The sequence below is a fragment of the Alteromonas australica genome, assembly GCF_000730385.1.
Lineage (GTDB): Bacteria > Pseudomonadota > Gammaproteobacteria > Enterobacterales > Alteromonadaceae > Alteromonas > Alteromonas australica.
Map to the genome: position 1 here is coordinate 4,264,316 of NZ_CP008849.1, position 44,518 is coordinate 4,308,833.

Annotated in this window: 48 protein-coding genes (1 of these 48 only partly in view); 14 read left to right on the plus strand and 34 right to left on the minus strand. The window is 44.3% G+C overall.

Features of this window, described 5'->3' with window-relative positions; all coding sequences use genetic code 11:
• From EP13_RS18575 to EP13_RS18595, 5 genes are all read left to right on the plus strand, one after another.
• On the plus strand, positions 1–187 hold the final stretch of the coding sequence (locus tag EP13_RS18575) for a metal-dependent hydrolase family protein (RefSeq protein ID WP_156026874.1). It extends 1,094 nt beyond the left edge of the window; only the last 187 of its 1,281 coding nucleotides appear in the window; its start codon lies off the left edge, out of view; it ends in the stop codon at positions 185–187.
• 9 nt (positions 188–196) lie between these two features.
• Positions 197–787 carry a YqaA family protein gene (locus EP13_RS18580; RefSeq protein ID WP_044058574.1) on the plus strand — a complete coding sequence of 197 codons (591 nt, stop codon included), beginning with the start codon at positions 197–199 and terminating at the stop codon, positions 785–787.
• Between the two features lie 111 nt (positions 788–898).
• Positions 899–1,393, plus strand: a complete 495-nt coding sequence (locus EP13_RS18585; protein ID WP_231401209.1) for a hypothetical protein — start codon at positions 899–901, stop codon at positions 1,391–1,393.
• 23 nt (positions 1,394–1,416) lie between these two features.
• Positions 1,417–1,599 carry a hypothetical protein gene (locus EP13_RS18590; protein WP_044058575.1) on the plus strand — a complete coding sequence of 61 codons (183 nt, stop codon included), beginning with the start codon at positions 1,417–1,419 and terminating at the stop codon, positions 1,597–1,599.
• 82 nt (positions 1,600–1,681) lie between these two features.
• On the plus strand, positions 1,682–2,479 hold the full coding sequence (locus EP13_RS18595; protein ID WP_044058576.1) for a DUF1206 domain-containing protein: 798 nt from the start codon (positions 1,682–1,684) through the stop codon (positions 2,477–2,479).
• Positions 2,480–2,539: 60 nt separating this feature from the next.
• Here EP13_RS18595 and tusA read toward each other — a convergent pair whose 3' ends face one another.
• The 3 genes from tusA to rph are packed head-to-tail and all read right to left on the minus strand — an operon-like array spanning position 2,540 to position 4,151.
• Positions 2,540–2,797, minus strand: a complete 258-nt coding sequence (tusA, locus tag EP13_RS18600; protein ID WP_044449125.1) for a sulfurtransferase TusA — start codon at positions 2,795–2,797, stop codon at positions 2,540–2,542.
• Positions 2,787–3,428, minus strand: coding sequence for an orotate phosphoribosyltransferase (gene pyrE, locus EP13_RS18605; RefSeq protein WP_044058577.1), 642 nt, complete (start codon positions 3,426–3,428; stop codon positions 2,787–2,789). The genes tusA and pyrE overlap by 11 nt, the downstream gene beginning before the upstream one ends.
• Positions 3,429–3,437: 9 nt before the next feature.
• Positions 3,438–4,151, minus strand: a complete 714-nt coding sequence (gene rph, locus EP13_RS18610; RefSeq protein WP_044058578.1) for a ribonuclease PH — start codon at positions 4,149–4,151, stop codon at positions 3,438–3,440.
• A gap of 267 nt (positions 4,152–4,418) precedes the next feature.
• Here rph and EP13_RS18615 point away from each other — a divergent pair, with 267 nt between their 5' ends.
• The 4 genes from EP13_RS18615 (at position 4,419) to EP13_RS18630 (ending at position 7,899) form a co-directional block, all read left to right on the plus strand.
• A complete protein-coding gene (locus EP13_RS18615; protein WP_044058579.1) occupies positions 4,419–5,282 on the plus strand; it encodes a YicC/YloC family endoribonuclease in 864 nt (287 codons plus the stop codon).
• Between the two features lie 287 nt (positions 5,283–5,569).
• Entirely contained in the window at positions 5,570–5,755 is a 186-nt protein-coding gene (locus EP13_RS18620) for an Arm DNA-binding domain-containing protein (RefSeq protein ID WP_197035939.1), read from the plus strand.
• 489 nt (positions 5,756–6,244) lie between these two features.
• Positions 6,245–6,535, plus strand: coding sequence for a helix-turn-helix domain-containing protein (locus tag EP13_RS18625; protein WP_044058581.1), 291 nt, complete (start codon positions 6,245–6,247; stop codon positions 6,533–6,535).
• Positions 6,526–7,899, plus strand: a complete 1,374-nt coding sequence (locus tag EP13_RS18630; RefSeq protein ID WP_231497896.1) for a HipA domain-containing protein — start codon at positions 6,526–6,528, stop codon at positions 7,897–7,899. The genes EP13_RS18625 and EP13_RS18630 overlap by 10 nt, the downstream gene beginning before the upstream one ends.
• Before the next feature lie 298 nt (positions 7,900–8,197).
• Here the strand turns inward: EP13_RS18630 and EP13_RS18635 are convergent, their stop codons facing one another.
• The 3 genes from EP13_RS18635 to EP13_RS18645 all read right to left on the minus strand — a co-directional run bounded on the left by EP13_RS18635 (position 8,198) and on the right by EP13_RS18645 (position 14,375).
• The gene (locus EP13_RS18635; RefSeq protein WP_044058582.1) at positions 8,198–9,703 is read right to left on the minus strand and encodes a tryptophan halogenase family protein; all 1,506 of its coding nucleotides are present in this window, start codon (positions 9,701–9,703) and stop codon (positions 8,198–8,200) included.
• Entirely contained in the window at positions 9,690–11,276 is a 1,587-nt protein-coding gene (locus EP13_RS18640; protein ID WP_044059160.1) for a tryptophan halogenase family protein, read from the minus strand. The genes EP13_RS18635 and EP13_RS18640 overlap by 14 nt, the downstream gene beginning before the upstream one ends.
• A 99-nt stretch (positions 11,277–11,375) precedes the next feature.
• Positions 11,376–14,375 (minus strand): TonB-dependent receptor, encoded by a 3,000-nt coding sequence (locus tag EP13_RS18645; protein ID WP_044058583.1) that lies wholly within the window; start codon positions 14,373–14,375, stop codon positions 11,376–11,378.
• A gap of 430 nt (positions 14,376–14,805) precedes the next feature.
• Here EP13_RS18645 and EP13_RS18650 point away from each other — a divergent pair, with 430 nt between their 5' ends.
• From EP13_RS18650 to EP13_RS18665, 4 genes are all read left to right on the plus strand, one after another.
• Positions 14,806–16,146, plus strand: coding sequence for a GH1 family beta-glucosidase (locus EP13_RS18650; RefSeq protein WP_044058584.1), 1,341 nt, complete (start codon positions 14,806–14,808; stop codon positions 16,144–16,146).
• A 22-nt stretch (positions 16,147–16,168) separates the two neighbouring features.
• Positions 16,169–17,713 (plus strand): MFS transporter, encoded by a 1,545-nt coding sequence (locus EP13_RS18655; RefSeq protein WP_044058585.1) that lies wholly within the window; start codon positions 16,169–16,171, stop codon positions 17,711–17,713.
• A 47-nt stretch (positions 17,714–17,760) separates the two neighbouring features.
• On the plus strand, positions 17,761–18,762 hold the full coding sequence (locus EP13_RS18660; protein WP_044058586.1) for a LacI family DNA-binding transcriptional regulator: 1,002 nt from the start codon (positions 17,761–17,763) through the stop codon (positions 18,760–18,762).
• Between the two features lie 94 nt (positions 18,763–18,856).
• Positions 18,857–19,327, plus strand: a complete 471-nt coding sequence (locus EP13_RS18665; RefSeq protein ID WP_052364495.1) for a nuclear transport factor 2 family protein — start codon at positions 18,857–18,859, stop codon at positions 19,325–19,327.
• 49 nt (positions 19,328–19,376) lie between these two features.
• Here EP13_RS18665 and EP13_RS18670 read toward each other — a convergent pair whose 3' ends face one another.
• The 3 genes from EP13_RS18670 to EP13_RS18680 all read right to left on the minus strand — a co-directional run bounded on the left by EP13_RS18670 (position 19,377) and on the right by EP13_RS18680 (position 21,840).
• Positions 19,377–20,018: an OmpA family protein gene (locus tag EP13_RS18670; protein ID WP_044058587.1), complete on the minus strand. Its 642-nt coding sequence runs from the start codon at positions 20,016–20,018 to the stop codon at positions 19,377–19,379.
• A gap of 231 nt (positions 20,019–20,249) precedes the next feature.
• A complete protein-coding gene (locus EP13_RS18675; protein WP_044059162.1) occupies positions 20,250–21,443 on the minus strand; it encodes an HD-GYP domain-containing protein in 1,194 nt (397 codons plus the stop codon).
• 58 nt (positions 21,444–21,501) lie between these two features.
• On the minus strand, positions 21,502–21,840 hold the full coding sequence (locus EP13_RS18680; protein ID WP_044058588.1) for an MGMT family protein: 339 nt from the start codon (positions 21,838–21,840) through the stop codon (positions 21,502–21,504).
• A gap of 100 nt (positions 21,841–21,940) precedes the next feature.
• Here EP13_RS18680 and EP13_RS18685 point away from each other — a divergent pair, with 100 nt between their 5' ends.
• Positions 21,941–22,531: a tRNA-uridine aminocarboxypropyltransferase gene (locus EP13_RS18685; protein WP_044058589.1), complete on the plus strand. Its 591-nt coding sequence runs from the start codon at positions 21,941–21,943 to the stop codon at positions 22,529–22,531.
• On the opposite strand, the gene EP13_RS18690 is transcribed toward EP13_RS18685, so the two are convergent.
• From EP13_RS18690 to rpmH, 25 genes are all read right to left on the minus strand, one after another.
• Positions 22,528–23,127: a glutathione S-transferase family protein gene (locus tag EP13_RS18690; RefSeq protein ID WP_044058590.1), complete on the minus strand. Its 600-nt coding sequence runs from the start codon at positions 23,125–23,127 to the stop codon at positions 22,528–22,530. The two genes, EP13_RS18685 and EP13_RS18690, sit on opposite strands and share 4 nt — an antisense overlap.
• A 36-nt stretch (positions 23,128–23,163) precedes the next feature.
• Positions 23,164–24,126, minus strand: a complete 963-nt coding sequence (locus EP13_RS18695; protein ID WP_044058591.1) for a hypothetical protein — start codon at positions 24,124–24,126, stop codon at positions 23,164–23,166.
• Positions 24,127–24,192: 66 nt separating this feature from the next.
• Positions 24,193–25,176, minus strand: coding sequence for a hypothetical protein (locus EP13_RS18700; RefSeq protein WP_044058592.1), 984 nt, complete (start codon positions 25,174–25,176; stop codon positions 24,193–24,195).
• 221 nt (positions 25,177–25,397) lie between these two features.
• The gene (locus tag EP13_RS18705; protein WP_044058593.1) at positions 25,398–25,811 is read right to left on the minus strand and encodes a F0F1 ATP synthase subunit epsilon; all 414 of its coding nucleotides are present in this window, start codon (positions 25,809–25,811) and stop codon (positions 25,398–25,400) included.
• Positions 25,812–25,870: 59 nt separating this feature from the next.
• Positions 25,871–27,256 (minus strand): F0F1 ATP synthase subunit beta, encoded by a 1,386-nt coding sequence (gene atpD, locus EP13_RS18710; RefSeq protein WP_044058594.1) that lies wholly within the window; start codon positions 27,254–27,256, stop codon positions 25,871–25,873.
• 33 nt (positions 27,257–27,289) lie between these two features.
• Positions 27,290–28,150 carry a F0F1 ATP synthase subunit gamma gene (gene atpG, locus EP13_RS18715; RefSeq protein WP_044058595.1) on the minus strand — a complete coding sequence of 287 codons (861 nt, stop codon included), beginning with the start codon at positions 28,148–28,150 and terminating at the stop codon, positions 27,290–27,292.
• A 57-nt stretch (positions 28,151–28,207) separates the two neighbouring features.
• Complete coding sequence (gene atpA, locus EP13_RS18720; RefSeq protein WP_044058596.1) at positions 28,208–29,749, minus strand: F0F1 ATP synthase subunit alpha; 1,542 nt, start codon at positions 29,747–29,749, stop codon at positions 28,208–28,210.
• 13 nt (positions 29,750–29,762) lie between these two features.
• A complete protein-coding gene (atpH, locus tag EP13_RS18725; RefSeq protein WP_044058597.1) occupies positions 29,763–30,296 on the minus strand; it encodes a F0F1 ATP synthase subunit delta in 534 nt (177 codons plus the stop codon).
• A 14-nt stretch (positions 30,297–30,310) separates the two neighbouring features.
• On the minus strand, positions 30,311–30,781 hold the full coding sequence (gene atpF / locus EP13_RS18730) for a F0F1 ATP synthase subunit B (protein ID WP_014951452.1): 471 nt from the start codon (positions 30,779–30,781) through the stop codon (positions 30,311–30,313).
• Between the two features lie 45 nt (positions 30,782–30,826).
• On the minus strand, positions 30,827–31,048 hold the full coding sequence (gene atpE / locus EP13_RS18735; protein WP_012520222.1) for a F0F1 ATP synthase subunit C: 222 nt from the start codon (positions 31,046–31,048) through the stop codon (positions 30,827–30,829).
• A gap of 104 nt (positions 31,049–31,152) precedes the next feature.
• Positions 31,153–31,986, minus strand: a complete 834-nt coding sequence (gene atpB, locus EP13_RS18740) for a F0F1 ATP synthase subunit A (RefSeq protein ID WP_044058598.1) — start codon at positions 31,984–31,986, stop codon at positions 31,153–31,155.
• Between the two features lie 71 nt (positions 31,987–32,057).
• Positions 32,058–32,453, minus strand: coding sequence for an ATP synthase subunit I (locus EP13_RS18745; protein WP_044058599.1), 396 nt, complete (start codon positions 32,451–32,453; stop codon positions 32,058–32,060).
• A 206-nt stretch (positions 32,454–32,659) separates the two neighbouring features.
• Complete coding sequence (locus EP13_RS18750; protein ID WP_044058600.1) at positions 32,660–33,538, minus strand: ParB/RepB/Spo0J family partition protein; 879 nt, start codon at positions 33,536–33,538, stop codon at positions 32,660–32,662.
• Positions 33,539–33,582: 44 nt separating this feature from the next.
• Positions 33,583–34,377 (minus strand): ParA family protein, encoded by a 795-nt coding sequence (locus EP13_RS18755; RefSeq protein ID WP_044058601.1) that lies wholly within the window; start codon positions 34,375–34,377, stop codon positions 33,583–33,585.
• An 11-nt stretch (positions 34,378–34,388) separates the two neighbouring features.
• Positions 34,389–35,024, minus strand: coding sequence for a 16S rRNA (guanine(527)-N(7))-methyltransferase RsmG (rsmG, locus tag EP13_RS18760; protein ID WP_044058602.1), 636 nt, complete (start codon positions 35,022–35,024; stop codon positions 34,389–34,391).
• Positions 35,025–35,074: 50 nt separating this feature from the next.
• On the minus strand, positions 35,075–36,976 hold the full coding sequence (gene mnmG, locus EP13_RS18765) for a tRNA uridine-5-carboxymethylaminomethyl(34) synthesis enzyme MnmG (protein WP_044058603.1): 1,902 nt from the start codon (positions 36,974–36,976) through the stop codon (positions 35,075–35,077).
• Positions 36,977–37,639: 663 nt separating this feature from the next.
• Positions 37,640–38,461 (minus strand): ATP-binding protein, encoded by an 822-nt coding sequence (locus tag EP13_RS18770; protein ID WP_044058604.1) that lies wholly within the window; start codon positions 38,459–38,461, stop codon positions 37,640–37,642.
• Positions 38,462–38,465: 4 nt separating this feature from the next.
• Complete coding sequence (locus EP13_RS18775; RefSeq protein ID WP_044058605.1) at positions 38,466–39,137, minus strand: DnaT-like ssDNA-binding domain-containing protein; 672 nt, start codon at positions 39,135–39,137, stop codon at positions 38,466–38,468.
• Positions 39,134–39,571, minus strand: a complete 438-nt coding sequence (gene mioC, locus EP13_RS18780) for an FMN-binding protein MioC (protein ID WP_044058606.1) — start codon at positions 39,569–39,571, stop codon at positions 39,134–39,136. Before mioC ends, EP13_RS18775 begins: the two co-directional genes overlap by 4 nt.
• Positions 39,572–39,574: 3 nt before the next feature.
• Positions 39,575–40,963, minus strand: a complete 1,389-nt coding sequence (mnmE, locus tag EP13_RS18785) for a tRNA uridine-5-carboxymethylaminomethyl(34) synthesis GTPase MnmE (protein WP_044058607.1) — start codon at positions 40,961–40,963, stop codon at positions 39,575–39,577.
• A gap of 3 nt (positions 40,964–40,966) precedes the next feature.
• Complete coding sequence (locus tag EP13_RS18790; RefSeq protein WP_044058608.1) at positions 40,967–41,449, minus strand: YajQ family cyclic di-GMP-binding protein; 483 nt, start codon at positions 41,447–41,449, stop codon at positions 40,967–40,969.
• Positions 41,450–41,514: 65 nt separating this feature from the next.
• Entirely contained in the window at positions 41,515–43,176 is a 1,662-nt protein-coding gene (yidC, locus tag EP13_RS18795) for a membrane protein insertase YidC (RefSeq protein ID WP_044058609.1), read from the minus strand.
• A 10-nt stretch (positions 43,177–43,186) separates the two neighbouring features.
• Positions 43,187–43,435, minus strand: coding sequence for a membrane protein insertion efficiency factor YidD (gene yidD / locus EP13_RS18800; protein WP_081869596.1), 249 nt, complete (start codon positions 43,433–43,435; stop codon positions 43,187–43,189).
• Positions 43,420–43,779: a ribonuclease P protein component gene (rnpA, locus tag EP13_RS19180; protein WP_044449170.1), complete on the minus strand. Its 360-nt coding sequence runs from the start codon at positions 43,777–43,779 to the stop codon at positions 43,420–43,422. Before rnpA ends, yidD begins: the two co-directional genes overlap by 16 nt.
• 16 nt (positions 43,780–43,795) lie before the next feature.
• A complete protein-coding gene (rpmH, locus tag EP13_RS19185; RefSeq protein ID WP_014290886.1) occupies positions 43,796–43,930 on the minus strand; it encodes a 50S ribosomal protein L34 in 135 nt (44 codons plus the stop codon).
• Positions 43,931–44,518: the final 588 nt, after the last annotated feature.

The following is a 44,518-nucleotide window of genomic DNA, read 5'->3' on the forward strand; positions in this document are numbered from 1 at the left end:
TGCAGATGCTATTTTGAGCGCAACGGTAAACAGTGCGGACCTTCTAGGTATCAGTGAAACACTAGGCTCCTTAGAGCCAGGAAAGCTAGCTGATATGATTGCCGTAAAAGGCAACCCACTCGAAAATATACGGTTACTTGAAAGCGTGGCCTTTGTCATGAAGGACGGTAAAATTTACAAGCAATAAGTAGGAACTATGGCATTAGGCACAAAGGTTAAGCGCAAAACACAGCAACTTGTTGACTCTAAACATATGCTTAAAGGCATTACCACCGCCTCCTTTCTTGAGTCCACCATTGTGCCAGTGCCGCTTGAAGCCATCATGGTTCCTTTGATGCAGGCTAGGCGAGATAGCTTGTGGAAAATTGCTTTTATGGCCACCTTAGGCTGTGTAATCGGCGCCATCTTTGGTTATGCATTAGGGTATTACCTATTCGACCTGATTGGCCAATGGGTGATTGACACCTTTTTCAGTCAGTCGCAATTTGAAAACGTAAAACAACAAATGCGAAACCAAGGTTTTTGGTTTGTAATGACACTCGGCATTGCCCCCATACCTTTTCAAGTGGCCATGCTTGCTGCCGGCGCAACGCAATATTCACTCCCTTTATTTTTACTGGCGACTATCATTGCAAGAGCCATCCGCTATTTCGGCTTGGCGCTTGTGGTATATTACGCAGGCGATAGAGCAGAGCACTTGATTAAACGCTACAAAGCAAAAACAATCATTGCCTTATCGCTTGCCGTTATTATTCTTTGGTGGGCAAGCAATCAGCTGTCTGGCTAAGGATGAGATCCTCATCTAAAAAATTATTTAGATGATCATCATCGTTTTTTTGAACTTTACATTTGATAATGATTCTTATTTGCACTAGTGTAGTTATTAGGAGGTGCAAATATGAAGACACACCATTTATGTCCCGTTTATCGCAAGTGGTTACAGCTTAACCCCCTTGTTGCGCGAGAGCATCGCTGCGCTCTGCAAAAACAAACACAGCAGGCACATCTGAGAGGCGATACGCAGGAAGCGAAGTATCTAGGCTATCAAACCTTTGAAGCGGCCAGGGTTATATTAACTGCGCTCCAACCGGTATCGTCGGATAGCGTTAAACCTATACAAGAGGATGTTTTGGCGTTCGGCACCATGGGCATGTACTTGGCTAATTTGCTCATAAAAAGCGACAATATTGAAGAAGCTCATCGAGTACTTCAAGAATGTCAGCAGCAGCTAATGACTATTTTGCCCCTACATGCCACAAACCCCTCGGTATGTAAGATGATTGTCACACTTCAGCAATCCCTTGAGGTGGGAAGCCAACGCCTTCTTACCACAAAAAATCGAGTACCACCTACTTCCATATACCCCCAGCTTGCTTCTGTAAATATACATTAGCAATACAAAGAGGATGCACAAAAATGGCAACTAAATCGAACGTAAACAGTAACGATTTTATATCAGTCAACGTTAAAGCCTCGGTGCTTCGTAAAATGTTAAGTGGTCAGAACATTCACCTCACCGACATTCATTGCACCTGCACCCATAGCAAAAGGCAATTACAGCAGCTGCTATTACAAGCCTTAAGCGGAGAAGAACACTAACAGCCTAAATTATGCTGCAACCGAGATAAGATGGTTTAAATCTTGATTACCTAATAACATATTTATTATTAGGAGAAGAGGAATGTCATCATCTACAAACTGGCTCAATGTGATTGCTAGCGCGGGCTACAGCGCGAAAACCGTGATGTATTCACTACTTGGTTTGTTTATCCTTTCCTCTGTAATAACTGCCGCTGAACGTGAAAAAGCCACACAGAAACACGTTTTTGAAACTCTTCAATCCCAACCTTTTGGCAAAGCACTGTTATTTGGCCTTATTGTAGGGCTAGTGTGTTATGCATTGTGGCGCTGGCTACAAGGCTTTTTAAATACCGAGTCGTTAAAAATGGACAAGGCGAAAGACATTGTGATGCGAGGTTTTCTGTTTATATCCGGTTTGTTTTATTTTGCGGCGGCTTACCTAGGGGCAAACGTACTTATGGGTACCGACCAAAAAAGTGATGGGTCGAACAGTAAGCACGTAAGCCAACAGCTTATGCAATACGAATGGGGGATATTGCTGGTGGCCGCGGTAGGTGCAGCGATTATTACTTTCGCGTTTATCCAGTTCAAACACGCCTACACGGCAGATTTTTTGAAAAAGTTTGATCAAAACCAGCTGACAGGAACCCGTCAACAGGCCACCAAAACGGCTGGTCGCTTAGGCTATTTCGCACGAGGCGTGGTGTATTTATTCGTAGGCAGTTTCTTTGCACTTTCTGCCTTTCAAAGTGACCCGTCAGAAGCCGGTGGCTTGCAAAAAGCACTCACCACCTTAACCCAACAACCTTTTGGATTATACCTTCTCGCCGCCGTAGGCGCAGGATTCATCATGTTTGGGATCTATTGTGGTTTTGAAGCCAAGTACCGACGGACCTAGCCGACGGAATTTCTGAAACCTAGTTCAATTCAGCTAGATAAAGACAAAAAAGGGCGTTTCTTAAACGCCCTTTTTAATTACATATTGGTAGGGCATGTTGTCGGTTTGCGAAGCAACAAGGGTATGCTCCATAAACCGACAAAAACTAGGGATATCTCGTGCAGTAGAAGGGTCGTCTGCCACCACAGATAAGGTCTCACCTTCTGCTAATTTGCGTATTTGAAGGCGTACCATCATAACGGGTTCAGGGCATCGTAAACCTAGCGCATCAAGATGCGCGCTGGCTTCATCGAATAGCATTTGAATATCAGATGCCATAACGCTCTCGGTATGCATTAATCCCGTTTATTTGCTCCTCGTGCCCCCCTTTTTCATCAAGGTAAGCCACTACGTCTGCAAGTGACACAATAGAGATAACCTGAGTATTGAAGTCGCGCTCTACTTCTTGAATAGCCGACAGTTCGCCTTTACCACGCTCTTGCCTGTCTAGCGCAATAAGCACACCCGATAAGCTGGCTTGCTGTTGTTCGATAAGCGTCATAGACTCACGAATAGCCGTACCCGCTGTTATTACATCGTCAACAAGCATCACTTTTCCGCTGAGCGGGCTTCCCACTAAATTACCGCCCTCACCATGGGTTTTTGCTTCCTTGCGATTAAAGCAATAAGGCACGTCTTGACCATGGCTATCGGCCAGCGCTACCGCGGTAGTGGTGGCAATGGGAATGCCTTTATACGCTGGGCCAAATAGCACATCGAATTCAACCCCTGCATCCACTAATGCATTCGCGTAAAAGCGGCCCAACTTAGCCAAATCACCGCCACGGTTAAATAGACCCGCGTTGAAAAAATACGGACTTACACGGCCAGACTTCAGGGTAAATTCACCAAACTTTAAAACACCACGGGCAATAGCAAATTCAATAAAATCACGTTGGAACGCCTTCATGCTAACTCCTTACGCCAATGCTGCTTTTTGAATGTCGAACAATTCACGTAGACCATGCTTCGCGATAGTTAGCATTTCATCTAGTTCTTGGAAATCAAAAGGTTCGCCTTCAGCGGTGCCTTGCACTTCAATCAGTTTGCCGGTTTCCGTCATAACGATATTCATGTCTGTTTCAGCTTCAGAATCTTCGGTATATTCTAAATCAGCAATAGGCGTACCTTTGTAGATACCCACCGACAAGGCTGCAATCATGTGTTTAAGCGGGTTAGCTTTCAAAATTCCCTTTGCACGCATATAAGTTAGCGCATCCACAAGCGCCACACATGCCCCTGTAATAGACGCAGTACGCGTACCACCATCTGCTTGAATAACATCACAATCAAGCGTGATAGTATTTTCACCTAAGAGCTTTAAATCTACCGCCGCACGTAGCGAGCGAGCAATTAAGCGTTGAATTTCTAGGGTGCGTCCACCTTGTTTGCCTCTGGCAGCTTCACGGCCGCTACGCGTATGGGTAGCACGAGGAAGCATACTGTATTCTGCGGTAATCCAGCCCTTACCTTGGCCTTTCATAAAACGAGGCACGCCTTCTTCAACCGTTGCGTTACATAGCACTTTGGTGTTTCCGAACTCTACCAATACAGACCCCTCAGCATGGCAGGTATACTGACGAGTAATAGTAACTGGACGAATTTGACTGGCGGTTCTGCCGCTTGGACGCATAGTGTTCTCCACAACGTAAATGCTTAAAAATGGGTGTGACCTAACAAAAATTGTACGTATAACGACAACCGCTAGGCACTGAAGGTGCAAGTATAACGCACTAAGGGCGGGTGGCAAAAATGAACTTTTAGCCTTTTAACTTACCGGTTTATTTCATTTGTGCGCTACTATAGAAGGAACGAGAAATCCTGCCTTTAAAAATTTGAACACAATGTGCTTTCGGCCCGTTGTTTTTGCAGGCTTTCATTGACCAGCAAAAGGAAAATTATGATTTACAGCATGACAGCGTTTGCGCGCGTAGAGACAAAAAAAGAATGGGGTTCAGCGGTATGGGAAATACGTTCTGTAAACCAACGCTTTTTAGAGACCTATTTTCGTTTGCCCGAACAGTTTCGCTCGTTAGAGCCCGTTTTGCGAGAGCGCTTCAGAAAGAAACTAGCACGTGGAAAAGTTGAATGTGCTTTGCGATTTACCGCAAACGATGCCGCTGTCACTAAGCTAAGCCTTAATGAAGACCTAGCAAAACAAGTGTTGCACGCCGCCGACTGGGTACAAGCCCATGGTCAGTCCACCGGCGTAAACCCTCTCGATGTTCTTCGTTGGCCCGGCGTAATAGCGGCTGAAGAAGCCGACATGGACACCATACACGCCGACGTAATGGCCGCATTTGACCAAGCGCTTTCCGACTTTATTAGCGCACGAGCAAGTGAAGGCGACGCACTTAAAGGCATGATTACGCAGCGATTAGATGCCATTGAAAAAGAAGTGGAAAAGGTCACTGCGCGCATGCCTGAGATAATGGTGTGGCAACGAGAGAAAGTACAAAACCGCTTTGAAGAAGCCAAAGTAGAGCTAGACGCTGGCCGCTTTGAACAAGAAATGATTATGTTGGCGCAAAAGGTAGATGTGGCAGAAGAATTAGATCGCCTAAATACCCACGTGAAAGAAACTCGTAATATCCTGAAAAAAGGCGGGGCAGTGGGCCGCAGGTTAGATTTCATGATGCAAGAGTTTAACCGCGAGTCGAACACGCTGGGGTCTAAGTCTATTAGCACAGACATCACTCAATCAGCTGTTGAACTCAAAGTTTTGATTGAGCAGATGCGAGAGCAAATTCAAAATATTGAATAACAAGTTTTCTAGTATATTTAGGGCATAAACTGGCGATTTAACATGCTTTTTTAAGGATTAGTCACCATTTATTTATCCTAGCTAATAAAAACACAAGCTAATTTAGGCCCCAAGTGGTGACCAAAGTGGTGACTTTTGGTCCAGCTTTCCCCTCATTTTGTTCGCAATTTTGTTCCGAATAATGAGGGAAAGTTGATGAATATCTCACAAACGGCAAAACCTATTGAAGCGCTGGTGCAATCCGGCCACCCACTTTCGAAAAAGTCTACCCTAGTATGTATCTTTATTTGAAATCCAAAGGCACCGCCAGTTGGATCATCCGCTACCAATTATTTGGTAAACGCCGTCAGTACAAAATAGGCGGCTATGGTAAGGGACATGAAGAGCTGCTTGATCTTGAAGATGCCATCAAATTCAGAATTGATTGCCGACAAAAGCTTAATGATGGCCTCGATCCGAAACTAGACTTTTAACGTCAACAACAACGACTCCCTATCCACGAAGGAACATTTAACTCTGGATTACAGATTTCTTCACACTTTCAACATTCCAAAAAACACGGCACTTTTACGGCAGATTGACTATGAAGCCAGTCCCTCGAAGAATGAAGCGAATATGTTGTTCAAGCTTAAACGTATCGTAAAGTTAGTACCGTAGAGATATCAAAAGAGATTTTCTAAAGAAAGGGAGATAAACGCTGATCGCGAACGACTTAACCCAGAGCATACAGATGATACTTGGGTTGTTGCTGCCTGGACGGTTTTGCGCCTCTGTGGTATTCAACAATGATCGTGAACGATTAACAATAACCTGTCCAACCACCTAATAATTCACCGATATGGATGAATTATTAAGCGGAAATGCATCAATCAGACATAAAATCACCGTTAACGGTGAACAAACTTGTCATTTATTAATATCTGCCTATAATCACTGATACTAATGAATATTAGAGTAGACTAATGGCAAAGAAAGTCACTACCTCAAAAATGCCTGAGACAGAGTTTATTGATGACGCACATGTGTTAGGGCAATTGATTAAAGCTAAGCGAACAGAGATGGGTATGAAGCTCGCAGATTGCGCCGCGCTGTGTAATGTAGGGATCAATACCTTATCTCGCATTGAAAATGGCAATGATAATTGCACCCTCGCTGCCGCATTTGCCGTGCTACATGGGCTGGGAATCAAACTTACGTCACCTTCGCTTGAAAAACGACATAACTCAAGTGTCAGCGATGACGAGTGGGTATAGCAAGAATGCCAGCAGACAATATCAACCAGCCCTCAGCATACACTTTGCTCATCTATTTGGCAGAGCAACATATTGGCACGTTAACTGTGGATAAAAGTACCAGTCTGCTCAAACTTGAATATGAGCCGGATTGGCAACAAACAGGCTACCCACTTTCTCCCGCGTTAACACTAGACAACTCCCATTCTCGTGAAGTCGCCTATAACTACCTTGATAATGCATTACCTGAAGGAGCAGCTCGAAAACTCTTAGCGGAGCATCTCGGCGTCTCTGAAAAGAATGTTTACTCCCAAGTGCGAGCTATTGGCAATGATCTGGCAGGAGCCATTTCATTTAGGGCGAGTGGACAAGGCTCAGATAATTTACGCGAAGCACGCGAGCCGAAATTTAGACTGATAGAGCAGGATGAGTTGGTAGAGCGGCTTGCCAGGAAGGAAGATATTGGGTTGTTAGCATGGGATGACAAACCACGTCTGAGTGTCGCCGGAGTACAAGATAAGCTCAATATATTCATAAACGAGGAAGGCCAAATTGGGTTTGGCGAAGGGACGTTATGTTCAACGCTAATTCTCAAGTTTGAAAAGCCTAACTGCCCCAACCTTGTACTCAACGAATACTTTTGTATGATGCTGTCAAAGGCAGTGGGACTGCCCACCGCAGAAGTCCAGTTCACTCGCTTTGAACAATACCCAGCGCTAATTGTGGAGCGTTTTGATCGTAAGTATGCGCCCGAACAGGCCAAAGTTTTTCGTAGACATGTCATTGATGGCTGCCAAGCACTTAACCTACCACGAGACTACAAATACGAGCGGAACCTAGGTGATGGCAGAGACGTGCAGCATATTCGAGATGGCGCTAGCTTACGCCAACTCTTTGAACTGGCGAAAACTATGTCGTCGCCCGTAGAGAGTCTTCAATGGCTTATCAACTGGCAGCTATTTAATTTGATGATCAGTAATTACGACAGTCACGGCAAAAACATTTCGCTGTTTTTTGATAAGCGTAATAGTCGATTCACGCCAGCTTATGACTTAGTGAATGTTGCCATGTTCCCGCAGTTCAAGCATGTACTTGCTATGGCGATGGGCAATGAGTTTGACCCCGAAAACATAAATGCATACCAATTAGCTGATTTCGCAGAAACCTGCGGGGTGAATAAAAAGCTCTTATCTCGCCAGTTAAGTGATTTGGCAGATAAAGTCATAGCCATACTTACGCAGCAATCATTTATCGAAAAATTAACTCAAGAACAGCATTTTACCGAAGACGACCGACATTACATGACTGAGATACAAGCGCATATCTTGGTACGAACAAAGCACCTAAGATCACAAGCGTCAGATATACCGGATATTGAAGTATGAGTGTCCTTCCTTGTCTAAAACTACCTCTCGTAGAGACGCCGTTGACGCCCAACAAATTGAGCGTTATTCGTAAACTGAGTAGGTCAACTATCTGAAGTCTACTTTATGGGTAACAATCTGTAGACCTTAAAGCAGCTGTCATCGTTAATGGTTACCTCTAACACTGAGTAAGCTTTCATTTGTCGGAGCTCCTAATAAATAATAACGTTAAGTAGAAACGCAAAGACTAACAGCTCAATGTATTTTGATAATAAACCTTATTATTGAATGAGTTTTTTGTTTTACGCGATAATTACGCTCAGCTATTAACGGCTAAATACTTATCTAAAAACGCTTCATGAGAAGGTAACCGTGATACCTGATTATCTACCTGTTGCTTCAATCCCATCATAAATCGTTCTAATTCCGCTTCGGACATCTCATCGGCCACCTTATGGTATTGATTAGGCGTTAAACCTTGCCCCAACATCACTTGTGTCCACGAATCTACGCGAAAAATATCACCATCATCTAGGAAAACTCGCCCTGTATCTTTGAACAAATTGAGCTTGTGGGTGAGGGAAGGGGGAATAGGCATGTTTTTACAGTGCTGCCAAAAAGGTGAGTCTTCTCTATTGGTCACCTTGTAGTGCATAACAATAAAATCGAGAATAGCGGCCATTTCACTGTCGTATTTGGTGTTGTATTCGTCTATGGCCGACTGGGTAATCCCATCGAATGGGAATAACCGCATTAGCCTGACGATACCTGTCATAATTAGATGAATACTGGTGGACTCCAAAGGTTCGATAAACCCACTGGCAAGGCCAAGCGCTACACAGTTTTTATTCCAGCCTAACCGACGTTTTCCCGGTGTAAACTTAATAAAGCGAGCGTCGTTAACGGGTTCACCTTCTACCTGTTGCACAAGGGTCGATTTTGCCTCGTCATCGTTCATGTATTTACTGCAATACACGAGTCCATTTCCCACCCGATGTTGTAAGGGAATTTGCCAACGCCAACCCGCCTTATGGGCACTACTTTTTGTGTAGGGAACGGGCGCAGCAACAGTCTCAGTTTGCATTGCCACCGCGCTATCACAAGGCAAATAGTGGCTCCAGTTGTCATACCCGGTATGAAGGGCTTGTTCAATCAGCAAACCTTGAAACCCGGTACAATCGATGAAGAAGTCACCGTTTACTTCTTGAGACTCATCAACTTCTAAACTGGTGATGTTGCCAGTTTGCGAACACTTACTTACGTTAGTTATATTACCCACGATATGGTGAACGCCGGCCTCTGTGGCGAGCGTGCGAAGGAATCTTCCGTAGGCCACTGCGTCAAAGTGATAAGCAAAATTGAGTGGCATAGACTCATTGGTGAAAAACTTATTGGCTTTAGCCGCCTGCAATTCAGGGCAATAATCACCAAACTCACCACCCAACCCTAACTTCTGGGCTCGCAGCCAAAAGTGGTGAAACTCGCCAGCCCAGCATTCTCTACCGGTTACCCCAAATGAGTGTATATAACTATGGTTTTCTTCGCACCAGCCTTCAAATTCAATGCCCAATTTAAATGTTGCCTGCGTCGCTTTCATAAAGGCTTTTTCGTCAATATTAAGCAATTTATGAAAGGTTCTAATAGGGGGGATGGTCGCTTCGCCAACACCAATAATGCCAATATCTTTAGATTCAACAAGGGTAATATTGAGTGATTTGCCTAATAGTTTGACAAGCGCAATGGCAGCCATCCAACCGGCAGTGCCTCCACCTGCAATAACCACGTTTTTCACCGGCGGTAACGCCGCGCTATCAAATGTGGACATGGTTATGCTCCTTATTACCCTTTTCTTCGTTTAACCCACAAAGCTCATCAAGTAGCGCTCTGTTATTTGGCAATGCGTGTAAGTAGGCTTGTTTCATTTGCGTCATTTTGCTGCGTATTGCTTTCGCTTTTGAAAGATCGGCATCACTTAGCGCAATAGCGGGTAACGCCGTGTTGTACCCCATACCATACAATACATACTGGTAGCTGGCTGAGGGAAATATTTCTTCGTTTTCTATTAAATCTAAGCGTGATGGGCTTTGATATTTCCAAATTTCTAATAGTGTGGATAGCGAGGGTGGAGTGCGACTTTCATGACGCTGGGCAAGCCAGTAAGGTTCATTTCTTTCGCTCAGTACATAGTGAAGTTTTAAGAAATCCACCACGCGCTGCCAGCGATATTCAAAACGTTGATTGTAACGTTGACTAACATGCTCCATATGTTCTGCGTTGTGCGGGAAGGATTCGCACAACATACGTAGCCCTAATTCCACCATGGCAATGGCTGAGGCTTCTAAAGGCTCAACAAACCCTGAGGACATGCCTAAACTTAGGCAGTTCTTTACCCAGAAGTCTTTGCGATAGCCAGGTTCAAAGGAAAGGGTTCTTACGCTTAAATCCTGCTCTTTGGCATGGCGTAAGCGTTGGCTTACTTGTTTGAATAATATGTCTATTGCAGCGTCTTCATTGCAGAACTCACTGGCGTAAACTAACCCCACACCACGCCTATGTTGTAAGCCTATATCCCATGTCCAACCCACACGTTGAGCAGTCGCTACTGTAGTACTGCTTATGGCTTGATCGTCGGGAGCATAGGGGGCTTGAACCGCCATGGCACGATTGTTTAGCATGGTGGTTTCAAGTGACAACCAAGGTACATTAAAGTGTTGCTGAATGAGTAATCCGCTTTTGCCAGAACAGTCTATAAATAAGTCGCCTGATATTGCCTGACCATTGTCGGTGAGGAGTTGGCGAATATATCCATTGGGGTGTTCTTCAACCTTACTGACATGGGCTGATAGGTAATGTACACCAAGGCTTTCAAGGCAGTGTTTTTTCAGCAAATTCGCCAGTGCCGTGGCATCAAAGTGGTAACCATAATTAAGCACATGAGCGTAATCTGGGGTGGTGGCTTGCTTTGGCGCCTTTCCTTGCGTACACATCAGGCTTTGTAGGGAAAAACTGTTTTCGTAGCTTTCATGCTTCGCTATTGATTGCCAGCAAGCATGAATATCTAACTCATTGTATGCCGTAGGCACCGTAAAAGGATGATGATATTGGTGGGCAAAGGTTTGCGAGTTAGCAGCACAAGCGCGCCAGTTGACGAATGAAGAGCCTTGCTTAAACGTGCCCTTACAGGCCGTTAAAAACTCCCGTTCGTTAATACCAATGTCCAGTAGTGTGTCTCTAAGCGATGGCCACGAACCTTCGCCAACACCTATTGTAGGTACATTAGGTGATTCTATAAGGGTAACTTTGTAGTCAGGCTTTAGCTTTGCCGCCAGTATGCCTGCGCTCAACCAACCTGCCGTACCGCCGCCTACAATAACAACGTGTTTCACCAATTTATTCATAACACCGCGTGGTTTATCATTTATGGCTTGTTTCACTATGAAAAAAAACCCGCCCAAGTGCAATAAAAATACACGAGAGCGGGTTAATACACCCTACAACTAAAACTGGTATCTAACGCCTAATGCGTAACGGGCACCAAGTTCATCTAACTTCCATAGCATGGCACTGGTTCTTCCATGTCTACGAATGTTTTCATCGGTAATATTGATACCTTCAAAAGACACCGTTAATGCATCCGAAATATCATAGGAAACACTAAAGTCTATTTGTGAATAGGCTTCTGTGTAACCCGGTTCGTTTACGTACTGAGAAGTAGTATCTAGGAACTTGTCTCGCCAGTTATAGGCGATACGAGCCTGTAAGCCTTCATTTTCATACATGAGCACAAGGTTCGCCGTATCACTTAAACCCACTAAAGCAAACTGTGTGATGGAAGGGTCGGCGTCGTTGTCAAAGCCAATATCCCCCGTAACCGTGGTGTAGTTACCCAAAACACCAAAACCGGTATCACCAAAGAAGTGCTGTGCGGCAAGCTCGAAGCCATAGATGTTGGCACTTTTGTTATTCACCGGTTTAGAGTTAATGAACGTAAGCGTTGGGTCGTCGCTATTTGGCAAAATATCGTAAGCCGCTTCAAATTGCTCATCGGTCATCGAGTCGTAGTCAACACCATTTTCCATGGCTGCAACCATGTTAAATAATGACGTATCGCTGATGGGTATACCTCGCGCTTCAAGCTCTTCCATTGCCGCTTGTGCTCTTGGCCCGGCGGTGGCATCACGTAAATCGTAAATACTTTCTTCAACCTGTTCGTTACCAATAAAGTTCTTCACGCGCTTATCGTAAAAACCTAACGATACATAACTGGTTTCATCAAAGTAGTATTCTACTGAAACATCTACGTTGTCCGATTCTAACGGCACTAATGTTGGGTTACCTGAACTGGCAGTGGCTGTAGCGCCATCAGTTAATAGTGTTGGACCACTCGGTGTATTCACCGTTGCTGCCGCACTTAAGCTGTTGTAAGTAGGTCTAGCAATGGTTTTACTGTAGGAGAAACGGGCAATCACGTTTTCAACTACTTCAATATCAAAGTCTAGCGCAGGAAGAATGTGGTCGTAACTCGACTTAACTTCCACGTCTTCCATCGCGCTACCAAAGCGAACGTTAAAGTCGTTGTTGCCTTCCCATGCAATACCACTGGGCAAGCTGATGTTGGCGATAGACGTCACATCGGTATTTTCGTAACGTAGACCTGTTAGTAGGTTATATTCCATCCCGTTTAGTTCGCCAGAAAGGTCGAACTCGAAATACAATGCAGTTATATCTTCTTCTATGGTTCTATTGGTTGCATAGGGGTTATCCGCCACCAAATTGAAACCGTAGGCTTGCGCTGCGAATGCGCCAATTTCTGCCACGCTTCCTGTAAAGCCTTCTGAGTACATGCCATCAGTATTGAAATCGCTAAATTCACTCGCAAAATCTAACGGTGTTAGAGAACCTGCTGGCAATTCACCCGGGTTTTCAATACCCCAGTTACCCATAGTGTGGCGGGTAAGTGACTGTAATGAGGTGCTTTCCATTGCGCGCGATTCAATACCGAAGTTAATGCTGCCGGTGTCTAAAACATAGGTTCCATCAATTCTGGCTTGGGTAATTTCGGTATCTTGCGACGAGAAGTTCATGTCTAAGATAGACGTACCCACATCATCTTGATCTAGCATGCCATTTCCGTTGAGGTTATCTCTTGCGGCATCATCGAAATCAACGAGCATGATGGGGAAGTCGCCGGTGAAATCGACACCCTGACCCTTAACCACGTTTGCCCCTAAACCTAAGTTTGTCCATGTTCCATAAGGGGAATCAGGGCGGCCTTCAGCAGATGAATTGTGTAAGTCAAAGATCAACGTTAAATCATCGTTCACAAAGTACTCAATGTTTAAACCCACAGACTTGTTTTCATTAACTTGGTTCAGCTCCTGTAGGGCTAAACCCAAGTCTCTTGGCAATAAGTCACGCCTCTCTTGCGTGATCAAAACAGGCGTTTTTACATTCTCATCGTCAAAGGTTAACTCGGTGAAATACCTGTCATCCATCCAAATTGACTGCTCTGCGCGTGCTTCGTAAAGATCCTGCTTAGAGTAGGTATAATCTAGCGTAGCAACGAGGTTTTCACTCGGTGCATACTGGAATGTTAATTGTGCATTTGTTCTTTCACGCTCTCTGTCTGCCATGTAATAGCGTAAATCGGAAGGGATCGCGAACAGTTGACCCATTGCTGGCGCATTGTTTAATACAATAGGGTCGCCGCTATCTGGGTTAGCAGGGTCTGGGGACTGTGGAATACTGCCGTCAAACGGGTTCACACGCCACTCGTTTACAAAAGCACCTTGAGCTGCGCTGTCTCGCTGTTGGAAAGACCCAGTAAAAGTCACACCAAATTTTTCATCGTCGGCAAGGTAATTAATATAGCCCGATACTTCAGGGGTAACATCATCGCCCACGCGGTTTGTGGTGTCATGCAGCGCTTTAGCACCTACACTGGCCATAAAACCTGTTTCAGGAGCGTCAAAGGGGCGCGCCGTGCGAATGTTGATCGTTGCACCAATCCCCCCAGTTGCAATGCTCGCTCTTCCTGTTTTGTACACTTCTACAGCACGAACACTTTCAGAAGCTAAGTCGGAAAAGTCATAGGCTCGCGAATTAGGTGTACCACCGCCGCCCGGCAGTGCCGAACCTGGCATGGTTCGTCCATTAAGGGTAACCATGTTGAAATCTGGTCCAAACCCCCGTGCCGTGACTTGGCTACCTTCACCGTTATTTCTGCTTATTGAAATACCGGTAATACGCTGAAGCGACTCAGCAAGGTTGGTGTCTGGGAACTTACCAATGTCTTCCGCAGAAATGGCATCTACCACGCCCGCTGAATCTCGCTTAATTCCCATGGATTCTTGCACACTACTTCGTATGCCTGATACCTGTATAACTTCTACGTCTTCGGGAGACTCCTGTGCATTAACGGGGAATAACAATCCTGTTCCCAATATTAAAGACAGACTCTTAGCAATTTTCGATTTGTTTAAGTGTGTGTGTGTCACTGTCTTTCTCTCTTTGTTGTATTGAGTGATATGCGCCTACCCAAGAAAGGGCTTTCTCGCTTAAAGGTCATTCTTCAACCCACAAGAGAAAGCGCTTTCTCAAAGTTAAGATAAAATAGACCAAAGTTCAACATGTTTTTTACAGTAAATTTACACGAGCTATTTTCTTTTGCTCAAATAAACACAAACATCCATTACTAACAATAACTTATTGTAGTTAATATTTGCTCAACTGCTAGTTAGCCAAAACATAAAATTTACATAAAAATAAATAACTTTGGTTTTAAACGTAAAAAAATAACTGGAAAGCGCTTTCTCAAAATACGATGATTGTGCTATAACTCGGCGTAACTAAGAGATACCAACGAAATACAAGGAAACTGATTTCGCGCTATGCGAATTATCTGTAAGCCTTACTAGGAACCCAGTAATGACTAAAAAACTATCGCTTTCCTCTACCAGTCCTATGATGCAACCCTCCTTTTTATTTGGTACAGCAACTTCCTCTTTCCAAATAGAAGGGGATGCCGAGGGAAGGTTAGAATGCATTTGGGATGTATTTTGTCGACAAGCGGGGGCTATCGCTGACAAGTCAGATGGTTTAAGGGCTTGCGAGCACGTTGAACGCTGGGAAGAAGACGTAAACCTTATTCATAGCCTTGGGGTGGATGCCTACCGATTATCAATTTCTTGGCCCCGGGTCATGCATGCAAATGGCGAAATAAATGAACAAGGTTTGGCATTTTATAAGCAGCTTATAGACAAACTTAATAGCTTGAATATAAAAGCGTTTGTTACGCTTTATCACTGGGATTTACCGCAGTACTTAGAACAACGAGGTGGCTGGCTAAACCGCCAGACGGCTTATGAGTTTGAAAACTATGTTGATAAAATATCAGCGGCACTCGGCGAGCGGGTATACTCTTATGCGACATTTAATGAACCTTTCTGTTCAGCCTATTTAGGCTACGAAATTGGCGTTCATGCGCCTGGTAAAACAGGCAGGGAGCACGGTAGAACAGCTGCACATCATATTTTATTGGCGCATGGGTTAGGCATGAAAATGTTGAAGAAGAACGTACCAAATGCCAAAAATGGTATCGTACTTAACTTTACGCCCTGCTACAGTGCCAGCGATAGCCCTGCGGACATAGCGGCAACAGAAAAAGCAGATCAGTATATAAATCAGTGGTATATGCAACCCGTCATGGAAGGTTGTTACCCTGACGTCATTCATGAACTGGCTGAAAAAGACAAACCTCCTATTCAAGATGGAGACATGGAAACTATATGTCAGCCCCTCGATTTTCTCGGCATTAATTTTTATACGCGTCTTCACTACTCAGCGCCTAGAAACCACGATGAACTTTACTTCGAACACCCGCATTACGAACCGAAAACTGACATTGGCTGGGAAATTCATCCACCCGCACTCACACACTTGCTGACTTCGCTACATCAACGATACGCATTGCCACCTGTATACATCACAGAAAATGGAGCCGCGATGGCAGATGAGGTTGTCGATGGACGAGTAGAAGATAATGACAGGATTGAATACTACCAAAACCACCTACTCGCCGTAGAGAAAGCCATGGACGAAGGAGTGAAAGTAAGTGGTTACTTCGCCTGGAGCCTTATGGATAATTTTGAATGGGCAGAAGGCTACGAAAAACGATTTGGTATTGTTTATGTCGATTTTGACACACAATCCCGCATACTCAAAGATAGCGCGAAAGCGTTTAAAGCGCTGCTAGCACAACGCACATAACAATAAGACGAAAGGCGCCACCATGGAACAAAAATTAGCAATTAAAGAAAAGATTGGATACGGTTTAGGTGATGCAGCTGCCAACTTAGTGTGGCGCGGTGCATTAGCCTACCTTGCGGTATTCTATACTGACACCTTTGGCCTAAGTGCCGCTGCCGCGGCCATGTTGTTCCTTATCGTGCGCTTATCTGACGGTGTTACCGATATCATTATGGGCATGATTGCTGACAGAACTAAAACCAAGATGGGGAAGTTTCGCCCATGGATTTTAGGGTCAACCCCATTTCTCGGGCTTTTTATGGTGCTGTGTTTTACCACGCCTAATTTTGGCAGTACCGGTATGCTGGTGTATGCCTATCTCACCTATATTGGATTAACCCTAGCTTATACCGTTAACAACGTTCCCTATTCCGCGCTAATGGGCGTGATCACTAGCGATGATAGAGAGCGTACCAGCTTGTCTGGCTTTCGGTTCGCCGGTGCGTTCTTAGGAGGGCTTTTAGTTATGGGTTGCCTACCTATGATGGTGGAATACTTTGGCGCAGGAAATGATGCCAGAGGCTATCAATACACCATGTATGTATTCGCCACTTTATTAGTCGCATTAATGCTGATTACCGTCTACTCCACCAAAGAGCGAGTGCCTGTAGCATTAGATAGTACAGCAACCTTAAAACAAGAGCTGATAGACTTGAGCAGACACTTGCCCCTTATCCTCATTCCTTTGGCCTCTATCACAGCATTCTTCTACTTCCGTAACCTGTTGACCGCGGCCATCTTTGTCGCCGTGATGATGATTTGTGCTGTCTTAGTGAGAAAATTAATTGCACGCCCTGAGTCTTCGAATAGCCGCTCCCAACAAGATATTATTGATTTACTGACGAACAAGCCCTGGTTGATCCTACTCGGTATGGGTTTTCTAACCATGATGTTCAATGGCATAAAATACGGCGTTATTGCCTATTATTTTAAATACTATATTGGTGAAGAACTGCTTATTGGTTACTACTTTATTAGCCTTCTTGTGGTGTCAATTTTTGGTGCGCTCGCTACGCCTTGGTTATCCGTTAAATTTGGGCGCAAAAACCTTTTTATCATTTCTTTGATAGTTAGCAGCTTATTTACAAGTGCCATCTTTTTTGTGCCGTTAGGGTCAACCATGGGTATTTTCGCGCTAGGCTGCGCAGCAGAGTTTTTTGCCGCTATTATGCCCACGTTGTTTTTCTCCATGTTAGGAGACTCAGCAGATTACAACGAATGGCGTACTGGCCGACGTGCAACGGGTCTCATTTACTCTGCAGGCTCGTTTGTACAAAAAACCGGGGGCGGGTTCGCTGGCGCACTAGTATTGCTGGTGTTAGGTAGCTATGGTTACAACGGTATGCAGCCGGAGACCATAAGCCAAAGCCTTCCCGGAATGCGCGCACTCATGAGTTGGATCCCTGCATGTTTTGGTTTTGCCGGCGCGCTGCTTATCTTGTTTTATCCATTAAACGATAAAAAACAACAGGAAGTCACAGAAACCCTACTAAAGCGACGTAGCGAACAGGCAACAATACCGGCATAATGGACTATTACGTTTTAATGGGCATTCACCGGAAGGAGCAGTAGTACGTGGCTACCATATATCAAGTTGCAGAACGTGCGGGGGTATCACTATCAACGGTATCTCGCGTGTTAAATGGAAAAACCACCGTAAACGCTACTCTAAAGGCGAAAGTCGAAAAAGCGATGTTGGAGCTAAACTACCGCCCTAATTCGGTAGCGCGCTCTCTCGCCACCAGCCGTTCTGACAGTGTCGGCATTTTAGTGTCTGAATTAAACACCCCCTTCTTCGGCGATTTAATGCAAGGGGTAGAATCCACCCTGAGAGTAGCTGATAAGCACGTTATTATTACCGTAGGCCATAACAACCTTGAGACCGAGCAAGACGCGGTTGAATTTTTGATCAGTAGAAATTGTGACGCGCTAATCATGCATGCAGAAGCCATGCGAGATGAAGATCTTGTTGCGCTTAATGAAAAGCGTTTGCCTATCGCTTTGGTGAATAGGCAAGTCACTGGCCTTGAGAATAATTGTATTGCCCTTGATAACGAGAAAGGCGGTTACCTTGCAACCTCACATCTGCTTGAATTGGGACACAAGGATATCGCCTACATATCTGGCCCCATGAAAATTCGTGACGCCTGTCACCGTTTGAAAGGGCACAAACGGGCACTTGAAGAGGCGGGTGTCCCTTATAACCCTATGCTCACTTACGAGGGTAACTATGAGGAAGAAGACGGGAAAATAGGCTTACTCGAGCTACTATCTAGAGATACCCCTTTCTCTGCCTTGGTGTGTGCAAATGACTGGATGGCGTCTGGAGCGATGAGCTGCGCGCGAGACCTTGGAATGAGCTTACCGCAAGATTTATCCATTGTGGGATTCGACGACGTGGTATTTGCTCATCACGTTTACCCTCGGTTAACGACGGTAAGCAACCCGATTGCAGATATGGCGAAAATGTCAGCCCAATATATCCTCAATACGTTGTACGGCCATACCCATCACGTTCAGCACCTATTTGAACCTACCTTGGTGGTGCGGGAGTCAACGATGGCGCACGACGGCTAGCAAAAAGTCCATCAAGGGATTGATGGCACAGTGAAGACTTATTTTACAAATGCCGTTATGCTGGTGGAAACACGCCAGTAAAGCGAAGGATAAAATGAGGTATATAACACTGTGTATATTGTTGTTCATCAGCACGGCAGGATGGGCCAACACGGATAGCAAAGCAGACATAAACCACGTATTAGATGAATTACACGCCCAAGCTGCAGCCGCAAACTTTGATAAATACTTCGCGGTTTATACCCCTGATGCCATTTTCATCGGAACCGATGCTGAGGAAGTATGGTCCATTCACGCCTTCAAAGCATACGCAAAGCCGTATTTTGACCAAGGGAAAGGTTGGACCTATCACCCAAGAAATCGCCATATTTACTTGTCAGAAAATCAACAAATCGCTTGGTTTGATGAGCTATTAGACAATGTGAACTTAGGTGAAACCCGTGGCACGGGCGTGTTAGTCAATGAAAATGGCCAATGGAAGGTCGCTCAGTACCATCTGGCTATTCCCATTCCTAATGCGCTTGCAGATGACATCGCTTCGCAAATAAAGGCACATCAGCGCTAACAAAAAACGCCGCGTAAAGCGGCGTTGTATTGATGACTCTCAACATCAATTACGTATTCGATTGTGTGAGTGGTTGAATTTCAAGTTCTACACGACGGTTCATTGACCGGTTCGCCGCACTACTGTTAGGTACTTTAGGCGCGTACTCACCCATACCTACAGTGGTAATTCGCGTAGGGTTAACCGAATAGTTAGTTAGTACATTTTTAACTGCGCTAGCTCTACGCTCTGACAATGCTTGGTTGTACTGCTCCGATCCCGTGTCATCGGTATGACCTTTAATCATTAGCACCGTTTTTTCGTAGTTATTTACCACGTTCGCCACATCTTGCAGCACAGGGTTAAAGTTTGGGCTAATGGTTGAACTGTCTGTTGCAAACGTGATGTCGCCAGGCATGATTAAACGTAAGTTATCGCCTTCACGTACCACCTGCACACCGGTGTCTGATAATTCGCTACGCAGCTCTTCTTCTTGTTTATCCATGTAGTTACCAATTGCTCCACCGGCAATTGCCCCTACTGCCGCACCCCATGCGTAACGGCTCTTATCATTGTCACCTGTCGCCTTACCCAGTAATGCGCCTACTACAGCGCCTATTGCGGCACCTTTTTGCGTATTGTTAGGATCATTAGCACAGCCTGCCACACTAAGTGATGCTGCAATCAAACCTACTGCTATTGTCTTTTTCATAAATTTCACTCCATTGTAATTTGCGTATTTGCAAAAATGTTAATTGGAATTGCAATTAGCGTTCCAATCAATGTTTATGCGTTAACAAGGATAACGATGCTTAATAAGAATAGCGCCATAATACGCTATGTTATATGAACGTACGCTAAACGGGGGAGATATTGGTACCTATGCCAGGTAAATTCTACACGTGGCTTGTAAGCTCAACCTGTCGCTGTTTAAAGACAAGCATTAACCAATAGAGACTGAGCGCTCAAAAAACGCGTTCACATCAATATTATAATCTGCCGCTATCACCGCTTTTGAGACTTTTACATTTTTCTCTGTGGTCAAATTCACATCTTTTGGCTCTAAGAAGTGACTGTTTCTGACTGAGTAGAACACTTTCACTATTGGCGCGAGTGGGGCATTCGTTTGTTCAACCACCATCGCTAATCGTTCGTTTGAAAGTAATACAAGGCTGCCCACAGGATAAACGCCCATGCACTTTATGAACTGCTGCACCAATGCGAGGTCAAGCCGCTCTGGGGCGTCTGACATTAAGATCGAAAATGCCTTTTGACTCGACATACCGGCTTTATAAACTCGATCTGCGGTAAGGGCATCGTACATATCGGCAATGGCCAGCATACGGCCAGCTTGACTGATATTCTCCCCTTTTGTTCCTGCTGGGTAGCCAAGCCCATCTAACCTTTCATGATGCTCGCTAATCGCTTGAATTAACCCCACATCTAGTTCCGTTTGCTTCAAGAAATCCACGCCATGTACTACGTGTCCTTTCATGATTTCCATTTCAGGATCGGTAAGACGTCCAGGTTTATGCAGAATTTCATCCGGAATTTTTATTTTGCCTAAGTCATGCAGAAAACCTGCGTATGAGAGATCTTGTACATCGTCTTCAGACATCCCCAAATAGCGGGCAAAATTAGCCAGTAAAATCGCAACGTTTAATGAATGCTCTAGGAGATAGTCGTCTTTCTCCCTAATTTTAGTCAGGCACAAGAGGGCATCAGGGTTTCTATCTATTGAACTCACAAGGGATTGTGAAAATGCTTTTGGGATACTACTGTCAAACGGTTGCTCTTTTTTAACGCTATTTAACAATAGCTTCTGGATGGCCTTACCTTGTTTATGGAGTTTGGTGGCCCGGACCAACTCACTTTCTAAACTGGCGCTCTTTCGTGGTGTATCCTCAACAGCTTCTTTTTTGTTTTCTTGCTCGCTTTCATCCTGTTCTGACGCCACTTTAAACGCTTTTGATGTATCAATAACTAAAGAAACCACCCCCCGTTTTTTTAGGGTATCAACAATTGCATCAGAAGTGACCCGACCTTGGTTCTTCACCGAAAGCTGCCCTTTTTGTTCTACAATTTTATGCACAAACATGCCGGGCTTAAGTTGATTAATCGATATTTTTTTTAAAATATTGGGTGTCATAGTTGTCCTAAGCTCATCACTTGCACCACACGGGTAAAGTATGAACCTAATAGCGTAGCTTTTCCAAAAGAGTATACATATCTGGCTGCCATTGAAAGGAAGCCATGCGCACCCTGTTATTTGTCACAAGCACCCCTTCTGATAACAGTCGGCGCCGCTGATCATTAGCCTGTTCAGAGTTCTCGGGAAACGCAATTTTACCGTCACTTCGAATAACACGGTGCCAATTAATTTGCGTTTCGCTGGATTTTAAATATTTTGCAATAAGCCTGGCCTTTCCCGGCAACCCTGCCAGATCAGCTAACTGGCCGTAGCTCACCACCGCGCCAACAGGCACCATAGAAAGTGTAGATTCGATCCGCTGCTGATATTGTATATTAATCATATCACATATTATTCCTTTCCCTTGTGGCTAGCAAGGAACGTGGTATTACACATTAGGCGTATTATAATGAGTGTCCAACAGCTTAAAGAGGCGTACTGATATGCGGGCATATTGCGATAGTTGTCACTATCCCAAATCTACCTGTATTTGCAACAGCATCACCACCTTCGCATCACCAGTGCGTATTTTCATACTACAGCATAAACGCGAAGCCTCTCATGCTAAAAACACGGCCCGGCTAATCCGGCTATGCATTCCCGATAAGGCTCACATTATCAATGTCAGTGATGATGAGGCTATGGCTAGGTTACAAGAAACTTTGGATATTGAATCCACGGCAATCCTCTATCCCAGTGAGCGTAGTGAAATTCTGGAAATGAAAGCGGCGAAACTACGTAGTGAACTAACCACGTTAATTCTCATAGACGGGAGCTGGAAGCAAGCCTACGGTATTATGAATAGCCATACATGGTTAGCCAACATACCCGCCTATAAATTTGATCAAGCGCCTTTATCTGACTATCGAATTCGTCATACCCAAGTTGCCAATAGCCTTTCTACGTTAGAAGCCACTGCCTACGCGCTCAACATTTTATACGGCTGTAGCACGCAACCGCTGTTATCGGCGCAAGCGGCCATGCAGCAATATTGGCAGGCGCCTTCTAGTCATCACAGATTTCATCGAGATTAAGCCTGCATTGCCACAAACCCTTTTTGCTCTTTTATTAACCCTATCCAGTTTCTTATGGCTGGATAAGCGGATAAATCAAAGCCACCTTCGTGCGCAACATGGGTATACGCAAAGAGCGAAATATCCGCTAATGTAATGGTATTTGCGATAAGAAAAGGCGAGGTGGAAAGCTGCTGCTCCATCACTTCTAACGCTTTGTAGCCCCCAGCCTGTTTAGCCTCAAATTCCTGTATTCTAGATGCCGGCATCCCTAGGTAGATATTGATATAGCGTGCTACAGCAATATAGGGTTCATGGCTGTACTGTTCGAAAAACTGCCATTGCAGCAGTTGAGCAAAGTCAAAAGGAGACGTCGGAATTAGAGGCGTGCCAGCAGCAAGGTAATGCATAATGGCGTTAGACTCCGATAATATACGGCCGTCATCTAACTCTAATACTGGGATTTTACCATTCGCAGATTTTTCGATAAATTCAGGGGTGCGACTTTCTCCCTTCATAATATCAATATCAATCCACTCACACCCTTTGCCCAGTAACGCTAGCAACAGTTGAAGCTTGTAACAATTACCTGAGCGTTTATCACCGTAAATTCGCATCGTTTATCTTCCAGTAGTCACATTGGACTCATTAAACTATCGCCACCAAAAGAACTCAACACATTTGAACAGAAACCAAGAAATGGGAAAAGGCGCTAAACAAAGTACCACTAAAAGCCGGCGTATTTTCTTTAACGATAGCATCAGTGCCTCTTTTTTAGTTTCTAGCGATTCTATGCGTTCACTAACCACACTAGGAGGCAAAACCACGTGCTTAGACGCTATCAGGGTATTAATTTCATTTTCTTGGTCTGCAACAATTATTTTTGAGACCTGGTGGATTCTTCGACTTAATTGCACCATAGGCCAAAGCAGATACATGGATGCACTAATGAAAAACATAAACAGCACAATTAAATCAAAAAGAGGGACCACCTTGTTTATCCAAAACACGGGGGCAATGGCTAAACCTGTTAATGCCATCACTGAATTCGCTAGCGCCATAGATAACACGCTTTTTAGCAGCACCAGCTCTTGCTGAGGCTCAGAAATAGTGCGGGTTACCAAACGCCTAAGGTAAAATGTGTTGGTAAAAATCTGTAATAAGAATAAGACAAACAACAACCAAAAGAGGATAGAGGTAATAGCAATAATGAACACTTCTGGCTCGTGAATGCGCGAAATCAGGTTTTCCGCAACCATATAGAATATGGGCATACACAACCCTATTCCTGTGGCCACTATGACATGGTGAATAAACTGATGGGACAGTCGGTTTTTGTGCAATGTAAAATGACTTAATTGATTGGTTGCCACCAGAATTGATATGAGCGTACTGGCCACATTTTTATGAATAATGCGAATGGTCAACCAAAACAAGGAGGTTAGGAGTGATGTGCCTAACGCAGTGTTGAAGTGCCGCTGAGCATCTTCACCATGAATAGGCCATGTCAGAACGCCAACGTAATAATGAACGCACAGAAGAACAACGAGCAAACACAATGGATACGCCCACATGCTCGTAGATTGGTTGGTTTTTTCGTAAGCACTAATTTTCATTTTTATAATATATCGAAATGACAGCTGACGGGTAAGCGAAGGCAAGCATTTAATTGCATGCAATGATCAGGAAAATGGGGACGCGACTAACCATTCAAGGAGCATTATCAGCGACCATGAAAAAGGAATCGCGCTTAAGCAAGAAAATATCCGCGACCAATCTCTAACATCCATCACACGCGTCGACAGCGTTGCAATGGATTCTTTTTCGTTTTCCAAAAGCTCTACACTTTCATATTCAGTATCAGTATTTTTATGTCTATAGGCGCTGATGGCCTTATTAATTTTTTCATCTAACGTGGTTAGCACACGTGCTTTTTCGTTTCTCACTTTTGCTATCAGTTTTACCACCGGCCAAAACAGATAGAGCGCAAAGCTGCCGCTAAATAATGCGAGTATAAAAATGTCTATTGATGGCACATCTTTTCTAAACCAAAAGATAGGAATCAACGCTATTGCGCCCATTGAAAATATGGCGTTCGTCAGCCCCAACTTTATAAGTACCATTAAAGATGCCAAATAGTCTTTTGTATTATTGGAGTCAGGTAAGACGTTATTGATGATGTAGCGAGTATTCGAGGTAATTTGAAACAAAAATAGCCAGGTAAAGAACCAAAATGGCACTGCGGCAGCGGTTAAAATAAACACGTGCAACTCTTGGGTAACGGTGAGTAACTCTTCTAATACACAATAAATAACCGTGAGTAATATTGCGATGACTGCTGCATTAAATAGATGATGTTTAAACTCGTTTGAAAGACGGTTACGGTGTACTGAAAAGCGGCTCAATTGATTGGTTTTTACCAATAGTGATATTAAGCTGCTAGCCACATTTTGATGTAATACGCGAAGTGCAATCCAAAAATAACCCGTGAGAATAGACATTCCAATAGCGGAATTAAAGTCACGTTGAGCACGAACGTCACCTTCTGCGGGCCAATCGAGAGCCCCTGAATAGTAGTGAAGTGCTAACAGAAATAACATGGTAAGAAGAGGGTACAACGCAATACCGGCGTTATATTGCACATTCGTGTAAGGATTAAATTTCATTTTTTAGTATCAGTGTACACATACTTCGTTCAATCGCATTCACTATGAAGTGCAAGTTACACTCAGTAGTGTAAACGTCGTCGCATAATAAACCAATACGATATTTTCGGTGAATTGAGAATAGTTGTAACGAATCTTTTCAACCCATTGATTATCACTAAAAAGCTAGCCATAAAAAAACCCGCAAAATGCGGGTTTTTATGTATATAGTGCTGCTTTTCTTACTTACGTAACTTCTGAATAAGACGAAGTTGCGCGATAGCTTCTGCCAGCTCATGAGCGGCTTCTGCGTAGTTAAAGTCAGCGCCTGGGTTGGCGATGTGCTCTTCTGCACGTCGTTTGGCTTCTTCTGCTGCCTGCTCGTCAAGATCTTCAGCTCGAACGGCAGTATCAGCTAGAACGGTGACATTACCAGGTTGTACTTCAAGTACACCACCAGCAACGTAAATAACTTCTTCTTCACCGTGCTGTTTAACCAAACGCACCATACCAGGTTTAATAGCAGAGATAAGTGGCGCGTGACCTGGGTGGATACCCAACTCACCTTCGCTACCTGTCACTTGAATCGTTTCAACTAAACCAGAAAAAATTTCTTTTTCGGCGCTTACTACGTCCAAATGTACTGTCATTGCCATGTGAACCTCCTGATTAGGTACGTTAGCATGAATAAGGGCTAGCTACGCTAGCCACTCAATTATGCTTTTTTGGCTTTCTCTAGCGCTTCTTCGATTGAACCAACCATGTAGAAGGCTTGCTCTGGCAGGTGATCGTACTCGCCATCCAGGATACCTTTAAAGCCACTGATAGTGTCTTTAAGCGATACATATTTACCTGGTGAACCGGTGAATACTTCTGCTACGAAGAACGGCTGAGAAAGGAATCGCTGAATTTTACGAGCACGTGAAACCACTTGCTTATCTTCTTCAGACAATTCGTCCATACCTAGGATCGCGATGATGTCTTTCAGCTCTTTATAACGCTGAAGAACAGTCTGCACGCCACGTGCTACGTCGTAGTGCTCTTGACCAATGACTAGTGGGTCTAGCTGACGAGACGTTGAATCTAGTGGGTCTACCGCAGGGTAGATACCAAGAGAGGCGATATCACGAGAAAGTACTACCGTTGCATCTAAGTGAGCAAAGGTTGTCGCAGGAGACGGGTCAGTCAAGTCATCCGCAGGTACGTATACCGCTTGGATTGACGTGATTGAACCTGTCTTTGTTGACGTAATACGTTCTTGAAGTACACCCATCTCTTCTGCAAGCGTAGGCTGATAACCTACCGCAGATGGCATACGACCTAGAAGTGCTGATACTTCAGTACCTGCTAGGGTATAACGATAGATGTTATCGACGAAGAATAGTACGTCACGGCCTTCGTCACGGAACTTCTCAGCCATGGTTAGACCGGTAAGTGCAACACGTAGACGGTTCCCCGGTGGCTCGTTCATCTGACCGTAAACCAACGATACTTTATCAAGTACGTTAGAGTCGTTCATTTCGTGGTAGAAATCGTTACCTTCACGTGTACGCTCACCTACACCGGCGAATACAGAGAAACCACTGTGTTCGATAGCGATGTTACGGATAAGCTCCATCATGTTTACGGTTTTACCAACACCAGCACCACCGAATAGACCTACTTTACCACCCTTAGCGAATGGACAAACCAAGTCGATTACTTTGATACCAGTCTCTAGTAGTTCTACCGAGCTAGACTGTTCTTCGTAGCTAGGCGCTTCACGGTGAATAGACATACGCTCTTCTTCACCAATTGGGCCTGCTTCGTCGATTGGGTTACCCAATACGTCCATGATACGACCAAGTGTCTTCGTACCCACTGGAACCATAATTGGATTACCGGTGTTTTCTACTGCAAGACCACGTTTTAGTCCGTCAGTAGTACCTAGTGCGATGCCACGAACAACACCGCCACCTAATTGCTGTTGCACTTCCAGGGTTAGCCCTGACAAGTCACCTTCGGTAACTCGTAGTGCGTCATAAACTCTTGGTACCGCATCTTGTGGAAACTCAATGTCCACAACGGCGCCAATGATTTGGACGACCTTACCTTGACTCATAATTAGTCCTCGTTATCTCTTTTAAACCTTTGCCTACACCGCTGCGGCACCGCTAACAATCTCACTAATTTCTTGTGTGATTGCAGCTTGACGCGCTTTGTTATATACCAATTGCAACTCATCAATAAGGTTGCCGGCATTGTCGGTTGCTGCCTTCATGGCAACCATTCGCGCAGCTTGTTCTGACGCTGCGTTTTCTACAACACCTTGGTACACCTGAGATTCAATGTAACGTACCATTAATGCTTCCAAAATTTCTTTTGGATCTGGCTCGTAAATGTAATCCCAACGATGTTGATATTCTTCGTCTTCCGACTTTGGCAAAGGCAATAACTGATTGATCACAGGCTTCTGTGTCATGGTGTTAACGAAGTCATTGAATACCAAGAATACTCGGTCAATCTTACCTTCGTCGTACGCTTTAAGCATAACGCGTACAACACCGACTACATCGCTCACAGACGGCTTATCACCCAATCCAGATTCAGCAGCAAGCAAAGTGCCGCCAAAACGGTTGAAGAAAGAGCACGCTTTAGAGCCTAGTGCAGCAAAATCCACCTCTACACCCTGGTCGCGCCATTTCTTCACGTCCTGAGTGACAAGCTTAAATTCGTTGGTGTTCAAGCCACCACATAAGCCTCGGTCAGTGGAAATCACAATGTAACCAACACGCTTGATTTCACGCGCTTCCAAATAAGGATGGCGATATTCAAGGTTACCGTTAGCAATGTGACCAATCACTTTAAGCATATTTTGTGCATATGGACGACCAGAGGCCATGCGTTCCTGCGCCTTTTTCATTTTAGACGCAGCAACCATTTCCATCGCACTGGTAATTTTTTGAGTATTTTTAATACTCCCAATCTTACCTTTTATTTCTTTACCGCTGGCCATGACTATCTCTCCGATTACTCAACGAATGCGCTGGTGGTTAAACACCAGCACCATTGATTACCAAGTTTGTGTCGCTTTAAAACTAGTTAAAGCGTCGTTCAACTTAGAGGCAATCTCGTCGTTGTAGTTACCTGTTTCGTTGATAGTCTTCATAAGGTCAGCATGTTCGCTGTTCATATAAGAGTGAAGCGCCGCTTCAAAATCTAGGATCTTGTTAAGCTCGATACCCTTAAGGAAACCTTTTTCTACCGCGAACAGGGAAACACCCATATCAGCAATTGAAAGTGGCGCATATTGCTTCTGCTTCATTAGCTCTGTTACGCGCTCACCGTGTTCAAGTTGCTCACGAGTTGCATCATCAAGGTCAGAAGCGAACTGCGAGAACGCCGCAAGTTCACGATACTGAGCTAGGGCTAGACGAATACCGCCACCCAACTTCTTGATGATCTTAGTTTGCGCAGCACCACCAACACGAGATACTGAGATACCAGCGTTAACCGCAGGGCGGATACCGGCATTAAACAAGTCAGTTTCTAGGAAGATCTGACCATCAGTAATCGAGATTACGTTAGTAGGTACGAAGGCTGACACGTCGCCCGCTTGCGTTTCAATAATTGGAAGCGCAGTCAGTGAACCCGTTTTACCTTTCACTTCGCCGTCTGTGTAACGCTCAACGTATTGCTCGTTTACACGTGCAGCACGCTCTAGTAGGCGTGAGTGAAGATAGAAAACATCACCAGGGTAAGCTTCACGACCAGGAGGACGCTTAAGTAGTAGTGAGATTTGACGGTAAGCAACAGCTTGCTTAGACAAATCATCATATACGATGAGTGCGTCTTCACCGCGGTCACGGAAGTATTCACCCATAGTACAACCAGAGTAAGGCGCTAAGTATTGAAGCGCAGCAGACTCAGATGCAGATGCTGCAACCACGATAGTGTGGTCTAGGGCACCATGCTCTTCTAGTTTACGTACTACGTTAGCGATAGTAGATGCTTTTTGACCAACCGCAACGTACACACATTTAATGCCTGTACCTTTTTGGTTGATGATTGCATCAACAGCCATTGCTGTCTTACCACACTGGCGGTCGCCGATGATAAGTTCACGCTGACCACGACCCACTGGGATCATGGCGTCAACAGACTTATAACCGGTTTGAATAGGCTGGTCTACCGACTGACGTTCAATTACGCCAGGTGCAATTTTTTCTACTGGTTCGAAACCAGCAGCGTCAATAGCACCTTTGCCGTCGATAGGCTCACCCAGTGTATTTACAACACGTCCTAGAAGTGCGTTACCTACTGGTACTTCAAGAATACGGCCAGTAGATTGTACTTTATCGCCTTCTTTAAGATCCGCGTACGGACCCATTACAACCGCACCTACTGAGTCGCGCTCAAGGTTTAGTGCAATTGCGTAACGGCTTCCAGGAAGCTCTATCATTTCACCTTGCATTACATCGGCAAGGCCATGAATGCGGATAATACCGTCAGTAACTGCGACGATAGTACCTTCATTGCGTGCTTCACTGCTTACATTGAACTGTTCAATTCTTTTCTTGATCAGTTCAGCAATTTCAGTGGAATTAAGTTGCATGCTCTTATCCCCGTTATGCTTGCAACGCGTCTGCGAGACGGTTCAATTTCGACTTTACGGAACCATCAATAACTGTATCACCGGCGTTTATTACCATTCCAGCGATCAGGGCAGGGTCCACGTTACAATTAAGCTTCACTTTACGTGCCAAACGTTTCTCCAACGACGCAATCAAGTCTGATTGTTGTGCGTCGGTCAGCGTAGATGCTGACGTTACGTCTACGTCAATTTCTTTATCGTACTCTGCTTTAAAGGCATCGAACATTGTTGAAATTTCCGGTAACGCGGCTAAACGTTTATTCTCAGCCAGCACCTTAATTAGGTTTTGACCATGTTCATCGAGTTGCTCACCGCACACATTATTAAAAATGTCGGCAAGTGTGTCTGCAGCAACAGCACCCGTTAGTAACGCGTGCATTTCGTCGTTTGCAGCAACAGCGCCTGCGAAGGTTAGCATTTCTTGCCATTTCGCTACGACGCCTTTCTCAATGGCGAAATCGAAAGCAGCTTTAGCGTAAGGACGAGCAACGGTTGTCAATTCAGACATGGCTCATCTCCCCTTTAAAGCTCTGCGACAAGTTTTTCAACAATGTCGTTTTGCGCGTTAGCATCGATTTCACGTTGTAAGATTTGTTGTGCACCAGCTACTGCCAGGGCAGATACCTGCTTGCGCAAATCTTCTTTGGCACGATTGCGTTCTGCTTCAATTTCGGCATAACCAGACGCGATAATTTTCTCGCGTTCTGCGTGACCTTTCTGCGTTTCTTCGTCAACCAATTGGTTGGCGCGCTTTTTGGCCTGCTCGATAATTTCAGCTGCTTGCGCTTTCGCATCTTTCAATTGCTCAGTGGCTTTCGCTTGAGCAAGTTCTAGGTCTTTCTCTGCGCGTTCAGAAGCTTCTAGCCCATCGGCTATTTTCTTTTGACGCTCTTCAATCGCTGCCATCAGCGGTGGCCATACATATTTCATGCAGAACACCACGAACACAGCGAAGGCGATTAATTGACCAATAAAAGTGGCGTTAAAATTCACTATCGCCCCTCCTCTTAAAGTTCGCTAAAAAAGTGTTTAGTAATATTAGGCACCAACAGCGAACAATAGGTATAGAGCGATACCAACACCGATCATCGCGATGGCGTCGATAAGACCCGCTACGATGAACATCTTAACTTGTAGTTGAGGTGCTAGTTCAGGTTGACGAGCAGCAGATTCTAGGAATTTGCCACCTAGTAGACCGAAACCAATAGCGGTACCTAGGGCACCAAGACCGATCAGTAGTGCAACAGCGATGTATAACATGTACGTCTCCGATTTAAGTTAAATTTAAAGTTAATGTTAAAAGTAAAACTCGGTTATCAACCGTGCTGACATTTCCAGGTGATATCAACACGGGTCAATGCTTATTAATGGTCTTCGCAAGCCAAGCTTAAGTACACGATGGTTAGCATCATGAAAATAAACGCCTGTAGCGGAAGTACCAGAATATGGAACACAGCCCACATAAAGTGCAGTGGAAGCTGGAAGTAACCAATGGTAGCTATCAAGATAAAGATTAGCTCACTGGCGTACAGGTTACCGAACAAACGCAGTGCTAATGAAAGCGGACGTGCAAGTAAGGTAACGGTTTCCAGAATGAAGTTCACTGGAATGAAAATAGGGTGGCCGAAAGGCTGCATGGTAAGTTCTTTAGCAAAACCACCAATCCCTTTCATTTTGATTGAATAGAAAAGAATAAGGATAAACACGCCGGCCGCCAGAGCGAACGTTAGGTTAAGGTCCGTTGTTGGTACGGCCTTATTGTATACGTCGTGTGGATCCATACCGAAGGCGGCTTGACCGATAAGGCCAGATACCCAAGGGATTAAATCAACCGGCACTAAGTCCATTAAGTTCATAAGCAACACCCATACGAAGATGGTCAGTGCTAATGGTGCAATCAGGGTGCTTTTACCGTGGAATGTGCTTTTCACGTTATCGTCAACGAACTCCACCACCAATTCAACAAACGCCTGCATTTTACCAGGTACGCCTGTAGTGGCTTTTGAAGCTACGCTTCTAAAAATAACGAGGAACAAGATGCCAAGGCCGATAGACCAGGCTAGTGTGTCGACATGCCATGCCCAAAAACCAGCATCAGAACACGCTTTGTTAAACGCGATTCCGTTGTCAGTTGAGCACATAGTGGCATTGGTCAAGTGGTGCTTGATATATTCTGAGGTAGTGTATTCAGATGCCATTGTTTAACCTAAGTTGTAAAGTGTAAAAATTGGTGACTGGTTCCAGTGCATATTCACAGCAAGACACATTGTTAGTTTTCATTATTTTTAGTGCCGTAATGGAACATGGCCAGTCCATGACTGGCGGTTGTAACGACATAGGCCAAAAATACTTCTATCGGCGCGGCATTTAAGCCTGCAAATGTCACTACAAATAAAATGATTGTCAGTGCCAGTTTCATTTTAGAACCCTGGCTAAAACTTTTTGCTACCAGTGCATTCTTTCTTGCACCCGAATAACGAAACGCGAACCACGAAAATACGCTTGTTGGCAGTATGCTAATAAGTGCACCTGCCGCCGCCGACATTGCCGAGTGACGGTTGAACATCACCGCAACAATCACAACGAGACAGACAGCAGTAATAACCTGAACAATAAAGCCTCTTCTGGCTAACGCTTTACCTTGTCCAGCTAGTGTAATATTCACTTTTCTCCGCTGCGTGTTCACGACTAACAAAAAGCGTCAGAAGTATACTGTTTTATCGGCAATTTTCAACAGTACATCGCATTTTGAAAGTTATTCTGAAAATATTCTATTGCTATAACCGGAAAGGAGACTATCCAAAGAGATGGTCTATTTACCGAGGGTTCGCGAAAAGGGCGCACATATAGCCTTACGCCATTAAAGTTAACCTATTGTATTTTAGATAAAATTCCATCTAATTGCTGCAAATCACTAAAGCTAATGACTAGCTTACCTTTTCCTTTTGCATTGTGGTCGATAGTCACAGGTGCGCCTAAATTTTCTGAAAGTCGCGTCATAAGTTTTTGAACATCGGGATCAGTTTGCTTTTCTTGTTTAGGTTTTGCCGGCTCAAGCAACTTTTTTACTAACTTTTCAGTATCTCTAACGGTTAACCCTTTTCCTGATACCACGTGGGCAGCTTCCGATTGGGACTCTCCATCAAGTGCTAACAACGCACGTGCATGTCCCATTTCAATATCACCATGTTCAACTAACAACTTAACGTCGTCATTTAGGTTATTTAAACGTAGAAGATTAGTGACCGTAGTGCGAGATTTTCCTACCGCTTCTGCCACTTCTTGATGGGTAAGCGCAAATTCGTTCATCAATCGGTCAAGGGCTTGCGCCTCTTCCATAGCGTTTAGATCTTCCCGTTGAATATTTTCAATTAACGCAATGGCAACCGCCGCCTCATCTGGCACGTCTTTAACTAAACAGGGAACTTCATCAAGTTGCGCCAATTGAGACGCACGCCAGCGACGTTCACCGGCAATGATTTCATAGCGATTTTGATCAATTTTTCTTACCACTATGGGCTGAATCACCCCTTGTGCACGAATGGATGACGCTAATTCCTCGAGGGCCTCGGGTGACATGTCTTTACGAGGCTGGTATTTACCCGGCACCAAAAATTCGATGGGAATTTTGCTTAATTCGCTTTGCGTGGCTTCAACCGACGCCGACTCCCTATCTTTTTGCGACGATGATTGGCTGGTAGCTAGTAGTGCGTCCAAACCACGGCCTAGCCCTCTTTTACGTGCTGACATAGTCCCCTCAATGGCATCTTTCGATGCGTTCAGCTTATTATGATTTAACTTGCTTTCGCTTGCGCTGGCGCTAATTTGTCTCGGCGGCGTAGAATTTCACCAGCCAGTGCTAAATAGGCTTTAGCCCCCGTGGAAGATTTATCGTAATACATGGCCGGTGTGCCGAAACTCGGCGCTTCGGCTAAACGTACATTTCTAGGAATAACCGTTCGATATACCTGCTCACCAAAGTGACGTTTTAACTGTTCTGAAACGTCATTTGCCAGCCGATTTCGCGGGTCGTACATAGTACGCAATACGCCTTCAATCTTCAATTCAGGATTCACCACCGATGCTAATTTTTGAATGGTATCCATTAGGGCAGTTAACCCTTCTAATGCATAGTATTCACATTGCATGGGTACCATCACTGAATCTGCCGCGGCCAAGGCGTTTACCGTTAACTGATTTAACGACGGCGGGCAATCAATAAAAATGAAATCGTAATAGTCCATCACAGGTTTAAGTGAGTTGCGTAAACGCACTTCTCGGGCAAACATTTCCATCAACTTGATTTCAGCCGCCGTGACATCACCATTTGCGGCAATTAAATCATATTTGCCAGAGGTATTTTTTACGATGACTTCATCAATGGGTTTATCTTCGATGAGAAGTTCAAAAGCGGTAGCGTCAACCTCGTACTTATCTACACCACTACCCATGGTAGCATTGCCTTGGGGATCTAAATCGATAAGCAGTACTTTGCGCTTTGTTGCTGCCATTGAAGCAGCAACGTTGACGGCAGTGGTTGTTTTTCCCACTCCACCTTTTTGATTCGCGATTGCGATTACCTTAGCCAAAATGAATCCTGTTATGCTTTTTTAATCCAAACCAGATGTCTTTCGCCCACCAAATTCGGCACAGTGAGATTTTCCGTTCTAATCACCTGGTAGTGATTACTCACTTCTTCAATTTCATCTTGCGGATATTGCCCTTTGAGTGCCAAAAATAGCCCTTCTGAATCTACCAGATGTTCGCACCAGTGCAACATATCTTTTAGAGAAGCAAACGCGCGACTAAGCACAATATCGTAAGGTTTTATTGGTTGGTGCGCTTCAACACGACTCTGAAGAGGCGTGACATTTTGCAATTTAAGCGAATGTGCGCATTGTGTCATAAAGCGTACCCGTTTACCTAAACTATCAAGCAAGGTAAATTGTTTTTCTGGAAACGCGATAGCGAGGGGCATACCCGGTAAGCCTGGACCCGTTCCTACATCAATAATATTCGATTCAGGCAAATGGGGCATAATGGCTAACGAATCTAGAATATGTTTCACCATCATCTGTTTGGGGCATCTTACCGAAGTAAGGTTGTACGCTTTGTTCCATTTATCCATCAACAGCACATATTCAACGAGTTGTGCTTGTTGATGACTATCGATATCTAATGCAAGGGCCTCAATACCCGAGGCCAATATTTCGTGTAATTCTTGCTTTAAGCTCATTAAGTTGGCTCTTATTGTAGACGGTAAGCCGTGGTAAGCGAGTGAATACCTTACGCGCTGATCTTATCTTGTTTTCTTAGCATGCCATGCTTTTTCAAATAAACTAGTAGCAACGAGATAGCAGCCGGCGTGATGCCCGATATACGGGAGGCCTTGCCAATAGTTTCAGGGCGCGCTTCGGTTAATTTTGCTACCACTTCGTTTGACAGCCCAGATATTTTACCAAAATCCAGATCAATTGGCAGTAGGGTGTTTTCATGGCGTTGCGTTTTGGCAATCTCATCCATCTGTCGAGCAATATAACCTGCATACTTAATTTGAATTTCGACCTGCTCAGCAGCAATAGGATCGCTTAACCCCGGACCCACACTTTCAATTTCCATCAACTGGCGATAGGTCATTTCTGGTCGACGAATAAGTTCTTCAAGAGAGTGTTCACGACTGACAGGATTTTTCAGTTTTGTGTTTAATTCAGGTGTAGCCGTGTGATCGGGATGGATCCATTGACCACGTAAACGTTGAAGTTCGCTTTCGACGGCGTCCATTTTTTGATTAAACTTAGCCCAACGATCATCATCAACCAACCCTATTTCGCGACCGAGGGCCGTTAATCGGCTATCTGCGTTATCTTCACGAAGCAGTAAGCGATATTCAGCACGACTGGTGAACATGCGATAGGGCTCTTTTGTTCCCATAGTGGCAAGGTCGTCAATAAGCACACCCATGTACGCCTGATCACGACGCAAAATTAATGGATCTTTTTGTTGTACTTGCAATGCCGCATTAGCGCCAGCCACTAAACCTTGCGCGCCAGCTTCTTCATAGCCAGTGGTTCCATTGATTTGGCCAGCAAAGAACAACCCTTTGATGAACTTCGTTTCTAAGGTTTGCTTGAGGTCTCGAGGGTCGAAAAAGTCATATTCTATAGCGTAGCCAGGACGGACAATATGGGCATTTTCAAAACCTTTGATTGACCGAACTAAATTAACTTGAACGTCAAACGGTAAGCTGGTTGAAATTCCATTAGGATAAACTTCGATGCTGTTTAATCCTTCTGGCTCGACAAATATTTGATGCGAGTTTTTATCCGCAAAACGGGTAATTTTGTCTTCAATACTTGGGCAATAACGTGGCCCAATACCTTCAATAACCCCAGTAAACATGGGAGAGCGATCTAAACCACCACGAATAATATCATGGGTTTTTTCATTGGTGTGGGTGATGTAGCAAGGAATTTGCGTAGGATGCATTTCCCTGTTACCCATGAACGAAAATACAGGTGTAGGGTTATCACCCGGCTGAGGCTGCATTTGCGTAAAATCAAGAGAGCGCGCATCTAAACGGGGAGGGGTACCTGTTTTCAAGCGATCAACCCTAAAGGGTAATGCGCGAAGGCGATCTGCCAGAGCAATGGAAGGAGGATCGCCTGCACGGCCTCCTCGGTAGTTTTCTAACCCAATGTGTATGGTGCCTCCAAGAAAGGTACCAACAGTCAGTACAACGCTCTTGGCTTTGAATTTTAAGCCCATTTGGGTGACTACACCCGTTACCTGATCGTTTTCAACAATGAGATCGTCAACACTTTGTTGAAACAAGGTTAGGTTTTCTTGGCTTTCTACTATTTTTCTGATCGCTTGGCGATATAGGGTTCTGTCAGCTTGTGCACGAGTCGCTCTAACTGCAGGTCCTTTACTCGAATTCAGCGTCCTAAATTGAATACCACCTTCATCAATCGCTAACGCCATGGCACCGCCAAGGGCATCAATTTCTTTAACCAAATGGCCTTTACCAATACCACCAATTGCAGGGTTGCAAGACATTTGGCCAATGGTCTCAATATTATGGGTTAACAGCAAGGTACGTGAACCCATACGTGCGGCAGCAAGTGCTGCTTCTGTGCCAGCATGACCACCACCTACTACGATGACATCAAAGGCTTGGGTGTAAAACATGTAAAACCTCACAGTTAACCAAAATTGAAAAACGATATTTTTTTCAGCAATACCTGAAAAAAGGGCGCGTATTTTATCTGACTTATTGCCTAAAGAAAATGGTTAAATTTTCTTCAATGGGTTTATTTATTTAGGCTCGATCGATTTTAATGATCTTAAGATCTCTTTTAGATCTGTTTATTTTTACTTTTATTAGGATCACCAAGATCTGTGGGTAAGCCATTAAAGCATTTTTAGATCATGATGTTACACGATCAATAACCTTGGGAAACACAGATCCATAACCCCCTCTTTATACTGTGCATAAACCCCCTATTTATCCACAATTGATTTTGTGGATAAAGTTATGCATTTCACGATCAAAGCTTATACACAGTGGTTTGTAGGATCCTATCCACAGGGCTGATCAAGATGTGATCGTTCTGGGGATAAAATGTTTGTTCTTTTCACTGTTGGATCTTATGATCGAGTAAATATAAGGGGTATAGCGCGATCATCTTGTGGAGGAGATCTTTCCACAATTCTAGTTCTGATCTCGTGATCACTACAATGTGATCAGGTTTAAATTCCAAATAATGATGTGATTATTTTAGTTAATAATAAAAAAGACCCGAGATTAGGGTCTTTTTAGTCGTATTTATTGATTTATTATAACTATTATAATCATCTAACTTGATTAGGTTGATACCTCGGCGTCACATTTTGCGCTTCTGCTTCGTCTTGGATCAAGCCTTCACGTCTGCTTGGGCCCTGAAATCGCACTTTATAGGTGTCATATTCTTTGATCGATTCAAAACAATAACGGCCTAATGCGCTTTCGAGATCGGCTAAACTGTGATTTGTGATGATGATACAGTTCTTTTTATTTACCAAACGCTGGCGTAATAGGTTGCCTAACCAACTTTGGGTGTTCTTTTTAAGTACGGTTTCATTCACGCATACTTCATCGAGGATAAGTAAATCTACCTCTAATAGTTCTTGGTTTGCTTCTCTAAATTTCTGACCTACATTGTCTGTGGCACTGAAATCGTAAGAGAAATAGCGCATTTCCAACAACGTAGATAGCTGCCTGTAAAGCACTGATATTTCGTATTGTTCGATGAGTTGATGGGCAATTGCGCCAGCGATATGCGACTTTCCTCGGCCATAATCACCATAAAATAACATCATGTGTGAACCACTTTGACGCCAAGCAGGATCATCATGTGCCGCTATAAACGATTGGGCAATAGAAACGGCTTCTATCACGTCGTCGCTGTCTTCTACTAGATTCGCAAACGTCCACTTAGGGTTAAGATCTGAACGTCCGTGAATGGCTTGTACACGGGCTTTTTTACTGCGTTGCTGTAGTTGAGAAACCTCTTGATTCGCTTGCGTTTCGTAATGCTTTCGTAAGGTCTTATAGTCAATGTATTCGCCGTTGGGATCCACCGGCTTATTCAATGCTTTTGCTAAATTGGCAATTTTATCTGTAATGCGATCCATAAGCTCAACTCTTCTTTGTTGATGTGGCGTATTTTTCTACCAGCTTTCTTGCATTATCATCCGCTTCTATGCCTGGCGCAACTTTCACTTGTTGGCTGCCTATTTTTCGAGTGGGCTCATAGCCAGAAGCGACTCGTTTTCGTTTCATGGTATAGGCAAACTTTTGTGTCCATTGAAACTCACTAAATAGTGCGTTGGGACGCCCTAACCAGTAGGCGATAAACTCGCCTACATCTTCTTCATTATACTCAGCATCAATAATACCTATTAACCCTGCCATTTCTTCAAACAAGGCCAAATTAGGTTTCCATGAGGGTGACATGACGTAGTGAGATTTGTGTAAAGTATCAAAACTGTCATTGGATACGGTTAAAAGCGGTAAGAGGAGAGATTTACCGTTAATTGAGTGAGCTAAGTCTATTTCGCTGGGAAGTGCCACAAGTCCGGCTTGCTCTAGTTGCTTTAGCAAGCTATTGATTTGACGACCCCGCTGATATGGTTGTTCTTTATTATCCCCATTTAGCAATGCTAATAACGGTTTGTAATCAATAGGCGCTGTGGCTGTTGTGGCTAAGTTGGCCGTGGGGCGTAATCCCAAGAAGTAGAGGACTCGCGCATCGTTTGCAAGGGGCGACGATAGGGCAGCGAGTTCTGCTTGGGTTAAGCCATTGCTCATGCGACGTCCACATTTGATTCAAACCAATGCACGGCTTCATCTTCAGGGATAGGGTGCTCTAGGACGTCAATATGCAAAGGGGCGGTAAGCAGTGTTGCGCCTGCATTGACTAACTTGGTTTCAATTTCTTTGGCACCGTAACAGAAGGTATCGTAGCTGGTATCGCCAAGGCCAATTATGACCACCTGGGTGCCGGGTAAATCCGCCGTGTTTAATGCTTTCGCGAACCCCTGAATATTGTCTGGTAGTTCTCCCGCACCATGTGTAGAAGTGCATACCACCCATGTGGCTTGTTGATTAATATCTTCAAGTTTGGGTTCTGTATGAATTGTGGTGGTGGCACCTTTTTCAGATAACGAGGCTGCAATGGCATCTGCCACATATTCAGCGGCACCTAACATAGTGCCAACAATTATTTCGTAGTGTTTAGTCATTGTTTATTTACCGATACAAAATGACGAAAAAATCTTACCTAGAAGGTCATCCGAGGTGAATTCGCCGGTAATTTCGCACAAGGCTTGATGAGCAAGCCTTAGTTCTTCCGCCAATAATTCCCCGGCCATGGCATCATTAAGCTGTTGATGGCCGGTGACCACATATTCATAGGCCTGTGCTAACGCATCGATATGACGTCGACGTGCGATAAACTGGCCTTCTGTGGTGGTGTCAAACCCCATGGTATTAGCCAAATGGGTTTTCAACGTTTCCACACCGTCGCCTTGTTTAGCTGACAAATTTATCACCGACACGTCGCCGTGGGCAGTGGTTACGGTAGTTAGCCCCACATTAAGGGTGCTTAAATCAGCTTTATTTCGGATCACGGTAACCGGCATACCTTGTGGTAGTTTGGCCATGAACTCTGGCCATATATCATAAGGATCGCTGCTAGAGGTAGTGGTGGAATCGATAACGAATAACACATGGTCAGCGTCTTTTATTGCTTGCCATGCCCGTTCAATACCTATTTGCTCTACTTTGTCAGGACTTTCTCGTAGGCCTGCGGTATCAATAATATGAAGGGGCATCCCTTGAATGTGAATATGTTCTTTTAAAACATCCCGTGTGGTACCTGCAATATCAGTCACTATGGCGCTATCTTTCCCTGCAAGCGCGTTTAATAAGCTAGATTTTCCGGCGTTTGGACGACCTGCAATCACCACCTGCATGCCTTCTCTTAACAGGCTACCTTGTTTCGCTTCTGCACTGACTTTTTTCAAGCTTTCCAAAATAGCATCTAAGTCACCCGCTACTTTCCCATCAGAAAGAAAATCAATTTCTTCTTCAGGGAAATCAATGGCAGCTTCAACATACATACGTAAATGGACAATTTGGTTAGATAGATGATTGATTTGCTGAGAAAACTCACCTTGTAATGAACGTAATGCACTGCGCGCTGCCTGTTGTGAACTGGCATCTATAAGGTCGGCAATGGCTTCAGCTTGTGCTAAGTCTAATTTGTCGTTTAAAAATGCTTGTTCACTAAATTCTCCGGGCTTTGCGAGTCGGGCTTTCCCTGTGGCGAGAATGGCGTCAAGCAACATGTCCATTACCACTTGTCCGCCATGGCCTTGCAGTTCTAGTACGTCTTCACCTGTAAATGAATTCGGCCCTTTAAAGAACAGAGCAATACCCTGATCTATCACATGCCCTTCTGCGTCCTCAAAGCGTGTGTAAGTGGCTAACCTAGGTGTTAAGGGTACTGGCACGAGTGCTTGGGCGATAACCTGAGCCTGAGGCCCTGAAACGCGAACAATACCCACACCACCACGACCGGGAGCTGTTGCCTGGGCAATGATGGTATCGGTTGATAGGGTGAGGTTTTCCATTAATTAATCACGAAAGTTTTTGTATTGAAACGGTTGTCCTAAATCAGACGATTTAACTAAGCTAATGACTTGCTGCAAATCGTCACGCTTTTTCCCTGTAATTCTTAGTTCATCACCTTGGATAGCGGTTTGAACTTTGAGTTTCGCATCTTTCACTAATTTTACAATTTTCTTCGCCATTGGCTGTTCAATGCCTTCTTTAAACGCAATGGTTTGGCGATAGGTTTTACCATGAGCATCATAGGGCTTCACGTCAATGGCTGAGGTATCTACGCCTCGTTTAGCACAGGCGTTCCTAAACATGCTTTCCATTTGCTGAAGCTGAAATTCGGCTTCAGCTTTCATGACGACGGTTTTTTCTTTGTATTCAAAGCTAGCTTCAACACCACGAAAGTCAAAACGCGTAGATAGCTCTCTACTGGCGTTTTCGGTGGCGTTTCTCACTTCTTCCATATTAATTTCTGACACGATATCAAATGAAGGCATTTAACTTTTCCTCTTTAGACAAAACAGCCCGCAAGGGCGGGCTGTTTTTTAGTATTGCTAATAGCTTATTTGCTACTTATTCCCCGCTTCTCCATAGAAGCATATATCATTTTGGCTTGCACCAAGGTTATTACGTTACTGACTAGCCAGTAAAGTACTAATCCCGCTGGGAACCACAAGAAGAACACACTCATTGCTACCGGCATAAATTGCATTATTTTTTGCTGCATAGGGTCGGTAATGGTGGTCGGCTGTAGCTTCTGTAGTAGGTACATACTCAAACCGGTCAGGATAGGCAGTACGAAGTACGGGTCTTTCACTGACAAATCGGTAATCCATAATACAAAATCAGCGTGTCGTAATTCTACACTTTCCATCAGCACCCAATAAAGTGCTAGGAAAATAGGCATCTGTAGAAGCAGCGGTAAACAGCCACCCATAGGGTTAACTTTTTCTTTGCGATACAACTCCATCATGGCTTGTGACATTTTTTGTCTATCATCGCCAAAACGATCTTTTAGCTGCTGCATTTTAGGGGCTAGGTTACGCATGCGAGCCATCGACTCGTATTGTTTCTTGGTAAGCCAGTACATGGCACCTTTAACAATAACGGTAATCAGAATAATGGCCATACCCCAGTTATTCACTAAACTGTGTAGGAACGTCAGTAGTGCGAAAAGTGACTGTGAAATCCACCACAAAATACCATAGTCAACGGTAAGGTCTAAACCACGGGCGAGTTCAGCTAAGCTCTCTTGATCTTTCGGGCCCATGTACAGCTTCATACCGATAGTTTTGGTTTCGCCTGCAGCAATACTGTCGGCAGGGGGGAGTACGCCAATAACCGCATAACGGTCAGCTTGATTGCGAGAATACAACGTATTCACTTCGTCCTGTGAAGGTACCCATGCTGACACAAAGTAGTGTTCTAACATACCTACCCAACCCGCTGGCGTCGTCTCTTTTAAATCGTCATCGGCAATTTTGTCAAAAGAGTATTTGCTGTATTTGTCGTCTTCCGTTGAGTAGGCGGCACCACGATAAGTGGGCATAAACATGTTGCCATCGTCTTCAGCATCAATAACCTGCTTTAACTGACCATATTGTTGAACGTTAGCTGTCGTGCCAGTTTGGTTATTTATTGTATAGCTGACATCTACGTCGTAATGATTCTTCGTGAACGTGAAGGTTTTTGTTACGGTTAGACCATCATTGTTTTTCCATGTTAATGGAACTTCAAGGGTGTCACCTTTCATCTCGTAGAATGCAGATTGCGCACTGTAGACAGGACGGCCGCTAGCGCTTCCATCTGGACCCTGTGGGCCAGTTAATCCGCTTTGGGCGACGTAAAGGCCATTACCAGAACGCAATAAGCTGTATGGTTCTTCTGAACCTTGTTCAACGGGGAATTTCACCAGGTCAGCACTAACGACATCACCGCCGAGTAAATCTATGCGAAGATCGAGGGTATCAGTTTTTACTTCGATAATACGGTTGGTATTGGCAGCCTGATTACTTGGCACAGCAGCTGGTACGCTATTGCCCGTGGGTACATCTTGTTGCGACTGAGTGTCATCAAAAGAAGGTACGCCTTGAGAAACAGGCGTGGTTTGCTGAGCTTCAATAGGTTGTACAGGCTGTGGGCCATAATCTTCTTGCCATTGTTGCCAAAGCATAAAGCTGACAAACGCCAAGCCAATTATCAGAAAACTACGTTGCGATTCCATATAGGTCTCTTTATTTTGAGTGTTTATCTTGTTGTTTTTCCGGTACTGGATCGTATCCACCGGCATGCAAAGGGTGGCATTTTAATATGCGTTTAATAGATAACCAACCGCCTTTTACCAATCCGTGTGTTTTTAATGCTTCGATAGCATACCATGAACATGATGGATGAAAGCGACATCGTTGCCCCAACACGGGTGAGATAAACCACTGGTACAGTTTTATCAGCACCAGAGGTAACGCAATTAAGATGCGTTGCAGCGCTTGGTTAATCTTTTCCATAGCTTATCCAAATTCGCATATACTTCCTGATTGCTGAGTTTGTCAGCGCCGGTTTTGCCAATTACGATGATGTCCACATTGGGTAAATCATGTTGCTTGTGACGAAAACTTTCGCGTATAAGGCGTTTCAACCTGTTTCGGTCGTGGGCTTTGCGAATGCGTTTTTTGGCTAGTGTTATGCCTAAACGTGGATTGTTACGGGAATTGGTTCTAGCTAGGATAGTAAAAGAAGGGGATACTGCTGGAATTGCGTTATCAAACACATAGGTAAAGTGGGTGGGAGTTAACAGACGTAACTCCCTCGAAAAATGATTCTCGCCCACTTTAGCGTCTTTCTAATTAAGCTGAAAGACGAGCGCGGCCTTTTGCACGGCGAGCTGCTAGTACTTTACGACCATTTTTGGTCGCCATACGTGCACGAAAACCGTGAGAACGCTTACGCTTCAAATTGCTCGGTTGAAATGTTCTTTTCATGACCAAAGTCTCACTTATATTTAGTTAAACATAGGCGTTTTTGGCATGCACGTTTCTCTGTTACCAGAGTCATGTGGTGTTCATCACCAGAAAAGCCCATCGAAAAAGGACGCTGAATTCTAGAGATCTCGGGGGCTGCTGTCAATGGATAATCCACTTTTTCCGTAGAAAATGTGAACAAACCGGGTAGAAATTTTTATCGCTTGTATATTTCGACATCTTAGCATTGTGAATAACGCACCTAAAGAGGGTACTTTATCCACAATTTGTTCATTTCGATATGTGAGAATTGCGATGATTTGCAGAGATCAAGCCTTTATTACCCCCATGTTAATACTGTTTAATGCTAAATTAATGAGAAAACAGAATATAAATAAAGTTGTTATAAATCATAAGCATGTCTTTTTGATCTCAAAGATCGATCGAGATCGGGATTTACTTTTTGTTGATAAAATAAGATAATCCACAGCGATTAAAACATATAATTAAACTTCTTGCTGCTACCCGACACAATTTCCACCGTTCTTATTAAGGTGCGCATTTCGGTGCCTTGTTTTCTATGTTGTGGGTTTCCTAGCGAGTCACGGG

What these genes read in the sequence shown, in the direction of transcription:
- EP13_RS18655 (WP_044058585.1), top strand. Translation starts at nt 16,169, where the DNA reads ATGGAACAAAAATTAGCAATTAAAGAAAAGATTGGATACGGTTTAGGT.
- EP13_RS18790 (WP_044058608.1), bottom strand. Translation starts at nt 41,449, where the DNA reads ATGCCTTCATTTGATATCGTGTCAGAAATTAATATGGAAGAAGTGAGA.
- atpD (WP_044058594.1), bottom strand. Translation starts at nt 27,256, where the DNA reads ATGAGTCAAGGTAAGGTCGTCCAAATCATTGGCGCCGTTGTGGACATT.
- EP13_RS18700 (WP_044058592.1), bottom strand. Translation starts at nt 25,176, where the DNA reads ATGAAATTTAATCCTTACACGAATGTGCAATATAACGCCGGTATTGCG.
- EP13_RS18705 (WP_044058593.1), bottom strand. Translation starts at nt 25,811, where the DNA reads ATGGCAATGACAGTACATTTGGACGTAGTAAGCGCCGAAAAAGAAATT.
- EP13_RS18670 (WP_044058587.1), bottom strand. Translation starts at nt 20,018, where the DNA reads ATGAAAAAGACAATAGCAGTAGGTTTGATTGCAGCATCACTTAGTGTG.
- EP13_RS18665 (WP_052364495.1), top strand. Translation starts at nt 18,857, where the DNA reads ATGAGGTATATAACACTGTGTATATTGTTGTTCATCAGCACGGCAGGA.
- yidC (WP_044058609.1), bottom strand. Translation starts at nt 43,176, where the DNA reads ATGGAATCGCAACGTAGTTTTCTGATAATTGGCTTGGCGTTTGTCAGC.
- rph (WP_044058578.1), bottom strand. Translation starts at nt 4,151, where the DNA reads ATGCGTCCAAGCGGCAGAACCGCCAGTCAAATTCGTCCAGTTACTATT.
- mioC (WP_044058606.1), bottom strand. Translation starts at nt 39,571, where the DNA reads ATGACTAAACACTACGAAATAATTGTTGGCACTATGTTAGGTGCCGCT.
- EP13_RS18585 (WP_231401209.1), top strand. Translation starts at nt 899, where the DNA reads ATGAAGACACACCATTTATGTCCCGTTTATCGCAAGTGGTTACAGCTT.
- EP13_RS18635 (WP_044058582.1), bottom strand. Translation starts at nt 9,703, where the DNA reads ATGTCCACATTTGATAGCGCGGCGTTACCGCCGGTGAAAAACGTGGTT.
- atpB (WP_044058598.1), bottom strand. Translation starts at nt 31,986, where the DNA reads ATGGCATCTGAATACACTACCTCAGAATATATCAAGCACCACTTGACC.
- rpmH (WP_014290886.1), bottom strand. Translation starts at nt 43,930, where the DNA reads ATGAAAAGAACATTTCAACCGAGCAATTTGAAGCGTAAGCGTTCTCAC.
- EP13_RS18615 (WP_044058579.1), top strand. Translation starts at nt 4,419, where the DNA reads ATGATTTACAGCATGACAGCGTTTGCGCGCGTAGAGACAAAAAAAGAA.
- rsmG (WP_044058602.1), bottom strand. Translation starts at nt 35,024, where the DNA reads ATGAGCTTAAAGCAAGAATTACACGAAATATTGGCCTCGGGTATTGAG.
- EP13_RS18775 (WP_044058605.1), bottom strand. Translation starts at nt 39,137, where the DNA reads ATGAGCAATGGCTTAACCCAAGCAGAACTCGCTGCCCTATCGTCGCCC.
- EP13_RS18595 (WP_044058576.1), top strand. Translation starts at nt 1,682, where the DNA reads ATGTCATCATCTACAAACTGGCTCAATGTGATTGCTAGCGCGGGCTAC.
- EP13_RS18650 (WP_044058584.1), top strand. Translation starts at nt 14,806, where the DNA reads ATGACTAAAAAACTATCGCTTTCCTCTACCAGTCCTATGATGCAACCC.
- atpG (WP_044058595.1), bottom strand. Translation starts at nt 28,150, where the DNA reads ATGGCCAGCGGTAAAGAAATAAAAGGTAAGATTGGGAGTATTAAAAAT.
- EP13_RS18680 (WP_044058588.1), bottom strand. Translation starts at nt 21,840, where the DNA reads ATGATTAATATACAATATCAGCAGCGGATCGAATCTACACTTTCTATG.
- atpA (WP_044058596.1), bottom strand. Translation starts at nt 29,749, where the DNA reads ATGCAACTTAATTCCACTGAAATTGCTGAACTGATCAAGAAAAGAATT.
- atpE (WP_012520222.1), bottom strand. Translation starts at nt 31,048, where the DNA reads ATGTTATACATCGCTGTTGCACTACTGATCGGTCTTGGTGCCCTAGGT.
- mnmG (WP_044058603.1), bottom strand. Translation starts at nt 36,976, where the DNA reads ATGTTTTACACCCAAGCCTTTGATGTCATCGTAGTAGGTGGTGGTCAT.
- EP13_RS18750 (WP_044058600.1), bottom strand. Translation starts at nt 33,538, where the DNA reads ATGTCAGCACGTAAAAGAGGGCTAGGCCGTGGTTTGGACGCACTACTA.
- EP13_RS18640 (WP_044059160.1), bottom strand. Translation starts at nt 11,276, where the DNA reads ATGAATAAATTGGTGAAACACGTTGTTATTGTAGGCGGCGGTACGGCA.
- mnmE (WP_044058607.1), bottom strand. Translation starts at nt 40,963, where the DNA reads ATGGAAAACCTCACCCTATCAACCGATACCATCATTGCCCAGGCAACA.
- EP13_RS18695 (WP_044058591.1), bottom strand. Translation starts at nt 24,126, where the DNA reads ATGAAAATTAGTGCTTACGAAAAAACCAACCAATCTACGAGCATGTGG.
- tusA (WP_044449125.1), bottom strand. Translation starts at nt 2,797, where the DNA reads ATGGCATCTGATATTCAAATGCTATTCGATGAAGCCAGCGCGCATCTT.
- EP13_RS18685 (WP_044058589.1), top strand. Translation starts at nt 21,941, where the DNA reads ATGCGGGCATATTGCGATAGTTGTCACTATCCCAAATCTACCTGTATT.
- EP13_RS18580 (WP_044058574.1), top strand. Translation starts at nt 197, where the DNA reads ATGGCATTAGGCACAAAGGTTAAGCGCAAAACACAGCAACTTGTTGAC.
- atpH (WP_044058597.1), bottom strand. Translation starts at nt 30,296, where the DNA reads ATGTCTGAATTGACAACCGTTGCTCGTCCTTACGCTAAAGCTGCTTTC.
- EP13_RS18690 (WP_044058590.1), bottom strand. Translation starts at nt 23,127, where the DNA reads ATGCGAATTTACGGTGATAAACGCTCAGGTAATTGTTACAAGCTTCAA.
- EP13_RS18625 (WP_044058581.1), top strand. Translation starts at nt 6,245, where the DNA reads ATGGCAAAGAAAGTCACTACCTCAAAAATGCCTGAGACAGAGTTTATT.
- EP13_RS18590 (WP_044058575.1), top strand. Translation starts at nt 1,417, where the DNA reads ATGGCAACTAAATCGAACGTAAACAGTAACGATTTTATATCAGTCAAC.
- pyrE (WP_044058577.1), bottom strand. Translation starts at nt 3,428, where the DNA reads ATGAAGGCGTTCCAACGTGATTTTATTGAATTTGCTATTGCCCGTGGT.
- EP13_RS18770 (WP_044058604.1), bottom strand. Translation starts at nt 38,461, where the DNA reads ATGGATCGCATTACAGATAAAATTGCCAATTTAGCAAAAGCATTGAAT.